Origin of the sequence: Paraburkholderia sp. J67 (genome assembly GCF_905220265.1) — a bacterium.
Classification (GTDB): domain Bacteria; phylum Pseudomonadota; class Gammaproteobacteria; order Burkholderiales; family Burkholderiaceae; genus Paraburkholderia.
Genome location: NZ_CAJMZK010000004.1, coordinates 1 through 57671, shown reverse-complemented (window position 1 = coordinate 57671; position 57671 = coordinate 1). Strand labels below are relative to the sequence as shown.

Sequence of the window (57671 nt, the reverse complement as noted above, 5' to 3'; positions counted from 1 at the left end):
TCGCCGCAACTGCTGGAGCGTTCCGGCATTGGCGACGCCGCGCGGCTCGCACAGATCGGCGTGGATGTCGTGCAGGATTTGCACGGCGTGGGCGAGAACCTGCAAGACCATCTGCAACTGCGCATGGCGTTCAAGGTGAACGGCGTGCGCACGCTCAACACGGCCTCGGCGCACTGGTGGGGCAAGCTCATGATCGGCATGGAGTACGCGCTGATGCAAAGCGGGCCGATGTCGATGGCGCCGTCGCAACTCGGTGCGTTCGCGAAGTCGGATGCGAACGATCCGGGGCTCACGCGGCCCGACCTGCAGTATCACGTGCAGCCGCTTTCGCTCGACCGTTTTGGCGAGCCGCTGCATCGCTTCAACGCGTTCACGGCGTCGGTGTGCAATCTGCGGCCCACGTCGCGCGGCAGCATTCACGCGGTATCGGCCAAGCCCGAAGACGCGCCCGCCATCGCGCCGAACTATCTGTCGACCGAGCAGGATCTGCGCGTGGCCGCCAATGCGCTGCGGCTCACGCGCCGCATTGCCGCTTCGGGTGCGCTCGCGCGTTATCAGCCGCACGAGATCCTGCCGGGACTCGCGTTTCAGAGCGAAGCCGAATTGCGCGAGGCGGCGGGCAATATCGGCACGACGATTTTTCATCCGGTAGGCACCTGCCGCATGGGGCGCGCCGACGATGCCGATGCCGTGGTCGATGCGCGCCTGCGCGTGCGCGGCGTGGATGGACTGCGCGTGGTGGATGCCTCGGTGATGCCGTTCATCACCTCGGGCAACACCAATTCGCCGACGCTGATGATTGCCGAACGCGCCGCGCAGATGATGCGCGAGGATCGGCGCGCCGGGACCGCGAGCGCCGTGCGTGCCGACGTGGCCGCGTCAGCATCGGTGGCTTGAAGTGCGCGCTTAACTGTGTGCGCCCGCGCAAGACGATTTAAAGGGCGCGCAGCAAAAGCAGGCCTTTCGGACCACTATCCAGGACATGCGCCGTGCTTGCGGCGCATGGGCTTCGGCACGTCGGTGGTGCACCTGCAATATATTTAACGTGCTTTTATTACGCCGTTATCACGCGTGATCTTCTGTTAAATCGCCTGCGTAAATTCCGCGAAACTCACCCTTTACCAGTAAGTGCAAATCCCAATGATTGCGCTGCATCAATGGCGAGACAATGGCGCGGAATGACAAGAGCGGGGAGGCATGCGCCGGAACATCGCGCGTCATGCATCGTCGTGCGCAATCCTGCACGGACCCATTGAAGCCAGTCGAAGCGTAAGCCTTTATTTCGCGTAGAAGGGAACATGATTCTCGGCGACACGATTCTGGAAACGCGCGGCCTCACGAAACAGTTCAAGGGCTTTACGGCCGTGAACGGCGTGAACCTGCGCGTGTGCCGCGGTTCGATACACGCGCTTATTGGACCGAATGGCGCGGGCAAGACCACTTGCTTCAATCTCCTCACTAAATTTCTCGTGCCGAGCGCGGGACGCATCGTCTTTAACGGCATCGACATCACGAACGAGCGGCCCGCGCAGATCGCGCGGCGCGGCATTATCCGCTCGTTCCAGATTTCCGCCGTGTTTCCGCATCTCACGGCCTTGCAGAACGTGCGTATCGGCCTGCAACGGCAACTGGGCACCGAGTATCACTTCTGGAAGAGCGAGCGCACGCTGGCCGAACTCAACGACCGCGCGATGGATCTGCTCACGCAAGTGGGTCTGACCGATTTCGCCGATGTGCCCACCGTCGAACTGGCTTACGGGCGCAAGCGCGCGCTCGAAATCGCCACGACGCTCGCGATGGAACCCGAGCTGATGCTGCTCGACGAACCCACCCAGGGCATGGGTCACGAGGACGTGGACCGCGTGACGGCGCTCATCAAGAAGGTGTCGACCGGGCGCACGATCCTGATGGTCGAGCACAACATGAACGTGATCGCGGGGATCTCCGACACCATCACGGTCCTGCAACGCGGCGAGGTGCTGGCCGAGGGCAGTTACGCCGAGGTCTCGAAGAATCCGCTCGTGGCCGAAGCCTACATGGGCAGTGCCGATGCTGCACTCGCGGGGGCGCACGCATGAGCACGGTGACGGAACAACGCGGCGACCAGACCGCCGCGGCCGGGGAGGGCGAAGGCGCGCTCGAGATCGCGGGCTTGCAGGCGTGGTATGGCGAATCGCACATCCTGCATGGCGTCGATCTCACGGTGAAGCGCGGCGAGGTCGTCACGCTGCTCGGGCGCAACGGCGCGGGCCGCACCACGACGCTGCGCGCCATCATGGGTCTCACTGGGCGGCGCACGGGCTCGATCCGCGTGGGCGGCCGCGAGACCATCCAGATGCCGACCTATCGCATCGCGCATTGCGGTGTTGGCTATTGCCCGGAGGAGCGCGGCATCTTCGCGAGCCTCTCGTGCGAAGAGAACTTGTTGCTGCCTCCGGCGATTGGCGCGAAGGGCGGTGCCAAAGACGCACAGGGCATGTCGCTCGACGAGATTTACACGCTGTTCCCCAACCTTGCGGAGCGGCGTCACAGTCCCGGCACGCGTCTTTCGGGCGGCGAACAGCAGATGCTGGCCGTCGCGCGCATCCTGCGCACGGGCGCCAACCTGCTGCTGCTCGACGAGATCTCCGAAGGGCTTGCGCCTGTCATCGTGCAGACGCTCGCGCGCATGATCGTCGCGCTCAAGGCGCGCGGCTACACGATCGTGATGGTCGAGCAGAACTTCCGTTTCGCGGCGCCGCTCGCGGACCGCTTCTATGTGATGGAGCATGGGCGCATCGTCGAGCGCTTCGGCATCGCCGAACTCGAGAGCAAGATGCCCGTGCTGCACGATCTGCTGGGTGTCTAGCTGGCTTCACCGTTTCGCGCGCGGATGAGTTTGTCGCTCCGCGCGAGTCGTCCTGTTTTGCCTCGCCTGAATAACAACGCTGCATCACAACGTAACCAGAGAAGGAGACAGCAATGAAGAAGACCACGTTCGCGCGGCTCGCGGCCTACTTTGCCGCCACGGCGGCGGCCACGGCGTTGTGTGCGGGGAGCGCGCAGGCTGCGAACGACGCGGTGAAGATCGGCTTCATCACCGACATGTCGGGCCTTTATGCGGACGATGACGGCCAGGGCGGCCTCGCGGCGATCAAGATGGCGATCGCGGACTTCGGCGGCAAGGTGCTCGGCAAGCCGATCGAGATCGTGTACGCCGATCACCAGAACAAGGCCGATATCGCAGCGTCGAAGGCGCGCGAATGGATGGACCGCGACGGCATCGACATGTTGCTCGGCGGCACGAACTCGGCGACGGCGCTCGCGATGAATCAGGTCGCGCAGGAGAAGAAGCGCGTCTACTTCAACACCGGCGCGGGCACCGATGCGCTCACCAACGAGCAGTGCACGCCCTACACGGTGCACTACGGCTACGACACGGTCGCGCTCGCCAAGGGCACCGGCCTCGCCGTGCTCAAGCAGGGCGGCAAGAGCTGGTTCTTCCTGACCGCCGACTACGCGTTCGGCAAGTCGCTCGAAAAGAACACGGCCGATGTCGTGAAGGCGAACGGCGGCCAGGTGCTGGGCGAAGTGCGCCATCCGCTGTCGGCGTCGGACTTCTCGTCGTTCCTGTTGCAGGCGCAAGCATCGAAGGCGCAGGTGCTGGGCCTGGCGAACGCGGGCGGCGACTCGGTCAATGCGATCAAGGCGTCGAAGGAGTTCGGCATCACCAAGTCGATGAAAATCGCCGCGCTGCTGATGTTCCTGCCCGACGTGAAGAGCCTGGGTCTCGACACCACGCAAGGCCTCGTGCTGACGACCGGCTGGTATTGGGATCAGAACGATGGGACGCGCAAGTGGGCGCAACGCTACGAAGCGCAGACGAAGAAGATGCCGTCCGAGCTTCAGGCGGCCGACTATTCGGCGGTGACCAACTACCTGAAGGCGGTGCAGGCGGCCGGCACCACCGATGCCGACAAGGTCATGGCGCAGCTCAAGAAGACCAAGATCGACGACTTCTACACGAAGGGCGGCTATATCCGTCAGGACGGCGTGCTGATCCACGACATGTATCTGGTCGAAGTGAAGAAGCCTTCCGAGGCGAAGGGCCCGTGGGACCTCTACAAGGTCGTGCAGACCATTCCGGGCGAGCAGGCGTACACCGCGAAGGCGGATTCGAAGTGCGCGCTGTGGAAATAAGCGCCTTCTCGTGACCTGGGTGGCATGCGGCGCTGGGCGCAGCGGTACGCGCCCGGCGCCGCATGAGTGCGCAAACCGTTAATCGTGCCTTTAGGGGCGGCTTTCATGATGATCTTTGGCATTCCCCTTCCGGCAATGCTGAGCCAGTTGTTGCTTGGGCTCGTGAACGGCTCGTTCTACGCGATCCTGAGCCTCGGCCTCGCGGTGATCTTCGGCATGCTCAACGTGATCAACTTCGCGCACGGCGCGTTGTTCATGCTGGGCGCGATGCTCACCTGGATGGGCCTCGCGTATTTCAACCTGCCGTACTGGGCGATGATTGTCATCGCGCCGCTGGTGGTGGGGCTGATCGGCGTGCTGATCGAGCGCTCGATGCTGCGCTGGCTGTATCGGCTCGATCATTTATATGGACTCCTGTTGACATTCGGTCTGACGCTCGTGGTGGAAGGGGTCTTCCGCTCGATCTACGGTGCGTCGGGTCAGCCGTACGATGTGCCCGATCTGCTTGCGGGCGCAACCAATCTCGGCTTCATGTATCTGCCTAACTATCGGGCGTGGGTCGTGGTGGCGTCGCTCACCGTGTGCTTCGCCACTTGGTTCGTGATCGAGAAGACGCGTCTGGGCGCCTATCTTCGTGCGGGCACGGAAAATCCCAAGCTCGTGGAGGCGTTCGGCATCAACGTGCCGCTCATGATCACGCTGACCTACGGTTTCGGCGTGGCGCTCGCGGCGTTCGCGGGCGTGCTGGCCGCGCCGGTGATCCAGGTCTCGCCGCTCATGGGCCAGCCGATGATCATCACGGTGTTCGCCGTGGTCGTGATCGGCGGCATGGGCTCGATCATGGGCTCGATCCTCACCGGCCTGCTGCTGGGCGTGATCGAGGGCTTTACGCGCGTGTTCTGGCCGGAGGCTTCCGCGACCGTGGTGTTCGTCATCATGGCGATCGTGCTGCTGATTCGCCCCGCTGGCCTCTTCGGCAAGGAACGATGATGCAAAGAAAACTGCTTTATGCGCTGCTGCTGGTCGGGCTGATCGCGGCACCTTTTGTCGGCGGCTATCCGCTCTTCGTGATGAAGGTGCTGTGCTTCGCGCTCTTTGCCGCCGCGTTCAATCTGTTGATCGGCTATACGGGCTTGCTGTCCTTCGGTCATGCGATGTTCCTCGCGAGTGCGGGCTACACCGCCGGCTACGCGATCCAGTCGCTCGGTCTCACGCCGGAACTGGGTGTGCTGGCCGGCACGGCTGCGGCGACGCTGCTGGGTGTGGTCGTCGGTATCTTCGCGATCCGCCGCCAGGGCATCTACTTCGCGATGGTCACGCTTGCGCTCGCGCAGATGGTCTACTTCGTGTTTCTCCAGGCGCCGTTCACGCATGGCGAGGACGGCATGCAGGGCGTGCCGCGCGGCAAGCTGTTCGGGCTGGTGTCGCTCGATTCCGATCTCTCGCTCTACTACGTCGTGCTCGTGGTGATGGTGCTGGCGTTCCTGCTGATCGTGCGCATCGTGCATTCGCCGTTCGGTCAGGTGCTGGTGGCGATCAAGGAGAACGAGCCGCGCGCGATCTCGCTCGGCTACGACACCGACCGTTTCAAGCTGCTCGCTTTCGTGCTCTCGGCCGGGCTCGCGGGGCTGGCCGGTTCGCTCAAGGTGCTCGTGCTGGGCTTCGAGACGTTGGGTGACGCCTACTGGACCATGTCCGGCCTCGTGATCCTGATGACGCTCGTGGGCGGCATGGGCACGCTGTTCGGGCCGTTGCTCGGCGCGGCGTTGATCGTCGCGCTGGAGGACCGGCTGGGCGATATCGGCGGCGCGTTGGCCTCGGTGACGGGCGTGGAGTGGTTCCGCTCGCTGGGTGAGTCCGCAACCATCGTCACGGGGCTGATTTTCATCGCGTGTGTGCTGGCGTTCCGGCGCGGTATCGTCGGCGAAATCGTGGCGCGGGTGCGGCCGCTGCGGGCCTGACGCAGGTGTGATGCAGGTGTGATGCAGGCGCGATCGAGGCTTGATTCACGGGGCGATTCGCGTGAGAATAAGCGCCTTCGCGCGTGTAGCGCGCGACCCTCGGGCACGGTGGTCCAATGCGACAAAATCGTGTCAGTGCGCCCCAATTCGGTGCCGCACTGCACCACTAGGGTAAATGCTAGTTGCCCGTAAGAGGGGCGAAGTTTAAAGTTTCACCTAGTTCTGATGCACCAAATTTGCAGGTGGAGAACGAGGAGACAACTGAGGCACAAAGTGCCCGGACAAGGAAGCGCTGTTGGATGAGAGTCCAACAGCGCTTTTTATATTGTGCTTTGGTTTTTATCGCTCAGGCGCACCTCGTTTTTCACCCTCCACTTTCCCCCGCTCGTTGTTCTTCTGGCATTCGCCAATAATCTTTTTTTTCGCGCTGGTTTTCACCCATTTCGCGTTTGGCCGATTTACGCGAATTGCGCACACGCACGTGAAACGTCCGCCGGGTGGGGCCTGCGTCGTTACGCATTTCTCCCCGCATTTTTCAGTCGTCGCATCCACGCTGTAAGCTGACGGAAAGCGCTTGCCGCGCAAAACAGCGCTCGTTACACTCGCCATTCGCCGACCATGCGGTCAGCATTATCGACCCGCGCTAATCGCCGGTTATTGCCGCATCGGCGCGCGAACCCTGCCTGATTCGAACCCGGAAATCCTGCTATTTCCGGCGCAATAAAGAAAACGATTATCGAAGGAGTGGAGATGCAGTTGGTTTGGCGTTGGATGAGCGCGGCCTGTGCCGCCACGGGGATGCTCGCTGCGACGGCGGGTGTGGCGCACGCGGACGTGAAGATCGGCGTGACGCTGTCCGCCACCGGGCCCGCCGCTTCGCTGGGTATCCCGGAAAAGAATACCGTCGCGCTATTGCCCAAGGAAGTTGCGGGTCAGAAGATCGACTACGTCGTCCTCGACGATGCCACCGATTCCACCCAGGCCGTGAAGAACGCACGCAAGCTCACCAGCGAAGATCACGTGGACGCACTGCTCGGTTCGACCGTCGTGCCGAACTCGCTCGCGATGATCGACGTGGCTGCCGAAACCTCGACGCCGATGATCTCGATGGCCGCAGCCGCCTCGATCGTCGAGCCGATGGATGCAAAGCGCGCATGGGTCTTCAAGACGCCGCAGAACGACGCGTTGATGGCGGGCGCGATCGCGCAGCACATGGCCGCGCACGGCGTGAAGACGGTCGCCTTCATCGGCTTCGCGGATGCCTACGGGGAGAGCTGGTACAAGGCGTTCAGCGCGGTGGCGGCGAAGCAGGGCATCAAGATCGTCGCGAACGAGCGCTTCGCGCGCAACGACGCCTCGGTGACCGGCCAGGTGCTCAAGATGGTTTCACAGCATCCGGATGCGGTGCTGATCGCCGGTGCGGGCACGCCGGCCGCGCTGCCGCAGAAGACGCTCAAGGAACGCGGTTACGCGGGCAAGTTCTACCAGACGCACGGCGTGGCCAACAACGATTTCCTGCGCGTGTGCGGCAAGGATTGCGAGGGCACGTATTTGCCCGCCGGGCCGCTGCTTGTCGCCGATCAACTGCCCGATTCGAATCCCGTGAAGCAATCGGCGCTCGCCTACAAGGCGGCCTACGAGAAGGCGTACGGCGCGGGCTCCATTTCTACTTTTGGCGGTCACGCATGGGACGCAGGCCTGTTGCTTCAGCACGCGATTCCCGTCGCGCTCAAGGCCGGTCAACCGGGCAGCCAGGCGTTTCGCGAGGCGCTGCGCAAGGCACTCGAAGCGTCGCACGATGTGGCTGGTGCGCACGGCATCTTCAACATGAGCGCGACCGATCATGCGGGCCTCGATCAACGGGCGCGCGTGATGGTGGAGATCGTCGGCGGCAAGTGGAAGTTGGCCGGCGACTGAGTTTCACGAGGACACGCACACGCATCTCACTCGACAGACACTAAAGGCACGCTCCACGGAGGTGCCTTTTTTGTTGCCATCGCAACGAAGCGCAGCGCGATGTAGCAAGCAGGGCAGGGCGGTAAAAACAAAGCGGATTGCGTGGCGGCTTGTGCAGTGCCGCAGGCAGGGAAAACCATGCGTCACACGCGCGATCCCGATTACTACACTCAAAGGCCGGCGCGGCCGCAGGCGATTCTGAAAGGCGCCGGACATACCAATCGACACGCAGTGAAAGCGTTTGGAGACGCGCAATGAAAACGAAGTTGGCGATGAAGCAGTGGTCGGTGAAGGCAATCCATGCCGGACTCGCAGCGGCATTGATGAGCATGGCGGGCGTGGCCGCCGCGCAGGTGAAGATCGGCGTGACGTTGTCGGCCACGGGTCCGGCTGCGTCGCTCGGCATCCCGGAGAAGAACACCATCGCGTTGCTGCCCAAGGAGATCGGCGGCAAGAGCGTGCAGTACATCGTGCTCGACGATGCCTCGGACACGAGCAAGGCGGTGCAGAACACGCACAAGCTGATCGACGAGGATCACGTCGATGCGATCATTGGTTCGTCGGTGACGCCGAACTCGCTGGCGATGCTCGATGTCGTGGCGCAGGGCAAGACGCCGATGATCTCGCTCGCGGCGTCGGCGGCCATCGTGCAGCCGGTGGACGACAAGCGCAAATGGGCCTTCAAGCCGCCGCAGAACGATAGCCTGATGGCCGACGCCATCGCGGGCTATATGGAGAAGCACGGCGTGAAGACGGTGGGCTTCATCGGCTTCACAGATGCCTACGGCGATAGCTGGCTCAGGGAGTTCACCGCCGCCGCCGCGAAACATAACCTCAAGATCGTCGCGAACGAACGCTATAACCGCACCGATTCGTCGGTGACGGGCCAGGCGCTCAAGCTGATGTCGGCGAACCCGGATGCCGTGCTGATCGCCGGTTCAGGCACGCCTGCTGCGCTGCCCGCTACGACGCTCAAGGATCGCGGCTACAAGGGCAAGATCTATCAGACCCACGGCGTCGCCAACAACGACTTCCTGCGCGTGTGCGGCAAGGACTGCGAGGGCGAACTGCTGCCCGCCGGCCCGATTCTCGTCGCTGATCAACTGCCCGATTCGAACCCGGTCAAGAAGTCGGCGCTGGCCTACAAGGCAGCCTACGAGAAGGCCTATGGAGCGGGTACGGTTGCGACCTTTGGCGGTCATGCCTGGGACGCCGGCCAGATGCTCCAGCGCGCGATTCCGGTCGCGCTCAAGACGGCGCAGCCGGGCACCGAGGCGTTCCGCGTGGCGCTGCGCGACGCGCTTGAGAGCATCAAGGATCTGCCCGTCTCGCACGGCATCATGAATACCTCGCCCACCGATCACAACGGCCTCGACGACCGCGCGCGCGTGATCGTGGAAGTGGTCAACGGCAAGTGGAAGTTGCAGGGCGAGTGAGCGGTGCGGTCCCACGTGAAACTCGCGTGAACACCGCACCTCGTATGCCCTCGTAGCCGTCGCACCCACGCGGCGCAGCCCGACCGGCTGCGCCGCGCGCTTTTCCCGCGGTGTCCGCAGTGCTGAATCTTCCCGCATCACATCCAACGTCGCCCTGACGTTGCGGGTTTCACGCGTTCCAGAAAGAGGGGTTATGGATTTATCGATCGCCGCGATCCTCGCGCAGGACGGCATCACCACCGGAGCGATCTACGCGCTGCTCGCGCTCGCTCTGGTGCTGGTGTTCTCCGTCACGCGGGTGATCTTCATTCCGCAGGGCGAATTTGTCTCGTACGGCGCGTTGACGCTCGCCGCGCTGCAATCGCAGAAGTTTCCCGCCACCTGCTGGTTGCTCGTCGCTTTGGGCGCCGCCTGCTTCGTGCTCGAGACCGCGGGGCTCGTGCGTCACGCCGAGCGCCGCCGCCACGCCGCGCGCACGCTGGTGTCGCTCGCGGGCAAGTATCTGCTCTTTCCCATCGCGCTCTACGCGCTCACGCGCGGCGTGGCCGGCCAGCCCTTGCCGATGCTCGCGCAGATCGCGCTCACGCTCGCCATCGTCGTGCCGATGGGGCCGTTCATCTACCGGCTCGCCTACGAGCCGATCGCCGAAGCCACCACGTTGCTGCTGCTGATCGTGGCGGTGGCGGTGCACTTCGCGATGGTGGGGCTCGGGCTCGTGATGTTTGGCGCGGAAGGCTCGCGCACGAGTGCGTTCTCGGATGCGACATTCAACATCGGCGCGCTGTCGATCTCCGGGCAAAGCCTCTGGGTGATCGGCACGGCGGCCGTGCTGATCGTTGCGCTGTACTTCTATTTCGACCGCACGATCTCGGGCAAGGCGCTGCGTGCGACCTCGGTGAACCGGCTGGGTGCGCAGCTTGTCGGCATCGGCACGACGCAGGCCGGACGGCTCGCGTTCACGCTCGCCGCAGGGCTGGGTGCGCTGTGCGGGGTGCTCGTTGCGCCGCTCACTACCATCTACTACGACTCGGGCTTCCTGATCGGGCTGAAGGGCTTCGTCGGGGCCATCATCGGCGGGCTGGTGAGCTATCCGCTGGCCGCTGCGGGTTCGGTGCTCGTCGGCCTGCTGGAGTCGTATTCGTCGTTCTGGGCCAGTTCGTACAAGGAAGTGATCGTGTTCACGCTGATCATCCCGGTGCTGCTGTGGCGCAGTCTGTCCACGCCGCACGCCGAAGAGGAAGAGGAGTGACGCGATGAAAAGAATCGTTCTGCATAACCGCTTCTTCTGGCTGTTCCTCGTGGTGATGTTCGCGCTGCCGGTGTTGCCCGGCGTCGTGCGTGTGCCCGAGTACTGGATCACGCTGCTCAACTACATCGGGCTGTATTCGATCGTGGCCATCGGCCTCGTGCTGCTGACGGGCATCGGCGGGATGACCAGCTTCGGGCAGGCGGCGTTCGTCGGCCTTGGCGCCTATGCGACGGCCTATCTGACCACGCAATACGGCGTCTCGCCGTGGCTTGCGTTGATCGTCGGCGTTGTCATCACGGCGCTCGTCGCGCTCGTGCTGGGTCTCGTGACGATGCGGCTCTCTGGCCACTTCCTGCCGCTCGGCACGATCGCCTGGGGACTCGCGCTGTTCTTCCTGTTCGGCAATCTGGACATGCTCGGCAAGTACGACGGCATCAACGGCATTCCCGTGCTCAACGTGTTCGGCATCGAGCTGGAGTCCGGACGGCACATCTATTACCTGATCTGGGTGGTGGTGCTGGCGTCGGTGATCTCGGTCCAGAACCTGCTCAACAGCCGCACGGGCCGCGCCATCCGCGCGCTGCGCGGCGGCGGCCTGATGGCCGAGGCGATGGGCGTCAACACGGCCTGGATGCGCGTGGTGATCTTTGTCTATGCGGCCGTCCTGGCGGCGGTCTCGGGCTTCCTGTATGCGCATCTCCAGCGGGCGGTGAACCCCACGCCGTTCGGCCTGAATCACGGCATCGAGTATCTGTTCATGGCGGTGGTGGGCGGGGTCGCGCACGTCTGGGGCGCGGTGCTGGGCGCGGCCATCCTCACGGTGTTGCAGGACTGGTTGCAGACCTTGCTGCCCAAGCTGCTTGGCGAGAACGGCAACTTCGAGATTATCGTCTTCGGCATTCTGATGGTGCTGTTGCTCCAGTACGCACGGCGCGGCGTCTGGCCGTTCGTGGCGCGCTTCTTCCCGAGCGGGCCGCGCGCGCATGTGCCCGAGCATGCCGAGCCTTTGCCGCAGCGCAGCAAGCCAGCGACGGGCGAGATGCTGTTGACCGTCGATAAGGCGCGCAAGCAGTTCGGTGGCCTGGTCGCCGTGAACGATGTGAGCTTCGAGGTGAAGGCGGGGCAGATTATCGGACTGATCGGCCCGAACGGCGCGGGCAAATCCACCACCTTCAATCTGGTGACGGGCGTGCTCCAGCCGACGAGCGGCGCAATCACGTTCCGAGGCGAGCGTATCGACAAGCTGACTTCACGTGAAATCGTCGCCCGCGGCATCGGCCGAACCTTCCAGCACGTCAAGCTGCTGCCGACGATGACGGTCCTGGAGAACGTCGCGATTGGCGCGCATCTGCGTGGCCACTCGGGCGTGCTGCGCAGCGTCGTCAAGCTGAACGCGGCAGAGGAGGGGAGGCTGATGAGCGAGGCGGCGAGGCAATTGCGGCGCGTCGGGCTCGAGCAGCATATGTACGACGAGGCGGGCAGCCTGGCGCTCGGGCAGCAGCGGATTCTGGAAATCGCGCGTGCGCTTTGCTGCGACCCGACCCTGTTGCTGCTGGACGAACCGGCTGCCGGGCTTCGCTATAAGGAAAAGCAGGAGCTGGCCGCTTTGCTGCGCAAGCTGAGAGAAGAGGGGATGAGCGTGCTGCTGGTCGAACACGACATGGATTTCGTGATGAATCTGACCGACCGCCTGGTTGTGATGGAGTTTGGTACGCGGATCGCCGAAGGTTTGCCGGAGGACGTGCAGAAAGATCCGGCGGTGCTGGAAGCCTATCTGGGCGGGGTGGAATGATGACGCAACCCATACTCGAGGTTTCCGGGCTCGCCGTGCGCTACGGCAAGATCGAGGCGCTGCACAAGGCGTCGATCAAGGTTGGCGCAGGGCAGATCGTCTCCGTGATCGGGCCGAACGGCGCGGGCAAGTCCACGCTGCTCAACGCCATCATGGGCGCGCTGCCCGTGACCGGACATGCAAGCGGGCGGATCGCCTATCTGGGTGACGAAGTCGGCGCGTTGCCGATCGAGCGGCGCGTGGCGCGCGGCATGTGCCTCGTGCCGGAGAAGCGCGAGCTGTTTGCGTCCATGACGGTGGAGGACAACCTGGTGCTCGGCGCGTATCGGCGCAAGCGGGCAGGGGAGCGCAACTTCCTCGATCAACTCGATCACGTGTTCGCGCTCTTCCCGCGCCTGAAGGAGCGGCGTGCGCAGGCGGCGGGGACGCTGTCGGGCGGCGAGCGCCAGATGCTTGCGGTCGGGCGCGCGTTGATGGGCAAGCCCGACTTGCTGATGCTCGACGAGCCCAGCCTTGGCCTCGCGCCGTTGATCGTCAAGGAGATCTTCCACATCATCAGCGCGCTGCGGCAGACGGGTGTGGCGACTTTGCTGATCGAGCAGAACGCACGCGCAGCGCTACAGATTTCCGATTACGGCTATGTGCTTGAGACGGGCGATCTGGCGCTGGAAGGTCCGGCTGGAGAGTTGGCGCAGAACCCGCGTGTGATCGAAACGTACCTCGGCTTGGCCAGGAAACCCGTGTAGTTCTCGTCAGGCTCTGTAGAAATCAGCGGCGTGTTTCACGTGAAACACGCCGCTTTTGTTTTGGAGGGTGTGAACGGCTTAAAACGCGAAACCGTTATAATTCGCGCATACCACTTTTTCTGAGAAGGCTCACGCGGTCCATTCGTCCGTGCGTGAGCGCACCGCCATGCTTTTTCCCACAGAGTTTGACGTTATCGTCGTCGGCGGCGGTCACGCCGGCACCGAGGCCGCGCTAGCCGCAGCCCGTATGGGCGTGAAGACGCTCCTGCTCACGCACAACATCGAAACGCTCGGTCAGATGAGCTGCAATCCGTCGATTGGCGGCATTGGCAAAGGCCATCTGGTCAAGGAAGTCGATGCGCTCGGCGGCGCCATGGCCGCAGCGACGGACGAGGGCGGCATCCAGTTCCGTATCCTCAATTCGTCCAAGGGCCCGGCTGTGCGTGCGACGCGCGCCCAGGCTGACCGTATTCTGTACAAGGCCGCGATCCGTCGCCGTCTTGAAAATCAGCCGAACCTCTGGCTGTTCCAGCAGGCCGTCGAAGACCTGATGGTGGAAGGCGATCGTGTCGTCGGTGCGGTGACGCAGGTCGGCCTTCGTTTCCGCGCGCGCGCCGTGGTGCTGACGGCGGGGACGTTCCTCGACGGCAAGATCCACGTGGGCCTGAACAACTACACGGGCGGCCGTGCTGGCGATCCGGCTGCGGTGACGCTTTCGGCCCGCCTGAAGGAACTGAAGCTGCCGCAAGGCCGCCTCAAGACGGGCACGCCGCCGCGTATCGACGGCCGCACGATCGACTTTTCGGTGCTCGAAGAGCAGCCGGGCGACCTCGATCCGGTGCCGGTCTTCTCGTTCCTTGGCCGCGCCGAGCAGCATCCGCAACAGATTCCGTGCTGGGTGACGCATACCAACGAGCGCACGCACGACATCATCCGGGGCGGTCTGGATCGCTCGCCGATGTACACGGGCGTGATCGAAGGGGTAGGGCCGCGTTATTGCCCGTCGATTGAGGACAAGATTCATCGCTTCGCCTCGAAGGAATCGCACCAGATCTTCCTGGAACCCGAAGGCCTGACGACCAACGAGTTCTACCCGAACGGGATCTCGACCAGCTTGCCGTTCGACGTGCAACTGGAGCTCGTGCATTCGATGCGCGGTCTGGAGCACGCGCACATCCTGCGTCCCGGCTATGCGATCGAGTACGACTACTTCGATCCGCGTGGGCTCAAGGCATCGCTGGAAACCAAGGTGATCGGTGGCCTGTTTTTTGCGGGTCAGATCAACGGCACGACCGGCTACGAAGAAGCCGCGGCGCAAGGCCTGCTTGCGGGTATCAACGCCGGCTTGCAAGTGCAGGGCAAGGACGCATGGTGCCCGCGCCGCGATCAAGCCTACCTCGGCGTGCTGGTCGACGACCTCGTGACGCGTGGTGTTTCCGAGCCGTATCGCATGTTCACGAGTCGTGCCGAGTATCGACTGAGCCTGCGTGAAGACAACGCGGATATGCGTCTGACGGAAATCGGCCGCGAACTGGGTGTCGTGGACGACGAACGCTGGGACGCATTCAGCCGCAAGCGCGATGCTGTTTCACGTGAAACCGAACGGTTGAAGTCGACGTGGGTGAACCCGAAGACGTTGGGCGCAGAAGAAGCGACGGCGCTACTCGGTAAATCGATTGATCGTGAATACAATCTCGCCGACCTGCTGCGCCGTCCGGGCGTGAGCTATGACGGTGTGTGCGGTTTGCGCGAAGGTGCCTGTGCACCCGAGGCACCGCTCGCCGACGATCCGGTCCTGCTCGAACAGATCAAGGAACAGATCGAGATCGGCATCAAGTATCAGGGTTACATCGATCGACAGGCCGATGAGATCGAGCGCAACGGTGCGCACGAAAACACGCGCCTGCCGGAAGGTATCGACTATGCCGATGTGCGTGGTCTCTCGTTCGAGGCGCGTCAGAAGCTCAACCAGTTCCGACCGGAGACGATCGGCCAGGCATCGCGTATTCAGGGCATCACGCCCGCAGCGATCTCGCTGCTGATGGTGCACCTCAAGCGCGGTCTGGGCCGTCGTCCGAAGAACCCGGCCGATGCAGGCGCCGACAACAAGCCGGTGGCTCAATGACGGGGCGCGCACGGCAACCTGGCATCGCAGACCGCGACGGCCTCGCACGCATGTTGAAGGAGGGCGCGGACGCGCTTTCCCTCGATCTCAACGAGCGTCAACACGAACAACTGCTGGACTACGTGACGCTGCTCGCGAAGTGGAACGCCGTCTATAACCTGACGGCGATCCGCGATCCGCGTCAGATGTTGATCCAGCACATCCTCGATTCACTTTCGATCTTGCCGCATCTGCCTTCACGTGAAAACGCGACGGTGCTCGATGTGGGTTCGGGTGGTGGCTTGCCCGGCATCGTGCTGGCGATTGCACGTCCGGACTGGCATGTCACGCTGAACGACATCGTGCACAAGAAGACGGCGTTCCAGTCCCAGGCGAAGGCCGAACTGAAGCTCACGAATCTGGCGGTGGTGACGGGGCGGGTGGAATCGCTGCGGCCGGGCATCGAAGTACCGAAAAAATTCGACTTGATCGTCTCGCGGGCATTCGCGGAACTGTCCGATTTCGTTACACTGGCCCGTCACCTCGTTGCCGACGGCGGCGCGATCTGGGCAATGAAGGGCGTGCGCCCCGATGGCGAGATCGAGCGCTTGCCCGAAGGCGCGCATGCGGTCAGGACGATTCGTCTCACGGTGCCGATGCTCGACGCCGAACGGCATCTGAGCGAAGTGCTGGTCGAACCACTTCCGCAAGCGTGAACGCGGCACGAAGCAACATTGGCCGAAAGGCCGAATAGCTCAGCCGATACGGCTGGGCTAACGTAAGCAAACTTTTCAGGCAGTAAAGGGACACACACAAGATGGCAAAAATCTTCTGCGTTGCGAACCAGAAGGGCGGCGTCGGCAAGACGACGACAACGGTCAATCTCGCCGCGAGCCTCGCATCGCAGGGACAGCGTGTCCTTCTCATCGATCTCGACCCGCAGGGCAATGCAACCATGGGTAGCGGCATCGATAAGGCCGCTTGCGAGAACACGGTTTATGAAGTGCTCGTCGACGGCGTGTCGGTACCCGACGCGCGCACGAGCCCGGAACACGTGGGCTACGACGTGCTGCCCGCCAACCGCGAACTGGCCGGCGCCGAAGTGGAACTGGTCTCGGTCGATCAACGCGAACGACGCCTGAAGAACGCGCTGGCCCAGGTGGACGACCAGTACGACTTCGTGCTGATCGATTGCCCGCCCGCGCTTTCGCTGCTCACGCTGAACGGTCTGTGCGCGGCGCATGGCGTCGTGATCCCGATGCAGTGCGAGTACTTCGCACTCGAAGGTCTGTCGGATCTCGTCAACACGATCAAGCAGGTGCACGCGAACATGAATCGCGAGCTGAAGGTCATCGGCCTGCTGCGCGTGATGTTCGATCCGCGCATCACGCTGCAGCAACAGGTATCGGAGCAACTCAAGGAGCACTTTGGCGACAAGGTGTTCGACGCGGTGATTCCGCGCAACGTGCGTCTCGCGGAAGCACCCAGCTACGGCTTGCCGGGCGTGGTGTTCGATCGCGCGTCGCGCGGTGCGCAGGCCTACGTGCAGTTCGGCGCGGAAATGATCGAGCGCGTGCGCGCGCTCTGACGCAGACTGGGGAAGCACGATGAACGCAGTAGCACGTAAAAAGGGACTGGGCCGAGGACTGGAAGCATTGCTCGGCGGCAGCGCGGACATTACCGACGCGGTGAAGATCGAGGGCGCGCCCAACACGCTCCCGCTCACGCAGATGCAGGCGGGCAAGTATCAGCCGCGCACGCGCATGGACGAAGGCGCACTCCAGGAACTCGCTGCGAGCATTCGCGCGCAGGGACTGATGCAGCCGATCCTCGTTCGTCCGATCGGCGCCGATCGCTACGAGATCATCGCCGGTGAGCGGCGTTTCCGTGCCGCGAACATCGCGGGTTTGACGGAAGTGCCGGTGCTCGTGAAGGACGTGCCCGACCAGGCCGCCGCCGCGATGGCGCTGATCGAGAACATCCAGCGCGAAGACCTGAATCCGCTCGAAGAGGCGCAGGGCATTCAACGCCTGCTCGACGAATTCAATTTCACGCACGAGCAGGCTGCCGAGTCGGTCGGGCGCTCGCGTAGCGCGGTATCGAACCTGCTGCGTCTGTTGAATCTTGCGACGCCGGTGCAGACGATGCTGCTCGCCGGCGATCTCGACATGGGCCACGCGCGTGCGCTGCTCGCCGTGGATGGCGCCACGCAGATCCAGCTCGCACATCAGGTGGTCAATCGTCGCCTGTCGGTTCGCGAAACGGAAAAACTCGTTGCGGCCACAACGAAGGCTGTGCCTGCGGTCAAGGCGAAGGCTGCACAGGATGGCGGCCGCGACACGCGCCGTCTGGAGGAAGAACTGTCCGACCTGCTGGCCGCAACGGTCAAGATCAAGGTTGGCCGCAGAGGTCGCGGTCAGTTGACGGTCGATTTCGGCGACCTCGATTCGCTCGAAGGTATTCTGCTGCGCCTGCGCGGCGAAACCGCAGTCTGACGCGCACGCGCTGCGACCGGTGCGAGAACCCGATGCCGCGAAGCGCGGCTCCGTGAGTAGAACGCCGAACCTGCTGCATCGGTTCGGCGCGTTCGCGCGTGGCGAACCGGTGCTGACGATACTCGTCGTTGCGTTCGTCTTGCTGCAGGTGCTCGCACCTACGCCCTGGCGCAAATTGCCCGCACTGGTGGACTGGCAAACGGTGATGACGCTTGCCGGTCTGCTGATTCTCACCAAGGCGCTGGAATATTCAGGATTCCTTACCTGGACCGCGCACCGGCTGGTGCACAGCATTCGCTCCGAGCGCGCGCTGGCGTTCCTGCTCATTGCACTTGCCGCCGCGCTTTCGACGATCGTCACCAATGACGTCGCGCTTTTCGTCGTGGTGCCGCTCGTGCTCTCGTTGCACAAGCTCACGCCGTTGCCGCTCAAGCGGCTCGTCATCATGATCGCGCTGGCCGTCAACGCGGGTTCGGTACTCACCCCGCTGGGTAATCCGCAGAATCTCTTTCTCTGGCAAGTGAGCGGCGTGTCGTTCGGGCGATTCGTTGCCGCACTCGCGCCACTTTGCGCGTATCTGATGGCCCTGCTGTTCGGACTCGCCGCGATGCTGTTCAAATCGCAACCGCTTGATCTCACACAAGACGCCGACGAACATCCCGTCGATCGCGCGTTGGCCGGCGTCGCCGCCGTGTTGTTCGTCGCTTTCGTGCTGCTCGCCGATGCGCATCGCGCGGGCATCGCGCTCGCCGGGGTAGGGGGGGGCTTTTTGCTGTGGCGCGCGCGCATCGTTTTGAAGATCGACTGGCTATTGCTGTTGATCTTCGTGCTGATGTTCATCGTGCTGCGCAGCGCCGCGGCACTTCCCTGGATCCATCACGCGCTTGCCGATCTGGCGTTGCAAACGCCCCTGCGCGCATATGCCGCAGGTGCCGTGCTTTCGCAAGTCATCAGTAATGTTCCTGCGGCCATCGTGCTTGCGGGCTTCACACACGACTGGCGTGCGCTTGCGTTCGGTGTGAGTGTGGGGGGCTTTGGTCTGGCCATCGGCTCGCTGGCGAACCTGATTGCCGTGCGGCTGTCGGGCGAGCGGGGAGTGTGGCTGTCGTTCCACCTCATCTCCATACCTTTCTGGTTAATCGGGGTATTGGGCGGCGCACTCTTGTTATATTTTTTCTGACGGAAATACGACAAGTCAGGGCGACACGAACGCCGTTCCACGGTAAAATCGCGCCCCGTTTTGCCTGGCTCTCCTGAGTGCAGATCGTGTGCAGGACACTCCCTTACAGTTTCCGTTACCCCCGGAGTAATGGCGTGTTTTCCGCATGATGAAGTAGCATTTCACAGGTGTTATTGAGCGGGCTAAAGTCTTGAATTGGCTGCAACTATCGCTTACAATCGCCCGGATTTATTTGGTTGGCGATGCTGTAAGCACGTTGCAAGAAAGCGCGCGCAAGGCAAATATCCGGAAGCAAACGATGGTGGGTCAGAGGCCAGACGAAGCGCCGCAGGCGCATGAAGGGCCCGAAGGTCCGCAACACGTGAGCGATGCATCCCGCCGGGGGCAGGATGCGGGCCCGGATGCAGCAGGAGCCACTGCGCACGATGGTCGACACGACCACAACGCGGAGTGGGACGCCGACCAGCAAGAAAACAACGACATCGTTCCGCTCACCCGGGCCGAAGCCGAGCAGATCTTCGGCGCACAGGTGAGTCGCCCATCGCGCGTCACGCCGTTTCGTGTCGTGGCGGCGCAAGTGGTTTTGTCCCTGGTTGCTACGCTGGTCTGGTGGCTGTTTTATAAGCCGCCGGGTGCTGACGCGTCGAACGCCGTAGCGTTCTCGGCATTCCTGGGTGGAGCGATCTGCTGGGTACCCGGTGCGTTGTTCGCGGCGCGCCTCAAGCAGTTGAGCCGTGCAGCCACCGTATTCAACTGGGTGCTCGGCGAAGCATTCAAGATGGGGGCGACGATAGCGATGTTCGTCGCCATCGCGTTCTGGTATCGCGACGTGCAGTGGATTCCCTTGCTCGTCACTTACCTGATCGCACTGAAGACATACTGGATCGCGCTCGCGTTGCGCTGACCCACCGCTGACATCGCGCCGCCTCCTGCCCGGAGGACGTCGAAGCGATCGAAGTGGTGAACGGTTGGACTCCCCGAGCCGGCACATGCGGAACTAAGACTGGCTCCGCAGCGGTGCGTTCCCGCAATACAGCATTGTGGGCGCGACCGGAACCGATTTTCGACAATTTGGGTGGCTTTTAACGATATGGCAGCTAGCGAAGGCACGCGCGCTCTGGATCCGTCAGAGTACATTGCGCACCACTTGCAGAATTTTTCCACCTCGCACCAGACGTCGATCGTCGATTTTCACGTCTGGAATATCGACACGCTGTTCTGGTCGATTCTGTGTGGCCTCGTGACCATCTTCCTGCTGCGTCTCGCAGCGCGTGGCGCGACCTCGGGCGTTCCGGGCCGCTTCCAGTGCGCCATCGAGATGCTGGTCGAAATGGTCGAAGACCAGTCGAAGTCCATCATCCACGGCAATCGTAAATTCATCGCGCCGCTGGCCCTGACCGTGTTCGTCTGGGTCGCGCTGATGAACTGCCTCGACTTCATCCCCGTCGACCTGCCGGGCCGCGTGATCGGCTGGCTGGGTCTGTCCGAAGCACTGCCGCACCAGCGCATCGTCCCGACCGCCGACCTGAACGGCACGTTCGGCATCGCGCTCGGCGTGTTCGTGCTGATGATCTATTACAACCTCAAGATCAAGGGTCCTGGCGGCTTCGCTCACGAACTGCTGTCGGCCCCGTTCGGCTCGCATCCGCTGCTGTGGATCCCGAACCTTGCACTCAACATCATCGAGTTCGTCGCCAAGACGGTTTCGCTCGCGCTGCGGTTGTTCGGCAACATGTACGCAGGCGAACTGCTGTTCCTGCTGATCGCCCTGCTGGGCAGTCTCTGGACTTTCGGTGCGGACACGACGGTGCTTGGCTTCATCGGCCACGTGATTGCAGGTAGCGTCTGGGCGATCTTCCACATCCTGATCGTTCTGCTGCAAGCGTTCATTTTCATGATGCTGACGCTGGTGTACATCGGCCAGGCACACGACAGCCACTAAGCGGCAGTCGACCCCAGATTTGCAGTTTTAAGTTTCAAATCCCCAGTTCCAGAAAATCTCACAAAGGAGTGATCATGCAAGCTTTCATCGCCAACATCCAGGGTTTCACGGCCATCGGTATCGGCATCATCATCGGCCTGGGTGCAATTGGCGCCTGTATCGGTATCGGCCTGATGGGCGGCAAGTACATCGAAGCGTGCGCACGTCAGCCTGAACTGATGAACCCGCTGCAAACGAAGATGTTCCTGCTGGCTGGTCTGATCGATGCAGCGTTCCTGATCGGTGTTGGTGTTGCAATGCTGTTCGCGTTCGCAAACCCGCTGCTGTCGAAGCTCGCTGCGGTCGCGGGCTAAGTTCCCTGGAAGGTTGCGCCTGATCTATAACGGAATGGGCGCATAGCGGAACGGGTGACGAGGCGCTGATCGAGTTTCACAACCGATGAGCGCCTTGCCGTTTCAATTCCCCGGAATAGCTGATTAAGGAAACACCGTGAATCTCAACGCAACCCTGTTTGCGCAAATGGTCGTGTTCCTGATCCTCGCGTGGTTCACGATGAAGTTCGTGTGGCCGCCGTTGATCAACGCCCTCGACGAGCGCTCGAAGAAGATCGCTGACGGCCTCGCGGCTGCTGAAAAGGGTAAGCAGGAACTCGAAGCGGCGCACAAGCGTGTGGGCGAAGAACTCGCCACGGCCCGTAACGAAGGCCAGAACCGCATCGCCGACGCAGAAAAGCGCGCACTGGCAGTCGCAGAAGAAATCAAGGCTCAGGCACAAGCTGAAGCAGCCCGCATCATCGCTACGGCGAAAGCGGATGCCGACCAGCAGGTGGTCAAGGCACGTGAAGCTCTGCGCGCCGAAGTCGCCGCCCTCGCTGTGCAAGGCGCCGAGCAGATCCTGAAGCGCGAAGTCGATCAGTCGGCCCATGCCGAACTGCTGAATCAACTGAAAGCCGAGCTCTGATCATGGCCGAACTTGCAACCATCGCCCGCCCGTACGCAGAAGCCCTGTTTGGCGTGGCCGAAGCTGGTGACCTCGCCGCCTGGTCCACGCTCGTAACGGAGCTGGCACAGGTTGCGGCCGTGCCCGACGTACTGTCGGTCGCGTCGAGCCCGAAAGTGAGCCCTGCTCAAGTCGTCGAGCTGCTGCTCGCGGCGGTGAAGTCCCCGCTCAAGGATTCGGCCGAGGCCAAGAACCTCGTTCAGATGCTGGTCGCGAATCACCGCCTGGAACTGCTGCCGGAAATCCACACGCAGTTCGAAGCGCTCAAGAACGCCAAGGCCGGTGCAGCAGACGCGCTGATCGTCAGCGCGTTCCCGCTCGAAGGCACGCAACTGGACGAACTCGTCGCCAGCCTCGAACGCAAGTTCAAATGCAAGCTGAAGCCGGCCGTCGAGATCGACAAGTCGCTCATCGGCGGCGTGCGCGTCACGGTCGGCGACGAAGTGCTCGATACCTCGGTCCGCGCGCGGCTCGCCAGCATGCAGGCGGCTCTGACCGCTTGAACGCCTCGATCGCAACGATCGGGCGTGGCGGCTGGCACGCAACAGAATTGAACATCAGGAGCGAATAATGCAACTCAATCCCTCTGAGATCAGCGAGCTGATCAAGAGCCGGATCCAGGGCCTTGAAGCGAGCGCGGACGTTCGCAATCAGGGCACCGTGATCTCCGTGACCGACGGCATCGTGCGTATCCACGGCCTGTCGGACGTGATGCAAGGCGAAATGCTCGAATTCCCGGGCAACACCTTCGGTCTCGCGCTGAACCTCGAGCGTGACTCGGTCGGCGCCGTGATTCTCGGTGAGTACGAACACATCTCGGAAGGCGACATCGTCAAGACGACGGGTCGCATTCTGGAAGTCCCGGTTGGTCCGGAACTGGTCGGCCGCGTGGTCGATCCGCTCGGCAACCCGATCGACGGCAAGGGCCCGGTCAACGCCAAGATGACCGACGCGATCGAAAAGATCGCTCCGGGCGTGATCTGGCGTGAAGGCGTGTCGCAGCCGGTGCAAACCGGTCTGAAGTCGATCGACGCAATGGTGCCGATCGGCCGTGGCCAGCGTGAGCTGATCATCGGCGACCGTCAGTGCGGCAAGACTGCAGTGGCCGTCGACACGATCATCAACCAGAAGGGCAAGGATCTCATCTGTATCTACGTCGCCATCGGTCAGAAGGCTTCGTCGATCCAGAACGTGCTGCGCAAGCTCGAAGAAACCGGCGCGATCGAGTACACGATCGTTGTCGCGGCTTCGGCTTCGGAATCGGCTGCGCTGCAGTACCTCGCACCGTACGCTGGCTGCACGATGGGCGAATACTTCCGCGATCGCGGTCAAGACGCCCTGATCATTTATGACGATTTGACCAAGCAAGCCTGGGCATACCGTCAGATCTCGCTGCTGCTGCGCCGCCCGCCGGGCCGCGAAGCTTACCCCGGCGACGTGTTCTATCTCCACTCGCGTCTGCTCGAGCGCGCTGCACGCGTGTCGGCCGACTACGTCGAGAAGTTCACGAACGGTGAAGTCAAGGGCAAGACGGGTTCGCTGACGGCACTGCCGATCATCGAAACGCAGGCAGGCGACGTCACGGCATTCGTTCCGACGAACGTGATCTCGATTACCGACGGCCAGATCTTCCTGGAAACCGACCTGTTCAACGCAGGCATCCGCCCGGCAATCAACGCCGGCGTGTCGGTGTCGCGTGTTGGCGGTGCGGCTCAGAGCAAGGTCGTGAAGAAGCTGTCGGGCGGTATCCGTACCGACCTCGCGCAGTACCGTGAACTGGCGGCATTCGCCCAGTTCGCATCGGACCTCGACGAAGCGACCCGCAAGCAGCTCGAGCGCGGCCGCCGCGTGACGGAACTGCTCAAGCAGCCCCAGTACCAGCCGCTGCAAGTCTGGGAACTGGCTGTGGCGCTGTTCTCGGCGAACAACGGTTACCTCGACGACATCAACGTCGCCGAAGTGCTGCCGTTCGAAAAGGGTCTGCGCGAATACCTGAAGTCGAAGCACGCTGACCTCGTCGCGCGCATCGAGGACAAGAAGGACCTTTCGAAGGACGACGAGAACGCGCTTCACGCCGCTCTCAAGGACTTCAAGAAGTCCGGCGCATACTGATCCGTCCGGGAATCAACTTAGATAATCGGACTGGGACCTGGGTCAGCGCTTATGCACTGACCCAGGTCGACAAAGGAGCAAGCAATGGCTGGAATGAAGGAAATTCGCGGCAAGATCAAGAGCGTGCAAAACACGCGCAAGATCACCAAGGCGATGGAAATGGTCGCGGCGTCGAAGATGCGCCGTGCCCAGGAGCGCATGCGCGCTGCTCGCCCGTATGCCGATAAGGTCCGCGACATCGCTGCGCACATGAGCCGTGCGAACCCCGAGTATCGTCATCCGTTCATGACGGAAAACAACGATGCGAAGGCCGCCGGCGTGATTCTCGTCACGACCGACAAGGGTCTGTGCGGCGGGATGAACACCAACGTGCTGCGCGCGACGCTGCAGAAGTTCAAGGATCTGGAAGCGTCCGGCCAATCGATCGAGGCAACTGCGATCGGTAGCAAGGGCCTCGGTTTCCTGAACCGTCTGCGCGCGAAGGTCGTCTCGAACGTCGTGCAACTCGGCGACACGCCTCACCTCGAAAAGCTGATCGGCGCCATCAAGGTGCAACTCGACCAGTACTCGGAAGGCAAGCTCTCGGCGGTTTACCTGTGCTACACGCGCTTCGTCAATACGATGAAGCAGGAGCCGGTGATCGAGCAACTGCTGCCGCTGTCGAACGAGCGCCTCACGGGCGGCGAGGACGACGGCGCGACGCCGAAGTCGCAATGGGACTACATCTACGAGCCGGACGCGCAAACCGTCGTGGACGAACTGCTGGTCCGCTATGTCGAAGCACTGGTCTATCAGGCCGTGGCTGAGAACATGGCGTCGGAGCAGTCGGCCCGTATGGTCGCGATGAAGGCAGCGTCGGACAACGCGAAGACGGTCATCAACGAACTGCAGCTCTCGTACAACAAGAGCCGCCAGGCCGCGATTACGAAGGAACTTTCGGAAATCGTCGGCGGCGCAGCAGCCGTCTGACCCTCGGGAAACGCGAACCGAACGCGCAACCGCGCCGGTGCAATCCGGCAGGCGAGTAAGAATTCAGGTATCTAAAGGAAAATCGATGAGTACAACTGCTTTGGTAGAAGGCAAGATCGTACAGTGCATCGGCGCGGTGATCGACGTGGAATTCCCGCGTGCGAACATGCCGAAGATCTACGACGCGCTGGTTCTCGAAGGGTCGGACCTGACCCTCGAAGTGCAGCAGCAGCTCGGCGACGGCGTCGTGCGCACGATCTGTCTGGGTGCGTCGGACGGCCTGCGTCGCGGCACGGTAGTCAAGAACACGGGCCTGCCCATCAGCGTGCCGGTCGGCAAGCCGACCCTCGGCCGTATCATGGACGTGCTCGGTCGCCCGATCGACGAAGCGGGCCCGATCGTCAGCGAGACGACGCGCGCGATTCACCAGAAGGCACCGGCGTTTGAAGACCTGTCGCCTTCGGCTGAACTGCTCGAAACCGGCATCAAGGTTATCGACCTGGTCTGCCCGTTCGCAAAGGGCGGTAAGGTCGGTCTGTTCGGCGGTGCAGGTGTGGGCAAGACCGTCAACATGATGGAACTGATCAACAACATCGCTAAGGAACACGGTGGTTTCTCCGTGTTCGCCGGTGTTGGCGAGCGTACCCGTGAAGGGAACGACTTCTACCACGAAATGAAGGACTCGAACGTCCTGGACAAGGTCGCGCTGGTCTATGGCCAGATGAACGAGCCGCCGGGCAACCGTCTGCGCGTCGCGCTGACCGGTCTGACGATGGCTGAGCACTTCCGTGACGAAGGCCTCGACGTTCTGTTCTTCGTCGACAACATCTACCGTTTCACGCTGGCTGGCACGGAAGTGTCGGCACTGCTCGGCCGTATGCCGTCGGCAGTGGGCTATCAGCCGACGCTGGCTGAAGAGATGGGCAAGCTGCAAGAGCGCATCACGTCGACCAAGAAGGGCTCGATTACGTCGGTTCAGGCCGTGTACGTCCCTGCGGACGACTTGACCGACCCGTCGCCGGCTACGACCTTCGGCCACCTTGACGCAACTGTCGTTCTGTCGCGTGACATCGCTTCGCTGGGTATCTACCCGGCAGTCGATCCGCTCGACTCGACCTCGCGTCAGATCGACCCGAACGTGATCGGTGAAGAGCACTACTCGATCACGCGTCGCGTGCAACAGACGCTCCAGCGCTACAAGGAACTGCGTGACATCATCGCAATTCTGGGCATGGACGAACTGTCGCCGGACGACAAGCTGTCGGTCGCTCGCGCACGTAAGATCCAGCGTTTCCTGTCGCAGCCGTTCCACGTCGCGGAAGTCTTCACGGGCTCGCCGGGCAAGTACGTGCCGCTGAAGGAAACCATCCGCGGCTTCAAGATGATCGTCGAAGGCGAGTGCGATCACCTGCCGGAGCAGGCGTTCTACATGGTCGGCACGATCGACGAAGCCTTCGAAAAGGCCAAGAAGATCCAGTAAGGGTTAGTTGCCGAAGTGCGGATAAGTCACGCGACTTATCCGCCACCGCAGCCACTTACCCCTAGGAGTCGACACATATGGCAGCAACCATCAAGGTAGACGTCGTCAGCGCCGAAGAGAGCATCTTCGACGGCCAGGCGAAGTTCATCGCGCTTCCGGGTGAAGCGGGCGAACTGGGCATTCTGCCGGGCCACACGCCGCTGATCACGCGTATTCGTCCGGGCGCCGTGCGCATCGTGGCGGAAGACGACAAGGAAGAGTTCGTGTTCGTCGCAGGCGGCATTCTCGAAGTGCAGCCGGGCGCCGTGACGGTGCTCGCCGACACCGCGATCCGCGGCAAGGACCTCGACGAAGCGAAGGCCGCTGAAGCGCGCAAGCGCGCCGAAGAGGCACTGCAAAACGCCGGCTCGAACCTCGAGTACGCTACGGCACAGGCTGAACTGGCCTACGCAGTGGCGCAACTCGCGGCGATCCAGCGCCTGCGCAAGATGAACCAGCACTAAATAAGCGCGACAGCGTGCGCCTTCGGGCGCGCGCCGGCCGCCTTGAAACGGGCTCCCTCACGGGAGCCCGTTTTTTTTCGCCCTTTGGATTCCCGTGATTCAGGGCCTTCCCTGGCGACACGAGAAAATCACTTGACGTTTACGGAAAGGTAATGCGAAATCATGCCTTCGTGACGTCCGGCGGCGACGCTGGCCTACACGTTTGCAGCCCATGCGCTGCGGGTAAAACTTGATGCTGTCACCTCTGAAGGCGGTGGCACAATGGTTTTCAAATCCATTTCAAACGGGAGAGAGACTCCCGGGGAGACAGCCACCATGGCAATCGACGCAGCCGCAGCTAGCGCCTCGCGCGAAGCGCTCATCGCGCCGAAAGACGGGCTTTCTTACGTGCGCGGGTCGACCGCCACGCCGCTGAGCGACGCGACCATCGGCGCGTTCCTGCTCGACACCGCGCAGCGCTTTCCCGGGCGGCCAGCGGTCGTGTTCCGCGAGCAAGGCATCCGCTGGAACTGGCGCGAATTCGCCGACGAAGTGGACGTGCTGGCCGCGGGTTTTCTCGCGCTCGGCATTGGCGCGGGCGACCGCGTGGGCATCTGGTCGCCCAATCGCGTCGAATGGCTGCTTACGCAGTTTGCGACGGCGCGCATCGGCGCCGTGCTGGTCAACATCAATCCGGCCTATCGGCTTGCCGAACTCGAATACGCGCTGAACAAGGTCGGCTGCAAGGCCATTGTCGCGGCGGAAAGCTTCAAGACGTCGAAGTATCTGGAGATGCTCCAGACGCTCGCGCCCGAACTCGCGAGCGCGACGCCGGGCGATCTGCATGCCGCGAAGCTGCCGGAGCTACGCGCGGTGATCCGCATGTGCGATAGCGACACGCCGGGCATGCTCAACTTCAGCGATGTGATCGAGCAAGGTCGCGAGCGTTTGGAGCTCAATGGCAAGGCGGAACTCGACGCGATCGGCGCGACGCTCAGCCCCGACGACCCCATCAACATCCAGTTCACGAGTGGCACCACGGGCAACCCGAAGGGCGCGACGCTCACGCATCGCAACGTGCTCAACAACGGGCGCTTCATCGCCATGGCGATGAAGCTGACCGAAGAGGATTCGCTCTGCATTCCCGTGCCGCTTTATCACTGCTTCGGCATGGTGCTCGCGGTGCTGGCCTGCGTCTCGGTGGGCGCGAACATGGTGTTCCCGGGCGAGGCCTTCGATCCGCGTGCGACGCTCGCAGCGGTCTCGGACGAGCGTTGCACGGCGCTGCATGGCGTACCGACGATGTTCATTGCCGAGCTTGATCATCCCGACTTCGCGAGTTTCGATCTCACGCGTTTGCGCACGGGCATCATGGCCGGCTCGCCTTGCCCGATCGAGACGATGAAGCGCGTGGTCGCAAAGATGCATCTGGCGGAAATCACCATCGCGTACGGCATGACGGAGACGAGCCCGGTATCGTTCCAGAGCGCCACCACCGACCCGCTCGACAAGCGCACGACCACGGTGGGACGCATCCAGCCGCATCTCGAAGTGAAGATCGTCGATGCGCTTGGCAACATCGTGCCGGTGGGCGAGACGGGCGAACTCTGCACGAAGGGCTATTCGGTGATGCGCGGCTATTGGGACGACGAGGCAAAGACAGCCGAGTCGATTGTCGATGGCTGGATGCATACGGGCGATCTCGCGACGCTCGACGCCGAGGGCTACTGCAACATCGTCGGCCGACTCAAGGACATGCTGATTCGCGGCGGCGAGAATATTTATCCGCGCGAGATCGAAGAGTTTCTGTTCCGCCATCCCAAAGTGCAGACGGTGCAGGTGTTCGGCGTGCCCGATGCGAAATACGGCGAGGAGGTCTGTGCGTGGATCGTATTGCGTCCGGGCGAGGGGGCGACGGCCGAAGAAATCCAGGCGTTCTGCCAGGGACAGATTGCGCACTACAAGATCCCGAAATACATTCGCTTCGTCGACGAATTGCCGATGACTGTAACGGGAAAGGTGCAGAAGTTCGTCATGCGCGCGCGCATGATCGACGAGCTCAAGATCAGCGAGCAAAAGACGGCGTGAGATGCACGCTTCGTTAATTAACCATTAATCGGGATACCGAACGAACTGGCTGGAGCACGTGCGAACGACGTCAGCCAGTTCAACGAATTGCGAAGCGTGAACAGTATGCTCAATGCAGCAAAGTGCATCGACGGATCGCCTGAATGAGGCGTAAAAGCGAGGTGTGGGGAAACTGCGGACGAAAAAAAAGCGGGCCTGGAGCCCGCTAAAAACCACACGCTACGGGGTTAGCGCGAGGAGACCAAAGGAGGAGCCGGCTGCAACGTACTAAACGCCGGTCACGGCTCCAGCAAGGATGTCCCTAAGCAGGGCTTCGGCTGATGCCGACCGCCCGGTGATCGTGTCCGCTCACACTTTGCACCGAGCCACATCCGTGTTGAAACCGTTGAAGGCATTGTGGGCGAATTAATGAACCTTCGCGGTAACAAAGTGTTTCAGGTTGTAACGCCCGTCGTATAAGGCTCCGCGGGATTTTTTGCCATCCTGAGCGTTTTGCGAAAGTCATTTTTACCTGCAATTTAGTGCGCTGCACGGCCGTAAAAAGTAGCGTCGCAATGCGACATTCCCGCTGCATGAACGAAGTCCCGCTGGATGGGCGAACGGCGTGATGCGTCACACGAAAATACGCGCGGCTATCGCACATGCAGCGTGCATTCACGTTCGCATTCATGTGTGCGATGCAATGATTCGTCATATCCGTTTGCAACGAGTGGTTGCAACTCGTCATACGGATTAACGAATGTTGTCGCGCCTTCGAACGCGGCGCGAACGTCATTCGATGCATTGTCGATCAAGACGCATGCAGTGCACATCGCTGTTCACATCACGTCACGTCGTTCACTTCAGCCACTTGTCGGAGATCGTCTGATACTCGCCGCTCGCACGCGCGAGATGCAGCCACTGATCGACGTATTGCTGAAACACGACATCGCCGCGCGGCACCATCCATGCTTTCTCGCCGTACTGGAACGGTTTGTCGGGATGCACGGAACACAGCCCTGGATTGAGCTTCTGTTGCAGGAGCGTTTCCGAGGCATCGGTCACCATCACGTCGGCCTTGCCTGCGAGGATCTGCTTGAAGATCGTCACGTTGTCGGGATAGACGGTGAGATTCGCATGCGGAAAAAACTGTTTCGCAAAGCGCTCGTTCGTGCCGCCCGGATTCACGATGACTCGCGTCGAAGGCTGGTCGATCTGCGCAACGCTCTGATACTTGCTCACGTCATCGCAACGCACGATCGGCGTCTTGCCGTCGACTTGATAGGCCTCGGTGAAGAACGCACGCTTCTGACGCTCGAGCGTGGTCGAAACCCCACCCACTGCGACATCGCACTTCGCAAGAAAGTCGTTCATCAGATTCGACCATGTGGTCTTCACGAACTCGGCCTTCACGCCCAGCGACTTCGCGAGCGACTCAGTCATCTCGATGTCGATGCCCTCGAACGTGCCGTCCTGTTTGTAGAACGAGTAGGGCTTGTAGTCGCCGGTCGTGCAGGCGCGCAGCGTGCCGCGCGCGATGACTTCGTCGAGTCGCGTCGATGTCGCGGTGCTTTCGGCAAAGGCGACCGGCGTCACGGCCAATGCTGCGACGCAGGCGGAAATCAGCGCGCACGCGGCGGCGATCCTGTTTTTCTTCATATTGGGTGTCTCCTCGTGCCCTGTTTGATAGCGATGTATAGCGATGTCGGAAGCGAAGGGGCTTTTCGATCTTAGCCCGCGCCCGCATGCGCGATAACCGTGGACTCCCCCGATTGGCCAGATCCGCCCGTGTGGCGCACGCACTTATGCCGGCCATCAGCACCATGCCGCGGCGGCGCCTCCGGTAAAATGGCCGTCTGCTTCCGAATCTCGCGCGCAAGCGCCCTCCGCCCGTGGCCCACACCCTTCTGAACGACACCTTCCTGCGCGCCTTGCTGCGCCAGCCGACCGAGTACACGCCGATCTGGCTGATGCGCCAGGCGGGCCGTTATCTGCCGGAATACAACGCCACGCGCAGCCGCGCGGGCAGCTTCCTTGGCCTCGCGAAGAATCCCGACTACGCGACCGAAGTGACGCTCCAGCCGCTGGAGCGCTATCCGCTCGACGCGGCGATCCTGTTCTCGGACATCCTCACGATTCCCGACGCGATGGGCCTTGGCCTGTCGTTTCAGGCGGGCGAGGGTCCGAAGTTCGCGCATCCCGTGCGCACCGAGGAAGACGTCGCGAAGCTCGCGGTGCCCGACATCGGTGCGACGCTGGGCTACGTGACCGACGCCGTGCGCGAGATCCGTCGCGCGCTCACCGATGGGCAGGGGCGCCAGCGCGTGCCGCTGATCGGCTTTTCGGGCAGCCCGTGGACGCTCGCGTGCTACATGGTCGAAGGCGGCGGCTCGGACGATTTCCGCACCGTGAAGTCGATGCTCTACGCGCGCCCCGACCTGATGACGCGCATCCTCGAAATCAACGCGCAGGCGGTGGCTGCCTATCTGAACGCGCAGATCGAAGCGGGCGCGCAGGCCGTGATGATTTTCGACACGTGGGGCGGGGCGCTTGCCGATGGCATGTATCAGCGCTTTTCGCTCGAATACATCCGCCGGGTGGTCGCGCAGCTCAAGCGTGAGCACGACGGCGAGCGGGTGCCCGTCATCACCTTCACGAAGGGTGGCGGCCTGTGGCTCGACGAGATCGCCGAAACCGGCGTCGATGCGGTCGGCCTCGACTGGACCGTCAACCTCGGCCGCGCGCGCGAGCGCGTGGGCGATCGCGTGGCGCTGCAAGGCAACCTCGATCCGACCGTGCTGTTCGCTTCGCCCGCGGCGATCCGCGAACAGGCGCGTGCGGTGCTCGACAGCTTCGGCGCGCATCCCGGTCACGTCTTCAATCTGGGCCACGGCATCTCGCAATTCACGCCGCCGGAGAGCGTCGCCGAACTGGTCGACGAAGTGCATCGTCACAGCCGAGCCCTGCGCACGAGCGTGTGAATTTTTTGTTGCGCCGCAGCGTACTGGGCTCTGGGCATCAGGGTCGCGGGCGGCGCAACAGGCCATCCAGACGCCATCTGACCACTGTCAAGACTTGACTTATACACACTTGTCTCGTTGCGGCGCGCAAGAGGGAAAAATTGCCGCAGGGCAGTATCGAGGCCTGTGAACAATCAATCAGACCCTTGACAGATAAGGCTTTCGCCGCTCCACGGCTATTTGTGCGGTGTCCCACATAATGGCCTCCCTAGGCCGATGGCGGGGCGCACGGGCCGAGTTCTTAACAAAGTTATCCACAGGCGAGCGCGATTGCTCAGCGGAATCCAAAACTTGGCGCTCAAGGCGACGCTCCACTCTAAATCGGGTTGTCGGTGCGCTTGCGCACAGTGCGCACACCGTTTGCATTGGGGTGAGGCATGACGCCGTGCTTCGTGGGCGTGGCGTTGGATCATCCGCAGCCTGTGCTCTACGACTACCGCTACCCGCCCGACGCACCGACGCCGCAACCCGGCATGCTGGTGCGCGTGCCGTTCGGCCGCCGCGAAGCCGTGGGGCTGATCTGCGAAGTCAGTGCTCACAGCGATGTCCCCGCCAACAAGCTGCGCGATGTGAGCGCCGTGTGTGCGTCCTGCCCGCCGCTGTCGGCGCACTGGCTCGCGCTCGTCGGCTTTGCCGCCGACTACTACCAGCGCAGCCTGGGCGAAGTCGCGCTGCCAGCGCTGCCGCAGGCGCTGCGCGATCCCGCCCGCTGGGCGCGTCTGCTTGCGCCCGAAGAACGCTACCGTTTGCTGCCGGCTGGGCGCGAAGCCTTGCCCGATGCGCTACCCGCGCGTGCGCAGGTCTTGCGGCGTCTCGCGCAGGCGCTGCTGGACGCGGGCGAGCTTGATCTCGTCGATGCGCGTGCATTGCATCCGAAGGCGGCTGTCACGCTCGAATCGTGGCGCGAGGCGGGTTGGGTCGAATACGAGTGCATCGAATTCGGCATGGCGCAGGCTGGCGAAAACGCGGCCGCAAAAAATACCGACGCATCCGCGAAACCCGCACTGCACCAACTGAGCGACGAACAGGCCACGGCGGTTGAAGCCATCCTCGAGTCGGACGGCTTCGCTCCCTTCCTGCTGCATGGCGTGACCGGCAGCGGCAAGACCGAGGTGTATCTGCGCGCGCTCGCGGGTCTGCTCGAACGTGAGCCGGATGCTCAGGCGCTGGTCCTCGTACCCGAAATCAATCTCACGCCGCAGTTCGAAGCCGCGTTCCGTACGCGCTTCGCGGGCGTGCTGCCCGACGACGCCATCGTCACGCTGCACAGCGGCCTCGCCGAAGGCGAGCGGGCGCGCCACTGGCTCGCCGCGCATACCGGGCGTGCACGCATCGTGCTGGGCACGCGCCTGGCCGTGCTGGCTTCGCTGCCGCGTCTCGCGATGCTGGTGGTGGATGAAGAGCACGACCCCGCCTACAAGCAGCAGGAAGGGCTGCGCTATTCGGCGCGCGACCTGGCGGTATGGCGTGCCAAGCAGCTTGGCGTGCCGGTCGTGCTGGGCTCGGCCACGCCTTCGCTGGAAAGCTGGTGGCAGGCGGAGCAGGGCCGCTATACGCGCCTTACGCTGTCTCGCCGTGCGGTTGCCGAGGCGGTATTGCCCAGCGTCAGGCTGATCGATCTGGAAGAGGAGCGCCGGCGCGGCCGTGCGTCGTTCGAAGGGCTATCGGGCCCGCTGGTCGCGGCGATGAAGGCGCGGCTCGAACGTGGCGAGCAGAGCCTCATCTTCCTGAACCGGCGCGGCTATGCGCCCGTGCTTTCGTGCGATTCCTGCGGCTGGGTGGCGGGCTGCCCGCGTTGCAGCGCCTATGTGGTGCTGCACAAGCCCGAGCGCGCGCTGCGCTGCCACCACTGCGGCTGGGAGGCGCGCATACCGCATTCGTGCCCTGACTGCGGCAACGTCGATATCGCGCCGATGGGCCGCGGCACGCAGCGCATCGAGGAAGCGCTGGCGAGCGCCGTGCCGGGCGCGCGCGTGCTGCGGATCGACGCCGATAGCACGCGCCGCAAGGGCAGCGCGCAGGCGCTCTTCTCCGATGTGCACGCGGGTGAAGTCGATATCCTGGTCGGCACGCAGATGGTCGCCAAGGGGCACGATTTCCAGCGTGTCTCGCTGGTCGGCGTGCTCAATGCCGATAACGCGCTGTTCTCGCACGACTTCCGCGCGAGCGAGCGCCTGTTCGCGCAACTGATGCAGGTGAGCGGCCGGGCGGGTCGCGCCGGGCTGGCTGGTGAAGTGATCGTGCAGACACGCTATCCGCGCCATGCGATCTATCACGCGCTCGCGCGCCACGATTACGTGGGTTTCGCCAACACGCAGCTCGCCGAGCGCCGCGACGCGCATCTGCCGCCTTTCGTCTATCAGGCGCTGCTGCGCGCCGAAGGACGTACGCTGGAAGCCGCGCTGGCCTTTCTCGCGGAGGCGGCCCAGATGCTCACGGCGATTCCATCCGCGGCGCGCGTGATGGCCTACGACGCCGTGCCGCTCACGATCGTGAAGGTCATGAATGTCCACCGCGCCCAGCTGCTCGTAGAGAGCGGCTCGCGCGCCGCGCTGCAGGCGACGCTGCGCGAGTGGCTACCCGCGCTGCGCGGTTTGCGCGGCGTGCTGCGCTGGAACCTCGAAGTCGATCCGCTCGATATCTGAGCGGTTCCGAGCCATTCCAGGCGCTCTGGCGCCATCAAAAACGCATCCTCAAGACGCTCGCGCGACGCGATGGCCCGCCATCCCCTGGCAGGGCCGATGCGTCGCCGCGAGCCTTCCTTGCGGCCCGTTGCCGTGGTCGTTGCCCTATGTTTTTCGATGCCGACCGTGCGCAACGGATCAGCGTGGGGCCGCGTGAGCCGCCTCGCCGCTCTCAGGTTGCGCCATGCGCAAACGCCGGGACGACGTTGCCGCCGCGCCCCGGATAAACAGCACGGCGCACACGGCACACATGCTCCAAACCCCCGCCACCACCATCCATTTTTCCATTTTTTGGTCCTCGCGCCGGAGGTGTCCGGCTCCCCGTGATGCCTGTATATCGGCAAACGATGCGTTTTGAACAGGGTGACAAAAAAGATTCACGCCCAGGGAAAATACCGAGCGCAACCCACCGTCACCCCGGACCCCGCAACCGGCCGCAAACCCAGGCTGCACGGGGCTTTCAGCGAGGTGCAACCATTCTATAAAAACGGTTGCACCTTTTTATTTGGAGGCGTACGATTCGCCAACTTTTTAGTCTTTGGCCGGTGCGGGTCAGCCGGCATACGAAGGAAACATGGCTAGCACCACCCTTGGCGTCAAGGTCGACGACCTCCTCCGCTCGCGGCTCAAAGATGCCGCCACGCGCCTCGAGCGCACCCCGCACTGGCTCATCAAGCAGGCCATCTTCGCGTACCTCGAAAAGATCGAGCACGGCCAGCTGCCGCCCGAGCTAAACGGCCATGTGAACGCCGCCGATCTGGCCGATGGCGCAACCGGCGACGGCCCCGACGAATACGCGTCGCACCCGTTCCTCGAATTCGCCCAGAACGTGCAACCGCAGTCGGTGCTGCGCGCGGCCATCACGGCGGCCTATCGCCGTCCGGAGCCGGAGTGCGTGCCGTTCCTGATCGGCGAAGCGCGTCTGCCCGCCAACCTCACGAACGACGTCACGAAGCTGGCCACCAGGCTGGTCGAAACGCTGCGCGCGAAGCGCACCGGCGGCGGTGTCGAAGGGCTGATCCACGAGTTCTCGCTGTCGAGCCAGGAAGGCGTGGCGCTGATGTGCCTCGCCGAAGCGCTGCTGCGCATTCCCGACCGCGCCACGCGCGACGCGCTGATCCGCGACAAGATCAGCAAGGGCGACTGGAAGTCGCACGTCGGCCACGCGCCGTCGCTGTTCGTGAACGCCGCCACGTGGGGCCTCATGATCACCGGCAAGCTGGTGACGACCAATAGCGAAACGGGTCTGTCGTCGGCGCTCACGCGCATGATCGGCAAGGGCGGCGAGCCGCTGATCCGCAAGGGTGTGGACATGGCGATGCGCCTGATGGGCGAGCAGTTCGTCACGGGCGAAAACATCTCCGAAGCGCTGGCCAACAGCCGCAAGTTCGAAGCGCGCGGTTTCCGCTACTCGTACGACATGCTCGGCGAAGCGGCCACCACCGAAGCGGATGCGCAGCGCTATTACGCCGCCTACGAGCAGGCGATCCACGCGATCGGCAAGGCTGCGGGCGGCCGCGGCATCTACGAAGGTCCGGGCATCTCGATCAAGCTGTCCGCGCTGCATCCGCGTTATTCGCGCGCGCAGCAGGAACGCACGATGAACGAGCTGCTGCCGCGCGTGCGCGCACTGGCGGTTCTCGCGCGCCGCTATGACATCGGCCTCAATATCGACGCCGAAGAAGCCGACCGTCTCGAACTCTCGCTCGATCTGCTCGAAGCGCTGTGTTTCGACCAGGAACTGGCGGGCTGGAACGGCATTGGCTTCGTGGTGCAGGCGTACCAGAAGCGCTGCCCGTTCGTGATCGACTACATCGTCGATCTGGCGCGCCGAAGCCGTCACCGCATCATGGTGCGTCTCGTGAAGGGCGCGTACTGGGATACGGAAATCAAGCGTGCGCAGGTCGATGGCCTGGAAGGCTATCCGGTCTACACGCGCAAGATCTACACCGACGTCTCGTACCTCGCGTGCGCGAAGAAGCTGCTCGGCGCACCCGACGCGGTGTATCCGCAGTTCGCCACGCACAACGCGTACACGCTCTCGGCGATCTATCACCTCGCGGGCCAGAACTACTATCCTGGCCAGTACGAATTCCAGTGCCTGCATGGCATGGGCGAGCCGCTCTACGAAGAAGTCACCGGCCCGCTCGCGCAAGGCAAGCTGAATCGTCCGTGCCGCGTCTACGCGCCGGTCGGCACGCACGAAACGTTGCTCGCATACCTCGTGCGCCGTCTGCTGGAAAACGGCGCGAACACGTCGTTCGTGAATCGCATCGCCGATGAAACGGTGCCGGTCAGCGAACTCGTGACGAACCCCGTCGACGACGCCAACAAGGTCGTGCCGCTGGGCGCGCCGCACACGAAGATTCCGCTGCCGCGCGAACTCTATGGCAGCGAGCGTCTGAATTCGATGGGCCTCGACCTCTCGAACGAACATCGTCTGGCGTCGCTCTCGTCGGCGTTGCTGGCCAGCGCGCATCATCCGTGGCGTGCGGCTCCCATGCTCGCCGATATCGATATCGCCGAAGGCGCGGCGCGCGACGTGCGCAATCCGTCCGATCATCGCGATCTGGTGGGCACCGTCGTGGAAGCCACGAGCGAGCACGTGAGCGCCGCGCTCTCGCACGCCGTGGCCACCGCGCCGATCTGGCAGGCCACGCCGGTCGAAGCGCGCGCCGACTGTCTCTCGCGCGCCGCCGACCTGCTCGAAGCGCAGATGCACACGCTAATGGGCCTGATCGTGCGCGAAGCGGGCAAGTCGCTGCCGAACGCCATCGCGGAAATCCGCGAAGCGATCGACTTCCTGCGTTACTACTCGACGCAGATCCGCGAGGAATTCTCGAACGACACGCATCGCCCGCTCGGTCCGGTCGTGTGTATCAGCCCGTGGAACTTCCCGCTGGCGATCTTCATGGGCCAGGTGGCCGCCGCGCTCGCCGCAGGCAACACCGTGCTCGCGAAGCCCGCTGAACAGACGCCGCTGATCGCCGCGCAAGCCGTGCGCATCCTGCGCGAAGCGGGCGTGCCCGCCGGCGCCGTGCAACTGCTGCCGGGCGATGGCGAAACCGTGGGCGCGGCGCTGGTCGCCGATCACCGCACGCGTGCCGTCATGTTCACCGGCTCGACGGAAGTCGCGCGCCTGATCAACAAGCAACTGTCGCAGCGTCTGGATTCGGACGGCCGTCCGATCCCGCTGATCGCCGAAACGGGCGGCCAGAACGCGATGATCGTCGATTCGTCGGCGCTCGCGGAACAGGTCGTCGCCGACGTGCTGCAAAGCGCGTTCGACTCGGCGGGCCAGCGTTGCTCGGCGCTGCGCGTGCTGTGCCTGCAAGACGATGTGGCGGATCGCACGCTCGAAATGCTCACGGGCGCGATGCAGGAACTCGCGATCGGTAACCCCGATCGTCTTTCGGCCGACGTTGGCCCCGTGATCGACGCCGACGCGAAGCGCGGCATCGACGCCCACGTGGCCGCGATGCGCGAGAAGGGCCGCAAGGTCCAGCAAATGCCGATGGCCGACGACTGCGCGAAGGGCACCTTCGTGCCGCCGACGCTGATCGAAATCGACAACCTCGACGAACTCAAGCGCGAAGTGTTCGGCCCCGTGCTGCACGTGATCCGCTATCGCCGCAGCCAGCTCGACAAGCTGCTCGAACAGATCCGCGCGACGGGCTACGGCCTGACGCTGGGTATCCATACGCGTATCGATGAAACCATCGCGCACGTGATTGGCCGCGCGCACGTGGGCAACATCTACGTGAACCGCAACGTGATCGGCGCGGTGGTGGGCGTGCAGCCGTTCGGTGGCGAAGGTCTCTCGGGCACGGGTCCGAAGGCCGGTGGCGCGCTGTATCTCTCGCGTCTGCTGGCCACGCGTCCGGCTGGTCTGCCGAAGTCGCTCTCGAATGCGCTGATCGTCGATCAGCCGCAAGCCGACGGCGACAAAACCGCCGGCAATTCGGCCCACGCGAATCTCACGACGCTGCGCGACTGGCTGATCGCGGAACGCGAACCCGCACTCGCGGCGCGTTGCGACGGCTATCTGCAATACGTGCTCGCGGGCGCCACGGCAGTCCTCTCGGGCCCGACGGGCGAGCGCAACACCTACACGCTGTCCGCACGCGGCACGGTCCTGTGCGTGGCCTCGACGCCGACCGGCGCGCGTGCACAACTCGCCGTCGTGCTGGCCACGGGCAACCGCGCGCTGTTCCAGGGCGCAGCCGGCGAAGCGCTGGTCAATGCGCTGCCCGCAGCGCTCAAGGCGCACGTCGCGATCAAGAAGTCGGCCGATGCGGACTTCGACGCCGTGCTGTTCGAAGGCGACAGCGACGAATTGCTCGGCCTCGTGAAGGAAGTGGCCAAGCGTGCCGGCCCGATCGTCTCGGTGCAGGGCGTGGCGGCGCACGCGCTCGCCAATGGCGATGAAGACTACGCGCTCGAACGTCTGCTCACGGAGCGTTCGGTGAGCGTGAACACCGCAGCAGCAGGCGGCAATGCAAATCTGATGACGATTGGTTAAGAGCAGGCAGCTACAATCGGTTGTCTCAGGACAAGGAAGCGGCAAGGCTTGGCGCCGAAGCCGCTCATTCGATACCTGGTACCAAGGAGAAGCTATGCAACACACGATGAAGCAGCTGGCAGGCGCAACGCTGGTTGCGGCCCTGTCGCTGGCGGGGACCGCACACGCGCAGCAGGTGGAGGACGTCAAGGTCGGTTTCGCTGGCCCGATGACGGGCGCGCAGGCTCACTACGGCAAGGATTTCCAGAACGGCATCACGCTCGCGGTCGAAGACATGAACGCGACCAAGCCGGTGATCGGCGGCAAGCCGGTGCGCTTCGTGCTGGATTCGGCGGACGACCAGGCTGACCCGCGCACGGGCACGACGGTCGCGCAGAAGCTGGTCGACGACGGCATCAAGGGCATGCTCGGCCACTTCAACTCGGGCACGACGATCCCGGCTTCGCGCATCTACGCGAACGCAGGCATCCCCGAAATCGCCATGGCAACGGCGCCGGAATACACCCAGCAAGGCTTCAAGACGACGTTCCGCATGATGACGTCGGACACGCAGCAAGGCTCGGTCGCGGGCACGTTCGCGGTGAAGACCCTTGGCATGAAGAAGATCGTCGTGGTTGACGACCGCACGGCTTACGGCCAGGGTCTCGCAGACGAATTCGCGAAGGCAGCGAAGGCAGCGGGCGGCAACATCATCGACCGCGAATACACCAACGACAAGGCTGTCGACTTCAAGTCGATCCTGACCAAGGTGAAGGCGCAGAACCCCGACATGATCTATTACGGTGGCGCCGATTCGCAGGCCGCACCGATGGTCAAGCAGATGAAGTCGCTGGGCATCAAGGCGCCGCTGATGGGCGGCGAAATGGTCCACACGCCGACCTTCCTGCAGATCGCGGGTGACGCAGCGAACGGCACGGTGGCGTCGCTCGCCGGTCTGCCGCTGGAAGAAATGCCGGGCGGCAAGGACTACGTTGCGAAGTACAAGAAGCGCTTCGGTGAAGACGTCCAGACGTACTCGCCGTACGCCTACGACGGCGCAATGGCGATGTTCGACGCCATGAAGAAGGCCAACTCGACGGATCCGGCCAAGTACCTGCCGTTCCTCGCGAAGACCAGCATGCCGGCTGTCACGGCGAAGGATCTCGCCTATGACTCGAAGGGCGACCTGAAGAACGGCGGCATCACGCTGTACAAGGTCGTCGACGGCAAGTGGACGACGCTGCAAAGCGTGGGCGGCAAGTAAGCTGTTGAGCTAGCCGCGCGTAGTAAAAAGCCCCGCAGGATCGAAAGATCCGCGGGGCTTTTGTTTTGTCGGCTCACCTTCGATAACGTCAAAGGTGAGCTTATTCAGGATGACTGATGACTTACGGGTTGCGTGCCTTGCGTCCCTGTTCTCGCACCTGTTCGAGCGTGGCCGCAGGCGTGCTCGCTTCCTTCGTCACGCGGATTTCGATGAGCGCGGGTTTGCCTGCGGTCAGTGCGCGATCGAGCGCGCCCGCAAACTGCGACGTGCTCGTCACCACTTCGCCATGCGCGCCGAACGACTGCGCGAACAACGCGAAATCCGGATTCGTGAGTTGCGTGCCGTGCACGCGGCCCGGATAGTGGCGCTCCTGGTGCATGCGGATCGTGCCGTAGTGGCTGTTGTTCACGACGATGAACACCACGTTCAGCCCGTACTGCATGGCCGTGGCCAGTTCGGGCGCCGACATCATGAAGCAGCCGTCGCCCGCCAGCGCCACCACGGCGCGCTCGGGATACAGCGACTTCGCCGCGATGGCGGCCGGCACGCCGTAGCCCATCGCCCCGCTGGTGGGCGCGAGTTGCGAGCGGAAATGCCGGTACGCGAAATGTCGATGCAACCAGGTCGCGTAATTGCCGGCGCCGTTCGTGACGATCGCGTCGTCGGGCAGGCGCGCGCGCAATTGCTGCATCACTTCGCCCAGTTGCACGTCGCCGGGCATCGGGCGCGGCGTGCGCCACGCGAGATAGGCCTCGTGCGCTTCGGTTGCGGCACCGGTCCACGCGGGCATGTCGGGCGCGGGAAGCGCTGCGAGCAGCGCCGCCATTTCGGCGAGACCCGAGACGATCGGCAGATCGGCGGCATAGACGCGGCCGAGTTCCTCCGCGCCCTGATGCACGTGAATGAGCGTCTGTTTCGTCTTCGGGATATCGAAGAGCGCATAACCGCCCGTGGTGGACTCGCCCAGGCGCGGCCCGAGCGCGAGCAACACGTCGGCTTCGCGGATACGTGCCGAGAGCGCCGGATTGATGCCCAGACCCACATCGCCCGCGTAGTTCGGATGATCGTTGCTCAGCGTGTCCTGGAAGCGGAACGCGAGGCCAATCGGCAATTGCCAGTTCTCGATGAAGCGTTGCAGGTCGGCACAGGCCTCGGGCGTCCAGCCGTGGCCGCCCGCGATCACGAAAGGCTTTTTCGCGTCTGTGAGCAGTTCGCGCAGGCGCAACATCTGCGCGGCGGAAGGCGAGCCCTGCACGCGCTGCGCGGCCGGCGGCGTGCGTTGCGCCTCGGCGGCAGGAATCGCGCCGCTCAGCATGTCTTCCGGCAGCGCGAGCACGACCGGGCCGGGACGGCCCGACGTCGCGATATGGAAAGCGTGGCTCAGGTATTCGGGCACGCGGCGCGCGTCGTCGATCTGCGCGACCCACTTCGCCATCTGCCCGAACATGCGCCGGTAGTCGATCTCCTGGAACGCCTCGCGGTCCATCTGCTCGCGCGCGACCTGGCCGATCAGCAGGATCATCGGCGTGGAGTCCTGGAAGGCCGTATGCACGCCGATGGAGGCGTGCGTCGCGCCCGGCCCGCGCGTGACGAGCGCCACGCCCGGTTTGCCGGTGAGCTTGCCGATCGCTTCCGCCATGTTGGCCGCTGCGGCTTCGTGGCGGCACACGATGGTCTCGATGCGCGCGGTTTCGTCCGCGAGCGAATCGAGCACGGCGAGATAGCTCTCGCCGGGCACACAAAACACGCGCTCGACGCCATTGGCGACGAGCGCATCGACGACAAGGCGTGCGCCGGTGGTGCTGCTGGTGCTGGTCAAGGAAGCGGTTTCGTTCGACTGCTGCATGGCGTTGCTGTCTCCTCTCAGTCTTGAATCGGGTTTTGCGATCCTGCTTCGATATGGTGTTGCCGCGCTTCAGGTCACCGCATCAGCACTCGACGATATTCACCGCGAGGCCGCCGCGCGAGGTCTCCTTGTACTTCGTCTTCATGTCGGCGCCGGTTTCGCGCATCGTCTTGATGACGGAGTCGAGCGAGACGTAATGCTCGCCGTCGCCGCGCAGCGCCATGCGCGCGGCGTTGACGGCCTTGACCGACGCCATCGCGTTGCGCTCGATGCAGGGAATCTGCACCATGCCGCCAACCGGATCGCAGGTGAGGCCGAGGTTGTGCTCCATGCCGATTTCGGCAGCGTTCTCGACTTGCAGCGGCGTGCCGCCGAGCACGGCAGCGAGCGCGCCCGCGGCCATCGAGCAGGCCACGCCCACTTCGCCCTGGCAGCCCACTTCCGCGCCCGAGATCGACGCGTTGAGCTTGTAGAGAATGCCGATGGCCGCGGCAGTGAGCAGGAAGTCGATCACGCCTTGCTCGTTCGCGCCGGGCGTGAAGCGCACGTAGTAGTGCAGCACGGCGGGGATGATGCCGGCCGCGCCGTTGGTCGGCGCGGTGACGACACGGCCGCCCGCGGCGTTTTCCTCGTTGACGGCGATCGCGTAGAGATTGATCCAGTCGATCATCGAGAGCGGGTCTTGCAACGCGCGCTCGGGGTTACCGGTGAGGGTGCGATAAAGCTGCGCTGCGCGGCGCTTGACGGCGAAGGGGCCGGGCAGCGTGCCGTTGGCGTCCGGGTTGTTGATGCCGCAGCCGCGCGATACGCACGATTGCATCACGTCCCAGATACGCAGCAGGCCCGTGCGAATTTCCTCGTCGGTGTGCCAGACGCGTTCGTTTTCGAGCATCAGCTGCGCGATGCTCTTGCCGGTGGCGGCGCACAGCGCGAGCAGCTCCGCGCCGCTGCGGAACGGATGCGGCATCTGCTCGACGGCGGAGAGAACCTTGGTATTGGCCGCGCCCGCCGTGACGACGAAGCCGCCGCCCACCGACAGATACGTGCTCTCGCGCAGCGTCGCGCCGGTGGCGTCGAGTGCGCGCAGCTTCATGCCGTTCGGATGCTCGGGCAGCGCCTGGCGATAGAAGGCGATGTGCTCCTTCATCACGAAGGGAATCGTGTGATGGCCGAGCAGCGCGAGCAGGCGCGACTGGCGCACGGCTTCGAGGCGTTCGGAGATGGTGTCGGGATCGACGGTATCGGGCGCATCGCCCATCAGGCCGAGCATGACGCCGCGGTCGGTGCCGTGGCCCTTGCCGGTCGCGCCGAGCGAGCCGTACAGCTCGACCTTCACCGAGGCGGTGGGCGCGAGCAGCCCGTCGCGCTCCAGTCCTTCGGCGAACATCAGCGCCGCGCGCATCGGGCCGACCGTGTGCGAGCTCGACGGCCCGATGCCGATCTTGAAGAGATCGAAAACGCTTACTGCCATGGGTACTGCTCCTGCTTGATCGTGTCGGTTGTCAGGGGATGCCGCACGGTGCGGTGCGCGGCATCGATTTCATGCGCCACCGCTGCAACCCCTCTCGCGCTGGTTAGCGCGCCGGCAACGGCAGGCAGACGGCGAGCCACGCGGGTGGCGTGGCGGCCAGCTTGAGCGCGACCGGCGTGAAACGCCCGTCCAGACGCGCTGCAAGGTGATACAGCTCGGCGGCGTTCTTCGGGTCCCATGCGCCGGTGTAGCCGGGCAACCCGGCTTCGCGGCGTTTGGCGTCGAACGGCACGCTCGAATGCACGAATTCCTCGTGCGTTTTTTCGCCCGTGGCATAGGGCGTGAGCCAGTCCAGCGCGCCCGCCAGCGTCGCGCCGTTGGCCGCGCGCTCGGGCAGCCAATTGCGGTTGTGGCGGCGCGCGGCGAGCGCGGCGGTCACGAGCGGCTGCAAATCGTAGGTCACGTAATGCAGCGCATCGCGCTCGGTGAAGTCGAGCGTCGAGCCGTCGGGCGCAACGTTGTCGCCGATATGCTCGATAAAGAGACGCTGCGCCGCGCCAATCATCTTGCGGTTGTCGAGCGTGAACGCGATCATCGCAATCAGTTTGACGCGATGGCTCTGCCAGTTGTTCGCGTAGGTGCCCTTGAGCGGGCGCGGTTGCGCGTCCACCTGCTGGATGTAGCCGTTGGCGAACTTGTTCAGGAACACCATCGTGGCGTTGCGCGTTTTCACGGGCAGCGCGCTGGCGGTCATGTCGTAGGCGAGGATCAGCCCTTCGAAGTGGGTTTCGTCGATGGGGTTGAAGCTCGGTTGATACGTCGCGACCCAGGCCTGCAGGAAGCGATCGACGAGCTTCAGATAGCGCTCGTCGCTGGTCGCGCGCCAGGCGAGCGCCGCATTGCGCATCAGGTCGAGTTCCTTCTCGGCCTCCACGCTCTGGTCGTAAATACCCTCGTGCGGCAGCGTGCCTTCCGTGTGCAGCGTCGCGAGCGGATGCGGCGTGTCGTTCACATGCGCCTGCACCTCGGCCACGAGCGCTTTCACGCCCGGATCGGCATTGGTGCGCTCGCTCGTCTGCAGCGCGGGCGCTGCACAGAAGTTCATCGCCGCGCGCGCCGGTTGCGCCGCGCTCAGGACCACGAGGCCCATGCTCACGAGACAGGCCGCGACGCGTGCGCGCCGGCCGTGGGCCTGAATTGCTGCCGGAGCATGCCCGGCAAAGGCCGTTCCCACCTTCCGCGCCATGCGCGACTCCCTGGTTCAAGGCTGACAGGTGTGTGATGTTAACGGTTTGGCGGGTGTTTGCGGCGGCAAATGTGCGTTGCGTAAAAGCCGCCGCGGCCCCGAACGGGGCACGCGGCGGCTCGAACGCCTCGCAGCGGGGCCGGATGGCGGGCGCGAAGGGGCGCGTGTTACTCGCCCGCGGTCTGGTCGGCCTGATCGTCGGCATATTCGCCGACGGGCACGCACGAGCAGAACAGATTGCGGTCGCCATAGACGTTGTCCGCGCGGCCGACCGGCGGCCAGTACTTGCGCGCGACGAGCGAAGTCAGCGGATACGCCGCCTGTTCACGCGGATAGGCGCGCTTCCAGTCATCGGCGATCACGACCGCAGCCGTGTGCGGCGCGTGGCGCAGCGGGTTGTCTTCCTTGTCCGCGCGGCCTTCCTCGACGGCGCGAATTTCTTCACGGATTGCAACCATCGCGTCGATGAAGCGGTCCAGCTCCTCCTTCGACTCCGACTCGGTCGGCTCGACCATCAGCGTGCCCGGCACCGGGAAGCTCATGGTCGGCGCGTGGAAGCCGTAGTCCATCAGACGCTTGGCGACGTCGTCCACGGTGATGCCGCTCGCATCCTTGATGGGGCGCAGATCCAGAATGCACTCGTGCGCGACCAGGCCGCCCGGGCCGCTGTAGAGCACCGGGAAATGCGGCGCGAGCTTGTTCGCGACGTAGTTCGCATTGAGGATCGCGGTTTCCGTGGCGGCGGTGAGGTTCTCCGCGCCCATCATGGCGATGTACATCCACGAGATCGGCAGGATCGAGGCGGAGCCGTAAGGCGCTGCGCTCACCGCGCCGATGCCGTGATCGTCACGCTTGTAGCCCGACGAAAGCTGGTTCGGCAGGAACTGCGCGAGGTGCGCGCCCACCGCGACCGGACCGACGCCCGGGCCGCCACCGCCGTGCGGAATGCAGAAGGTCTTGTGCAGGTTCAGGTGCGAAACGTCGCCGCCGAACTGGCCCGGCGCTGCCAGACCCACCATCGCGTTCATGTTCGCGCCGTCCACGTACACCTGGCCGCCGTGCGTATGCACGATGTCGCAGACTTCGCGCACGTTCTGCTCGAACACGCCGTGCGTCGACGGGTACGTGATCATGATCGCCGCCAGCTTCGCTGCGTGCTGTTCGGCCTTGGCCTTGAGATCGACGAGATCGACGTTGCCTTGCGCGTCGCAGGCCACGACGACAACCTGCATACCGGCCATCTGCGCCGACGCCGGGTTCGTGCCGTGCGCCGAAGCGGGAATCAGGCAGACGTTGCGATCGGCTTCGCCACGCGACGCGTGGTACGCCTGGATGATCAGCAGACCCGCGTACTCGCCCTGCGAGCCGGCGTTCGGTTGCAGCGAGACGGCGGCGTAGCCGGTTGCGGCCACGAGCATCTGTTCGAGCTGATCGACCATCTCGCGATAGCCGACGGTTTGCTCGGCGGGTGCGAACGGGTGGATGCGGCCGAATTCGGGCCACGTCACCGGCAGCATTTCCGAGGTCGCGTTGAGCTTCATCGTGCACGAGCCGAGCGGGATCATCGAGCGGTCGAGCGCGAGATCCTTGTCCGAGAGGCTACGCAGATAGCGCAGCATTTCGGTTTCCGAATGGTGACGGTTGAAGACCGGATGCGTGAGGTAGGCGCTTTCGCGTGCGAGCGACGCCGGGTACGACACGGCGTTGCTGGCGGCGAGTTCGGCGTCGAGCGCATCGACCGACGGCACCTCGCCTGCGAACGCGCCTTGCGCGAACACGGCGAGCAGGTCGGCCAGATCGGCGCGCGTCGTGGTTTCGTCGACGGACACACCCACGCGCGTTTCGCTCACGCGGCGCAGGTTCATGCCGCGTGCGAGCGCGGCGTCGAGCAGCGCCTGGGCGCGCGGGCCGGCTTCGAAGGTGAGCGTGTCGAAGAACGCTGCATTGACGAGCGTGTAGCCGAGTTGCTTCGCGCCCGCAGCCAGGATCGTCGCGACGCGGTTCACGCGCTGCGCGATGCGCTTGAGACCCTGCGGGCCGTGGTAGACCGCGTACATGCTCGCCATGATCGCGAGCAGCGCCTGCGCCGTGCAGACGTTCGAGGTCGCCTTTTCGCGGCGGATATGCTGTTCGCGCGTTTGCAGCGCGAGACGCAGCGCCGGGTTGCCTTGCGCGTCGACGGTCACGCCGACGAGACGGCCCGGCATCTGGCGCTTGAATTCGTCCTTCACCGCGAGGTAGGCGGCGTGCGGGCCGCCAAAGCCCATCGGCACGCCAAAGCGCTGCGAGTTGCCCACGGCAACATCGGCGCCCCAGTCGCCCGGCGGCGTGAGCAGCGTGAGCGCGAGCAGGTCGGCGGCGGCGATCACCGCGCCGCCCGTAGCGTGAACTGCGGTAGCGAGTTCGCGGTAATCGCGCACATCGCCGTTCACACCCGGATATTGCAGCAGCACGCCGAACGCGCCCGCTTGAGCGGCGTCAGCGGCGGGACCGACCTTCACTTCGATGCCGATCGGCTTCGCGCGCGTCTTGACCACTTCGATGGTCTGCGGCAGCACGTCGTCGGCGATGTAGAACACGTTCGACTTCGACTTGCCCACGCGCTGCACGAGCGTCATGGCTTCGGCGGCGGCGGTGGCTTCGTCGAGCAGCGACGCGTTCGAGATCGCGAGACCCGTGAGGTCCACGATCATCTGTTGATAGTTGAGCAGGGCTTCGAGGCGGCCCTGCGAGATTTCCGGCTGGTACGGCGTGTAGGCCGTGTACCACGCCGGGTTTTCGAGCACGTTGCGCAGGATGACGGCCGGCGTATGCGTGTCGTAGTAGCCCTGCCCGATGTACGAGCGGAACACCTGGTTCTTGTCGGCGAGCGCGCGCAGGGCGGCGATCGCTTCGGCTTCCGAGCGCGGTTGCGCGAAGGGGCCGAGCGGCAGCGTTTCCTTGCGGCGGATCTGCGCCGGAATCACCGCGTCCATCAGCGCGGCGCGCGAGGCGAAGCCGAGCGCATCGAGCATCGCCTGCTGGTCGGCCGAATCGGGGCCGATGTGACGGGCGGCGAAGGCGTCGTGGGCTTCGAGCGCCGCGAGCGAAATAGCCGAGGGCGAGGTGTTCATCAGACGATCCGGGTGTTCGAGCTTCATGAGGTTTCCTGCCGGCGCGGGTGGCATCGGGCTATCAAAAGGCCGGATGCCGCCGCCGCGCCGTTGCGGTTGCTGGGATTAAGCGCCGATGGCCTTTTCGTAGGCGGCGGCGTCGATCAGCGCGTCGAGCTTGGCGTCTGCGGCGGGCTTGATCTTGAAGAGCCACGATTCATACGGCTCGGTGTTGACTTCGTCGGGCGTGTCGACGAGGTCGGTGTTCGCGGCGACGATCTCGCCCGCGACCGGCGCGTAGATGTCCGAGGCGGCCTTGACCGACTCGATCACGGCGATCGCGTCGCCCGCAGCGACCTTGCGACCGGCTTCCGGCAGTTCCAGGAAGACGATGTCGCCCAGCGCTTCCTGTGCGTGATCGGTGATGCCGACGGTCAGGGTGCCGTCGGCTTCGGTGCGGATCCACTCGTGCGATTCGGTGTATTTCAGATCGGCCGGGATGCTCATGGTTGCTCCAATGCGTGGTTTGCTTATGGCTTGAAAAGGGGGAGGCGTGCGCGGCGCGAACCCTGCGAACACTCGCAGGATCAGGCGACCAGCACCTTGCCGTTGCGCACGAACGGCAGTTTTACCACGCTTGCGGGAAGGGCCTTGTCACGGATCTGCACCTGCACGAGGTCGCCCGGTTGCACGCCCACGGGCACGCGCGCGAAGGCGATGGATTCCTGCATCGTCGGGGAGAACGTACCGCTCGTGATCTCGCCTTCGCCGTGCGGCGTGAGCACCTTCTGATGGGCGCGCAGCACGCCGCCAGCCTTGCCGTTTTCCTTTTGCAGGATCAGGCCGACGAAGGTCGAGCGCGTGCCGTTCGCTTCCAGCGCGGCGCGGCCGACGAAGTCGCGCGGCTCCTTCATGTCGACGGTCCAGGCGAGGCCCGCGTCGAGCGGCGAGACGCCTTCGTCCATGTCCTGGCCGTAGAGGTTCATGCCAGCTTCGAGACGCAACGTGTCGCGCGCGCCCAGACCGCTGGGCTTCACGCCCTGGCGTTCGAGCGCATTCCAGAGTTCGCAGACGGCGGCGGCCGGCACGGCGATTTCGAAGCCGTCTTCGCCGGTGTAGCCGGTGCGCGCGATCATCAGCTCGCCGAACGGCGTGGCTTCGATCATCGCGGCATTGAAGGGCTTGAGGAGTTCGGTGGCGCTGCGCGAGGAGGGCGCGACTTGCCAGACTTTTTCGCGGGCGTTCGGACCCTGCACGGCGACGATCGCCAGATCGCGGCGCGGCGTGATGGTGAGGCCGAAGCCGCCTTCGGCGTTGAGCTTCTCGAACCAGGCGATGTCTTTTTCGGCCGTGCCCGCGTTGACGACGGTGCGGAACACATCGTCGGCGAAGTAATAGACGATCAGGTCGTCGATCACGCCGCCTTCCGGGTTGAGCATGCACGAGTAGAGCGCCTTGCCCGGCGTCGTCAGCTTGGCGACGTTGTTGGCGAGCGCGCGGGCGAAGAACTCGCGCGCCTTGGCGCCCGCGAAGTCCACGACGCACATGTGCGAGACGTCGAACATGCCGGCGTCGGTGCGCACGGCGCGATGTTCGTCGATCTGCGAACCGTAGTTGACGGGCATGTCCCAGCCGCCGAAGTCGACCATGCGGGCATTGAGCGCGCGGTGCGTATCGTTCAGCGGGGTGCGTTTGAGTTCGGTCATGGGGCCTCAGGCGGTCGCGAGGTTTCGTGCGAAGTTTTCGCGCGAAAACGAAAAAGGCCATGCAGGAAACGCCGCCGGCACAATGCCCGTGGTCGTTTCCTGCATGGCCCCTCTGTCCTCGATACCTGAGAGATTGCGCCTTGGAAGACGCGCGCCCCTTCGGTGGGCAGCCTGAACGTCCGGGTGCGTTACGATCCGCGCCGCCGTCCTACTGCCGCTCTCCAGAGTTGCGGACCTGAGTGCCGATTGCGTTGCCGCGCGCGTGAGCACGAAGCAGGCGATTCAGCGGTCCGGCGCGCACGGTCCTTTTGCCTGAGAGTTTGTGGGTTGCCCCTTCGGCGGCGCCACCTGTGTCCTGAAACACCGGCAACGCGCTCTCCCGACGCGCGCAGCGATTGTGCGCGACGCCGCGGGGCTGTGTCAATGCGGAAAAATTGGGCTGGAGCGGCGTTGGAAGTCGATTGCGCGGGGCGGAAAAGGACGTCGTGCATGGCTCGCGCGGCTGGCGGGAGGGTTGCGCGGGCGGGTGAAATTTCACGCGGGTTCTGGCCCGCATTGGCTTCGTCTGGCGGAAATAAAAACGGGCCGCGCGAGGCGGCCCGTGTATCGCATGGCGCGATGAGGCGGATTACTCGCCGATGGCGTGCGCCGCCGTATCGAGTTCCTGATTCAGCACGTGTTGCTCGTCGGCGGAAATGCCGCCGCCGTGCTGTGCGGCCATGTCGTGCGCCTCGCCACGGATCGTGTCGAGACGGTGATGCAGCGCGCCGCCCTGGGGCGGCGGGTAGTAGCCCTGATTCACGCGGGCGTCGATGCGGCGGCTCAGGTTGTCGATGCGGCCGTCGATCTGATGCAGACGGTCCACGGCGACTTCATGCGGATTCGGGCCGGGACGCGGTGCAGGCTGCTGGTTGACGACGCACGCGGCGAGCGTCGAGACAAGCGCGCCAGCGGCGGCAAAACGGAAGGCACGGTTCAAACGGGTCATTCGCGACTCTCCTTTTAGTCGTTATCGCTCTTTTTGGCGTCGTATGTCGGCAAACGTCTCGCGCGCGCGGTGCGATGACCGCGCGACGCCGTGCAGATGTAACCGTTTGTATGGACCTTTCAGAGGCGTCGGACGAATGCAAGGCAGCGCGCCGTGCGCCTCCTTCTGGCTTACGCCACCCGCGCGAACGGAATCGCGCGGCCTTCCTTCGCGCTGCGCATCGCCAGTTCGACGATCGTCATCACGTCGATGGCGTCCTGCGGGCTCACCGGGAACGGCTTGCCCTCGTGGATCGCCGCCGCCAGTGCGCGGTACAGATCGGCGTAATTGCCCGCCGCGTTGGGCACCTCGCGCTCGCTCTCCTGGCCGTCGTCATTCAGCGTGTGCAGCCGGCCAGCCTCGTTGCCGTCGCCGAAACCCGGCTGGCCGGGACGCAGCCCCGCTTTCAACTGGTCCTCCTGAGTGTCGAGGCCATTCTTCAGATAGCTGCCACGCGTGCCGTGGATCGCGAAGCGCGGCGCGTACGCGGCCAGCGCACTCGCGTGCAGCACGGCGTCGAGCCCGTCGTAGCGCAGCACGAGGTGCGCGTAGTCGGGCGCGCTCGCGTTGTCGCGGCGAGTATGGACGAAGGCCGTGACCGATTCGGGCGCGCCGAAGAGCGCGAGCGTCTGGTCGATCAGATGCGGCCCGAGATCGAAGAGCAGGCCGCCGCCGCGCGTGGCGTCCTCGCGCCAGCGCTGGCGCACCAGCGGGCGAAAGCGGTCGAAGTGCGATTCGTAGTGCGTGACGCGGCCCAGTTCCCCGTTCGCGATCAGCTGTTTGACGGTGAGGAAGTCGCCGTCCCAGCGGCGATTGTGGAAGGGCGCGAACACGAGGCCGCGTTGCTTCGCGATGTCCGCGAGCGTGCGCGCTTCTTCGGCCGTGAGCGTGACCGGCTTGTCGACGAGCACGTGCTTGCCGCGCTCGAGCGTGCGGCGCGCGAGTTCGTAGTGCGTGTCGTTGGGCGTGGCGATCACCACGCATTCGATGGCGTCGAGCGCGAGCAGCGCGTCGATATCGGGCACGATCGCGGCGTCGGGGTAATCGGCTTGCGCACGCTCGGCCTGGCTCGTGGCGATGGCGGCGAGCGTGGCCGCGCCGCTATAGGCGATCACGGGTGCATGGAAGGTCTGGCCGGCGAAGCCGTAGCCCATCAGGCCGATTTGCAGCGGTGCAGTCATGAAGCGCGTCCTCTTTCCAGCAGGTTATGCAGCGTGTCCGGCGGCGGCGCGGGTAGCGATGCCGCGGGTGGAGGGAACTGGCTATTTTGGCACGCGCGCCGCCGCGCGTGACAGGGCGCGAGGGACAGATGCGAAGCGACTGTCGCCATTAGCGGGGCGACATCGGCCAGCGAATGGCAACCCGCGCGCCGTGTTAACATCGCTGCTCTCGATCGAGAGGCTCGCAGCGCCGTACAGGCCGCGCCCGCCTTTCGCCGCGCGGCTCGCCGCGTCTGGCCGACCCACGGCGCAGGCGTGCGCCGACAGCACGCGCCTCCCAGCCGTACCACCCGTTTTTCCAATCCAGGCAACGATGTCCGCAGGTCTGAATCCCGCCCAAAACGAAGCGGTGCGCTATCTCGACGGTCCCTGTCTCGTGCTCGCGGGCGCGGGCAGCGGCAAGACGCGCGTCATCACGCAGAAGATCGCGCACCTGATCGAAGCGAAAGGCTTCGAGCCGCGCCATATCGCCGCCGTCACCTTCACCAACAAGGCCGCCGCCGAAATGCGCGAGCGCGTGGGCAAGCTGCTCGAAGGCAAGACGCTCACCACGCCCGGCAAGGAAGGCCGCAAGGTGCCGGCGCACCAGCTCACCGTTTGTACGTTCCACTCGCTGGGCGTGCAGATCCTGCGTCAGGAAGCCGAGCATCTCGGGCTCAAGCCCCAGTTCTCGATCATGGATTCCGACGACTGCTTCTCGATGATCCAGGAGCAGGTGGGCTCGACCGATAAGGGTTTCATCCGCAAGATCCAGTCGATCATTTCGTTGTGGAAGAACGGCCTCGTGATGCCCGAGGAGGCGCTCGCGACCGCCTCGAACGAGGACGAGCACCAGGCCGCCATCGTCTACCGCAACTACATGGCGACGCTGCACGCCTACCAGGCGGTGGACTTCGACGATCTGATCCGCCTGCCCGCCGAGTTGTTCGCGAAGAACGAGCAGGTGCGCGAGCGCTGGCAGAACAAGCTGCGCTACCTGCTGGTCGACGAATACCAGGACACCAACACCTGCCAGTACGAACTGCTCAAGCTGCTGGCGGGCCCGCGTGCGGCCTTCACGGCCGTGGGCGACGACGACCAGGCGATCTACGGCTGGCGCGGCGCGACCATCGAAAACCTCGCGCAGCTCGGCAAGGACTATCCGAAGCTGCACGTCATCAAGCTGGAGCAGAACTACCGCTCGACGGTGCGTATTCTCACGGCGGCGAACAACGTCATCGCCAACAACCCGAAGCTGTTCGAGAAAAAGCTCTGGTCCGAACACGGCATGGGCGACACGATCACCGTCACGCCCTGCAACGACGAAGAGCACGAAGCCGAATCGGTGGTGTTCCGCCTGTCCGCGCACAAGTTCGAGCGCCGCGCGCAGTTCCGCGACTATGCGATTCTTTATCGCGGCAACTTCCAGGCGCGCATCTTCGAACAGGTGCTGCGCCGCGAGCGCATTCCCTATGTGCTCTCGGGCGGCCAGTCGTTCTTCGACAAGGCCGAAATCAAGGACATCTGCGCGTACCTGCGCCTGATCGCCAATCACGACGACGATCCCGCCTTCATCCGGGCGATCACGACGCCGCGACGCGGCGTGGGCAACACCACGCTCGAAGCGCTCGGCTCGTTCGCGGGGCAGGCGAAGGTGTCGCTGTTCGAGGCGGTCTACATGGGCGGCATCGAGGCGCGGCTGTCGGCGCGCCAGGTCGAGCCGATGCGCGTGTTCTGCGATTTCATGCAGCGTCTGGCCGAGCGCGCGGTCAAGGATCCGGCAACGGTCGTGCTCGACGAACTGATGGACGCGATCCACTACGAGGCCTACCTCTACGACGCCTTCGACGAGCGTCAGGCGCAGTCGAAGTGGCAGAACGTGCTGGAATTCATGGAATGGCTCAAGCGCAAGGGCACCAAGCCCGAGCAGGAGATCGGCGAGGATGCCGAAGCCACGGGCTATGACAATACCGACAGACTCGCCGACACCGGCAAGAACCTGATGGGCCTGATCCAGACCGTCGCGCTGATGTCGATGCTCGAAGGCAAGGAAGAAGACCCGGACGCGGTGCGACTGTCGACCGTGCACGCGTCGAAGGGGCTGGAGTATCCGCACGTGTTTCTGGTGGGCGTCGAGGAAGGCATCATGCCGCACCGTGGCGGCTCGGAAGACGACATCATCGACGAAGGGCGCATCGAGGAAGAGCGCCGCCTGATGTACGTGGCGATCACGCGCGCACAGCGCAGCCTGCATTTGAACTGGTGCAAGAAGCGCAAGCGGGCGCGCGAGACGGTGGTATGCGAAGCGTCGCGCTTCATCCCCGAAATGGGACTGGACGATGCGCCGCCGCCCACGGCCGAAGAAGCGCCGATGTCGCCCAAGGACCGGCTCGCGAGCCTGAAGGCGTTGTTGCAGAAGGGCTGATCTTTCCGCGTGGGGCCGAAACGAAAAGGGCCGCATCGATTGACGATGCGGCCCTTTGTTTTGCTGCTGGCGCCTGCGCTTACTTGGCAGCGCTCACCATGTAGTCGACGGCGGCTTTCACATCGGCGTCGGAGGCGTTCGAGCCGCCCTTGGCCGGCATCTGGCCTTTGCCGTGCAGCGCGTAGTTATAGATGGTGTCCATCGGATCTTTCAGGCGCGGCGCCCAGTCGGCCTTGTTGCCGAACTTCGGCGCGCCCAGCACGCCCGCCGCGTGACAGGCCTGGCAGACCTGCGTGTAGAGCGCCTTGCCGGCCTGCGATGCGTCGGCGCTGGCGTCGGCGGCCGGTGCGGAGCTGGCCTGCGGGATCGCGGCGATCGCAGCGGCGGCGGCCGTGGCCTGAGCCGCGTTGGCGTCGGCGGCAGACGCGGGCGCTGCGGCCGCCGCACCCGACGCGCCATTGGCCGCACCCGGTGCGGGCTTGGGCGGGTCCTGGAAGTTCGCGCCGCCGTGGTTCGCCATATAGGCGACGGCGAGGCCGATCTCGTAGTCGGAGTAATCGTCGGGACTCGTGCCGCCGCGTGGCGGCATCGCGCCCTTGCCGGCGAGCGCCGTATGCCAGAGCGTGTCGTAGCCTTGAGCGATGCGCGGCGCCCAGTCGCCCGAATTGCCGAACTTGGGCGCGCCCGCCGCGCCGCTCGCATGACACGCCGAGCAGACCGCCTGATAGACCTGCTCGCCGGTCTTGAAGACGCGCGGCGCGCTGGCGTCGCGAATCGACACCTGGGCGATCGGCGCGATGCGATCGGTGACCTGCTGGGTGGAAAGCTCGTCGGTGCCCGCGCCGGTTCGCGTCGAGTTATCGACGTAGTAGGCGAGCAGAATGATGATGACGATGGGGACGGCAAACCCGGCGATGACAGCGGCAATCAACTGGCCGGGCGTTTTGATCGGGGCTCCGTGGGGTGCTTCGCTCATGCTTGTCTCGACTCCCGTTGGTTTTTTGGTGAGCGGTACAGCAGGACGGCATTAGCCTTGCGATTGAGCAAACAGGGACGATTATAGACGCAAGGTTTCAGTGCTGGTTGCCGCGCGAGAGGGGTGTTCAGCGGGCGTTTACCCGGAGCCGAGGGGCTTTGCGCTGCGCGGTTTGATAAATCGTGACGGATCATGGCGCGGGATTGTCGCGGGTTTTGGGCGTTTTTGCTGTGTTCCCGCCACTCGACGCCCGGGGCCGCGCCGCCCAAGGCCGTGCGGTGGACGTCGTCATAGAAACCGGGTATTCTCTCGGTCTCATTGCGGCGTCGTTCCGTCCATCCTCTTTGGTCCGGCAACAACGTCAGCGTCAAATGCGCCCGTAGCTCAATGGATAGAGTACTGCCCTCCGAAGGCAGGGGTTGCTGGTTCGATCCCAGCCGGGCGCGCCAAGAATTTTCAGCGCTGCATACGACGTTACGCCTTGCACTTCGACACCCTGGTCGTCGTCAAACCCATCTGCATCGTTCGCCCAGCCGTTAAAAGGCTTCTCGCTGTTTCGCGCGATGGTTTTCCCGCGACCCGCGTGGTGAGCCTGGCAATATTCCTCTCAAAAACCTCCTTAAAACGTCGTGCCCGATCGGTATTTGCGCTCGTGCGTCGCACTTGGCACTCCGTAACGACGCTGGTGTGCTCCTGCGGAAATTCATAGGCAAGTGTGTCGGCGATATGAATCGCGCATCGGCCATTGGCTAGCCTGAAAGCGTCTGCGCACCGCTCCCACTCCTGACAGGAAAGCGCGCTCACCCGAAACAAGATCCGGGTGCGTTGCCGTTTGCACGGCACACAATCCTTACCGGCGGAAAGTATTTCAGCGCGCGCTCGACAAAACGGCGCGCCCCTCCACGCTCTGCCATGACGCGCGTGTGACAGCCAGGCGCACTGCTTTCACCCACATTCATCCACACCAACGATTTTCGAAAAAGCGCTGTTTTATCAGATTTATCGCGCGAAAAAATGAATCGAAAACGTTTGCTTTGAATGGCCAGATCCAACGCGTTCCGGACTTTCTCCTTCTGAAAATCAAACCGGCCGAAACGCCCGTCTAGAAGCCATTTGAAAGCAAAACAAATTTCCAGTCATTACATTAAGTTTCAAAAAATTGCGCCGATATCTGAGATCGACTGGGAATGCTTTCCACGGCTGCCCGTCATTCGGACCAGAGACCTTTGCGGGACCCGTTGCGCAACTAGCAGGGACGAATGGGTCGCGACGCCGTTGCCAAAGAACGTGGGTGCCTTGGCGGCCTGACTGCTTGTAGCCGCACCGGGGAATAAAATCTGAAGAGGACCATAAAAAATGACGTCTGTCGTATCGGTACTGAGCTCATCACAGATCGGACTCTTGTCCACCAAGCAGATCGGGCAGCTTTCAACCAGCGACATTGCCAGCCTCACCACGGCGCAGTCTGTCGGACTGACATCGACCCAGATCGCGTCGATGTCGTCGGCGGATATCGTTTCGCTGAGTTCGGCCGCGGTCGCCCTCTTCACGCAAAGCCAGACCCAGGCGCTCAATAGCTCCGACATCCAGGCGCTTGGTGCGGGCGTGGCGTCGCTGAACGTCGGCTTCCTGACCACGGTCCAGGTCGCGGCGCTCTCGACCACCCAGATCGAAGCGATGAGCGGCTTCAACACCGCACAGACCCAGGCGTTGTCGACCAAGACGATCCAGGCGCTGGGCACCAATGTCGCCGCGCTGAACACAGCCATGCTGTCGAACGCGCAGGTTGCCGCGCTGACGACCGCACAGCTCGGAAGCCTGACCACCGCACTGAGCACGGCGCAGACGCAGGCGATCACGACCGCGAACATCGCGGCGCTGGGCACCAACGTTGCCTCGCTGACCACGGCCATGCTCACGACCGCGCAGGTCGCAGTGCTCTCCTCGGCCCAGGTGGGCTCGCTGACGTCGAATTCGGCGTCGGCGCTGTCGTCCACGCAGATCGGCGCGCTGAGCAGCGCGGCGGTTTCGGGTCTCACGCTCTCCGGCCTGAATACCGCGCAAT

At 64.0% G+C, this 57671-nt stretch carries 42 protein-coding genes, 1 tRNA gene, 1 pseudogene and 2 riboswitches (1 of these 46 running past the window's edge); of the genes and pseudogenes, 33 read left to right on the top strand and 11 right to left on the bottom strand.

From position 1 onward, the window contains the following. The 26 genes from U5782_RS09780 to U5782_RS09655 all read left to right on the top strand — a co-directional run. On the top strand, positions 1-897 hold the 3' portion of the coding sequence (locus tag U5782_RS09780; RefSeq protein ID WP_322043622.1) for a GMC family oxidoreductase. The gene continues 807 nt to the left of window position 1, outside the view; the window shows 897 of its 1704 coding nt (coding positions 808-1704); the start codon falls outside the window, past its left edge; its stop codon occupies positions 895-897. A gap of 401 nt (positions 898-1298) precedes the next feature. After that, positions 1299-2078, top strand: a complete 780-nt coding sequence (locus U5782_RS09775) for an ABC transporter ATP-binding protein (protein ID WP_322043621.1) — start codon at positions 1299-1301, stop codon at positions 2076-2078. Beyond that, positions 2075-2848: an ABC transporter ATP-binding protein gene (locus tag U5782_RS09770; protein WP_322043620.1), complete on the top strand. Its 774-nt coding sequence runs from the start codon at positions 2075-2077 to the stop codon at positions 2846-2848. The genes U5782_RS09775 and U5782_RS09770 overlap by 4 nt, the downstream gene beginning before the upstream one ends. Before the next feature lie 113 nt (positions 2849-2961). After that, entirely contained in the window at positions 2962-4179 is a 1218-nt protein-coding gene (locus tag U5782_RS09765; protein ID WP_322043619.1) for an ABC transporter substrate-binding protein, read from the top strand. A 105-nt stretch (positions 4180-4284) separates the two neighbouring features. Continuing rightward, entirely contained in the window at positions 4285-5169 is an 885-nt protein-coding gene (locus tag U5782_RS09760; protein ID WP_322043618.1) for a branched-chain amino acid ABC transporter permease, read from the top strand. Beyond that, on the top strand, positions 5169-6140 hold the full coding sequence (locus U5782_RS09755) for a branched-chain amino acid ABC transporter permease (protein WP_322043955.1): 972 nt from the start codon (positions 5169-5171) through the stop codon (positions 6138-6140). The genes U5782_RS09760 and U5782_RS09755 overlap by 1 nt, the downstream gene beginning before the upstream one ends. 771 nt (positions 6141-6911) lie before the next feature. After that, the gene (locus U5782_RS09750; RefSeq protein WP_415914303.1) at positions 6912-8057 is read left to right on the top strand and encodes an ABC transporter substrate-binding protein; all 1146 of its coding nucleotides are present in this window, start codon (positions 6912-6914) and stop codon (positions 8055-8057) included. 293 nt (positions 8058-8350) lie between these two features. Continuing rightward, complete coding sequence (locus tag U5782_RS09745; RefSeq protein WP_415914288.1) at positions 8351-9532, top strand: ABC transporter substrate-binding protein; 1182 nt, start codon at positions 8351-8353, stop codon at positions 9530-9532. Between the two features lie 193 nt (positions 9533-9725). After that, positions 9726-10781 (top strand): branched-chain amino acid ABC transporter permease, encoded by a 1056-nt coding sequence (locus U5782_RS09740; RefSeq protein WP_322043616.1) that lies wholly within the window; start codon positions 9726-9728, stop codon positions 10779-10781. A gap of 4 nt (positions 10782-10785) precedes the next feature. Further along, the gene (locus tag U5782_RS09735; protein ID WP_322043615.1) at positions 10786-12573 is read left to right on the top strand and encodes a branched-chain amino acid ABC transporter ATP-binding protein/permease; all 1788 of its coding nucleotides are present in this window, start codon (positions 10786-10788) and stop codon (positions 12571-12573) included. Beyond that, positions 12570-13319 carry an ABC transporter ATP-binding protein gene (locus U5782_RS09730; RefSeq protein WP_322043614.1) on the top strand — a complete coding sequence of 250 codons (750 nt, stop codon included), beginning with the start codon at positions 12570-12572 and terminating at the stop codon, positions 13317-13319. The genes U5782_RS09735 and U5782_RS09730 overlap by 4 nt, the downstream gene beginning before the upstream one ends. A 166-nt stretch (positions 13320-13485) precedes the next feature. After that, positions 13486-15444 carry a tRNA uridine-5-carboxymethylaminomethyl(34) synthesis enzyme MnmG gene (mnmG, locus tag U5782_RS09725; protein ID WP_322043613.1) on the top strand — a complete coding sequence of 653 codons (1959 nt, stop codon included), beginning with the start codon at positions 13486-13488 and terminating at the stop codon, positions 15442-15444. Then, positions 15441-16139, top strand: coding sequence for a 16S rRNA (guanine(527)-N(7))-methyltransferase RsmG (gene rsmG, locus U5782_RS09720; protein ID WP_322043612.1), 699 nt, complete (start codon positions 15441-15443; stop codon positions 16137-16139). The genes mnmG and rsmG overlap by 4 nt, the downstream gene beginning before the upstream one ends. Before the next feature lie 101 nt (positions 16140-16240). Continuing rightward, the gene (locus tag U5782_RS09715; RefSeq protein ID WP_322043611.1) at positions 16241-17011 is read left to right on the top strand and encodes a ParA family protein; all 771 of its coding nucleotides are present in this window, start codon (positions 16241-16243) and stop codon (positions 17009-17011) included. Positions 17012-17030: 19 nt separating this feature from the next. After that, positions 17031-17918 (top strand): ParB/RepB/Spo0J family partition protein, encoded by an 888-nt coding sequence (locus tag U5782_RS09710; protein WP_322043610.1) that lies wholly within the window; start codon positions 17031-17033, stop codon positions 17916-17918. 52 nt (positions 17919-17970) lie between these two features. Continuing rightward, positions 17971-19098 (top strand): SLC13 family permease, encoded by a 1128-nt coding sequence (locus U5782_RS09705; protein ID WP_322043609.1) that lies wholly within the window; start codon positions 17971-17973, stop codon positions 19096-19098. A gap of 298 nt (positions 19099-19396) precedes the next feature. Then, positions 19397-20002 carry an ATP synthase subunit I gene (locus U5782_RS09700; protein WP_415914302.1) on the top strand — a complete coding sequence of 202 codons (606 nt, stop codon included), beginning with the start codon at positions 19397-19399 and terminating at the stop codon, positions 20000-20002. Positions 20003-20188: 186 nt separating this feature from the next. After that, positions 20189-21040, top strand: a complete 852-nt coding sequence (gene atpB / locus U5782_RS09695) for a F0F1 ATP synthase subunit A (protein WP_027815998.1) — start codon at positions 20189-20191, stop codon at positions 21038-21040. A 74-nt stretch (positions 21041-21114) separates the two neighbouring features. Then, the gene (gene atpE, locus U5782_RS09690) at positions 21115-21393 is read left to right on the top strand and encodes a F0F1 ATP synthase subunit C (RefSeq protein ID WP_027815999.1); all 279 of its coding nucleotides are present in this window, start codon (positions 21115-21117) and stop codon (positions 21391-21393) included. Between the two features lie 136 nt (positions 21394-21529). Beyond that, entirely contained in the window at positions 21530-22000 is a 471-nt protein-coding gene (locus tag U5782_RS09685; protein ID WP_322043608.1) for a F0F1 ATP synthase subunit B, read from the top strand. 2 nt (positions 22001-22002) lie between these two features. Further along, positions 22003-22542: a F0F1 ATP synthase subunit delta gene (locus tag U5782_RS09680; RefSeq protein WP_322043607.1), complete on the top strand. Its 540-nt coding sequence runs from the start codon at positions 22003-22005 to the stop codon at positions 22540-22542. A gap of 67 nt (positions 22543-22609) precedes the next feature. Next, entirely contained in the window at positions 22610-24151 is a 1542-nt protein-coding gene (gene atpA / locus U5782_RS09675; RefSeq protein WP_322043606.1) for a F0F1 ATP synthase subunit alpha, read from the top strand. An 84-nt stretch (positions 24152-24235) separates the two neighbouring features. Continuing rightward, positions 24236-25120 carry a F0F1 ATP synthase subunit gamma gene (gene atpG, locus U5782_RS09670; protein WP_322043605.1) on the top strand — a complete coding sequence of 295 codons (885 nt, stop codon included), beginning with the start codon at positions 24236-24238 and terminating at the stop codon, positions 25118-25120. Between the two features lie 85 nt (positions 25121-25205). Continuing rightward, the gene (gene atpD, locus U5782_RS09665; RefSeq protein WP_322043604.1) at positions 25206-26600 is read left to right on the top strand and encodes a F0F1 ATP synthase subunit beta; all 1395 of its coding nucleotides are present in this window, start codon (positions 25206-25208) and stop codon (positions 26598-26600) included. Between the two features lie 77 nt (positions 26601-26677). Continuing rightward, positions 26678-27103 carry a F0F1 ATP synthase subunit epsilon gene (locus U5782_RS09660; RefSeq protein ID WP_322043603.1) on the top strand — a complete coding sequence of 142 codons (426 nt, stop codon included), beginning with the start codon at positions 26678-26680 and terminating at the stop codon, positions 27101-27103. 315 nt (positions 27104-27418) lie between these two features. Continuing rightward, positions 27419-29170, top strand: coding sequence for an AMP-binding protein (locus tag U5782_RS09655; RefSeq protein ID WP_322043602.1), 1752 nt, complete (start codon positions 27419-27421; stop codon positions 29168-29170). An 837-nt stretch (positions 29171-30007) separates the two neighbouring features. On the opposite strand, the gene U5782_RS09650 is transcribed toward U5782_RS09655, so the two are convergent. After that, positions 30008-30808 (bottom strand): transporter substrate-binding domain-containing protein, encoded by an 801-nt coding sequence (locus U5782_RS09650; protein ID WP_322043601.1) that lies wholly within the window; start codon positions 30806-30808, stop codon positions 30008-30010. Positions 30809-31041: 233 nt separating this feature from the next. Between U5782_RS09650 and hemE the strand changes: the two genes are divergently transcribed. The 4 genes from hemE (at position 31042) to U5782_RS09630 (ending at position 40618) form a co-directional block, all read left to right on the top strand. Further along, a complete protein-coding gene (gene hemE, locus U5782_RS09645) occupies positions 31042-32130 on the top strand; it encodes a uroporphyrinogen decarboxylase (RefSeq protein WP_322043600.1) in 1089 nt (362 codons plus the stop codon). A 416-nt stretch (positions 32131-32546) separates the two neighbouring features. Next, on the top strand, positions 32547-34814 hold the full coding sequence (locus U5782_RS09640) for a primosomal protein N' (protein WP_322043599.1): 2268 nt from the start codon (positions 32547-32549) through the stop codon (positions 34812-34814). Positions 34815-35427: 613 nt separating this feature from the next. Further along, on the top strand, positions 35428-39375 hold the full coding sequence (gene putA / locus U5782_RS09635) for a trifunctional transcriptional regulator/proline dehydrogenase/L-glutamate gamma-semialdehyde dehydrogenase (protein WP_322043598.1): 3948 nt from the start codon (positions 35428-35430) through the stop codon (positions 39373-39375). 94 nt (positions 39376-39469) lie between these two features. Beyond that, on the top strand, positions 39470-40618 hold the full coding sequence (locus U5782_RS09630; RefSeq protein ID WP_322043597.1) for a branched-chain amino acid ABC transporter substrate-binding protein: 1149 nt from the start codon (positions 39470-39472) through the stop codon (positions 40616-40618). 121 nt (positions 40619-40739) lie between these two features. On the opposite strand, the gene U5782_RS09625 is transcribed toward U5782_RS09630, so the two are convergent. The 8 genes from U5782_RS09625 to U5782_RS09590 all read right to left on the bottom strand — a co-directional run bounded on the left by U5782_RS09625 (position 40740) and on the right by U5782_RS09590 (position 52187). Further along, positions 40740-42464, bottom strand: coding sequence for a thiamine pyrophosphate-binding protein (locus U5782_RS09625; RefSeq protein ID WP_322043596.1), 1725 nt, complete (start codon positions 42462-42464; stop codon positions 40740-40742). An 82-nt stretch (positions 42465-42546) separates the two neighbouring features. Continuing rightward, complete coding sequence (locus tag U5782_RS09620; protein WP_322043595.1) at positions 42547-43935, bottom strand: L-serine ammonia-lyase; 1389 nt, start codon at positions 43933-43935, stop codon at positions 42547-42549. 103 nt (positions 43936-44038) lie between these two features. Further along, positions 44039-45181, bottom strand: a complete 1143-nt coding sequence (locus U5782_RS09615) for an alginate lyase family protein (RefSeq protein ID WP_415914287.1) — start codon at positions 45179-45181, stop codon at positions 44039-44041. Positions 45182-45348: 167 nt separating this feature from the next. Then, on the bottom strand, positions 45349-48321 hold the full coding sequence (gcvP, locus tag U5782_RS09610) for an aminomethyl-transferring glycine dehydrogenase (protein WP_322043594.1): 2973 nt from the start codon (positions 48319-48321) through the stop codon (positions 45349-45351). Positions 48322-48399: 78 nt separating this feature from the next. Then, positions 48400-48780, bottom strand: coding sequence for a glycine cleavage system protein GcvH (gcvH, locus tag U5782_RS09605; protein WP_322043593.1), 381 nt, complete (start codon positions 48778-48780; stop codon positions 48400-48402). An 80-nt stretch (positions 48781-48860) separates the two neighbouring features. Continuing rightward, positions 48861-49979: a glycine cleavage system aminomethyltransferase GcvT gene (gene gcvT / locus U5782_RS09600; RefSeq protein ID WP_322043592.1), complete on the bottom strand. Its 1119-nt coding sequence runs from the start codon at positions 49977-49979 to the stop codon at positions 48861-48863. 102 nt (positions 49980-50081) lie between these two features. Further along, positions 50082-50214: riboswitch (glycine riboswitch) on the bottom strand. 56 nt (positions 50215-50270) lie between these two features. Further along, positions 50271-50371: riboswitch (glycine riboswitch) on the bottom strand. A 236-nt stretch (positions 50372-50607) separates the two neighbouring features. Beyond that, positions 50608-50967: a hypothetical protein gene (locus tag U5782_RS09595; protein ID WP_322043591.1), complete on the bottom strand. Its 360-nt coding sequence runs from the start codon at positions 50965-50967 to the stop codon at positions 50608-50610. A gap of 170 nt (positions 50968-51137) precedes the next feature. Beyond that, on the bottom strand, positions 51138-52187 hold the full coding sequence (locus U5782_RS09590) for an oxidoreductase (protein WP_322043590.1): 1050 nt from the start codon (positions 52185-52187) through the stop codon (positions 51138-51140). A 352-nt stretch (positions 52188-52539) separates the two neighbouring features. Between U5782_RS09590 and U5782_RS09585 the strand changes: the two genes are divergently transcribed. Continuing rightward, positions 52540-54630 (top strand): UvrD-helicase domain-containing protein, encoded by a 2091-nt coding sequence (locus U5782_RS09585; protein ID WP_322043589.1) that lies wholly within the window; start codon positions 52540-52542, stop codon positions 54628-54630. 79 nt (positions 54631-54709) lie between these two features. Here the strand turns inward: U5782_RS09585 and U5782_RS09580 are convergent, their stop codons facing one another. Continuing rightward, complete coding sequence (locus tag U5782_RS09580) at positions 54710-55606, bottom strand: c-type cytochrome (RefSeq protein ID WP_322043588.1); 897 nt, start codon at positions 55604-55606, stop codon at positions 54710-54712. Between the two features lie 373 nt (positions 55607-55979). Here U5782_RS09580 and U5782_RS09575 point away from each other — a divergent pair. Further along, positions 55980-56055 (top strand) — tRNA-Arg (locus tag U5782_RS09575). Between the two features lie 351 nt (positions 56056-56406). Here U5782_RS09575 and U5782_RS09570 read toward each other — a convergent pair. Next, positions 56407-56658: a hypothetical protein gene (locus tag U5782_RS09570; RefSeq protein WP_322043587.1), complete on the bottom strand. Its 252-nt coding sequence runs from the start codon at positions 56656-56658 to the stop codon at positions 56407-56409. Positions 56659-56962: 304 nt separating this feature from the next. Between U5782_RS09570 and U5782_RS09565 the strand changes: the two are divergent. Then, positions 56963-57671 (top strand): annotated as a pseudogene (locus U5782_RS09565) (heme utilization protein); the annotation flags it as partial.

What these genes read in the sequence shown, in the direction of transcription:
- U5782_RS09650 (WP_322043601.1), bottom strand. Translation starts at nt 30,808, where the DNA reads ATGAAGAAAAACAGGATCGCCGCCGCGTGCGCGCTGATTTCCGCCTGC.
- atpA (WP_322043606.1), top strand. Translation starts at nt 22,610, where the DNA reads ATGCAACTCAATCCCTCTGAGATCAGCGAGCTGATCAAGAGCCGGATC.
- atpB (WP_027815998.1), top strand. Translation starts at nt 20,189, where the DNA reads ATGGCAGCTAGCGAAGGCACGCGCGCTCTGGATCCGTCAGAGTACATT.
- U5782_RS09755 (WP_322043955.1), top strand. Translation starts at nt 5,169, where the DNA reads ATGCAAAGAAAACTGCTTTATGCGCTGCTGCTGGTCGGGCTGATCGCG.
- U5782_RS09655 (WP_322043602.1), top strand. Translation starts at nt 27,419, where the DNA reads ATGGCAATCGACGCAGCCGCAGCTAGCGCCTCGCGCGAAGCGCTCATC.
- U5782_RS09625 (WP_322043596.1), bottom strand. Translation starts at nt 42,464, where the DNA reads ATGCAGCAGTCGAACGAAACCGCTTCCTTGACCAGCACCAGCAGCACC.
- U5782_RS09750 (WP_415914303.1), top strand. Translation starts at nt 6,912, where the DNA reads ATGAGCGCGGCCTGTGCCGCCACGGGGATGCTCGCTGCGACGGCGGGT.
- U5782_RS09715 (WP_322043611.1), top strand. Translation starts at nt 16,241, where the DNA reads ATGGCAAAAATCTTCTGCGTTGCGAACCAGAAGGGCGGCGTCGGCAAG.
- U5782_RS09680 (WP_322043607.1), top strand. Translation starts at nt 22,003, where the DNA reads ATGGCCGAACTTGCAACCATCGCCCGCCCGTACGCAGAAGCCCTGTTT.
- U5782_RS09595 (WP_322043591.1), bottom strand. Translation starts at nt 50,967, where the DNA reads ATGACCCGTTTGAACCGTGCCTTCCGTTTTGCCGCCGCTGGCGCGCTT.
- gcvP (WP_322043594.1), bottom strand. Translation starts at nt 48,321, where the DNA reads ATGAAGCTCGAACACCCGGATCGTCTGATGAACACCTCGCCCTCGGCT.
- U5782_RS09620 (WP_322043595.1), bottom strand. Translation starts at nt 43,935, where the DNA reads ATGGCAGTAAGCGTTTTCGATCTCTTCAAGATCGGCATCGGGCCGTCG.
- U5782_RS09730 (WP_322043614.1), top strand. Translation starts at nt 12,570, where the DNA reads ATGATGACGCAACCCATACTCGAGGTTTCCGGGCTCGCCGTGCGCTAC.
- U5782_RS09740 (WP_322043616.1), top strand. Translation starts at nt 9,726, where the DNA reads ATGGATTTATCGATCGCCGCGATCCTCGCGCAGGACGGCATCACCACC.
- U5782_RS09765 (WP_322043619.1), top strand. Translation starts at nt 2,962, where the DNA reads ATGAAGAAGACCACGTTCGCGCGGCTCGCGGCCTACTTTGCCGCCACG.
- U5782_RS09590 (WP_322043590.1), bottom strand. Translation starts at nt 52,187, where the DNA reads ATGACTGCACCGCTGCAAATCGGCCTGATGGGCTACGGCTTCGCCGGC.
- U5782_RS09710 (WP_322043610.1), top strand. Translation starts at nt 17,031, where the DNA reads ATGAACGCAGTAGCACGTAAAAAGGGACTGGGCCGAGGACTGGAAGCA.
- atpG (WP_322043605.1), top strand. Translation starts at nt 24,236, where the DNA reads ATGGCTGGAATGAAGGAAATTCGCGGCAAGATCAAGAGCGTGCAAAAC.
- U5782_RS09580 (WP_322043588.1), bottom strand. Translation starts at nt 55,606, where the DNA reads ATGAGCGAAGCACCCCACGGAGCCCCGATCAAAACGCCCGGCCAGTTG.
- gcvT (WP_322043592.1), bottom strand. Translation starts at nt 49,979, where the DNA reads ATGACCGAACTCAAACGCACCCCGCTGAACGATACGCACCGCGCGCTC.
- putA (WP_322043598.1), top strand. Translation starts at nt 35,428, where the DNA reads ATGGCTAGCACCACCCTTGGCGTCAAGGTCGACGACCTCCTCCGCTCG.
- gcvH (WP_322043593.1), bottom strand. Translation starts at nt 48,780, where the DNA reads ATGAGCATCCCGGCCGATCTGAAATACACCGAATCGCACGAGTGGATC.
- atpE (WP_027815999.1), top strand. Translation starts at nt 21,115, where the DNA reads ATGCAAGCTTTCATCGCCAACATCCAGGGTTTCACGGCCATCGGTATC.
- U5782_RS09770 (WP_322043620.1), top strand. Translation starts at nt 2,075, where the DNA reads ATGAGCACGGTGACGGAACAACGCGGCGACCAGACCGCCGCGGCCGGG.
- mnmG (WP_322043613.1), top strand. Translation starts at nt 13,486, where the DNA reads ATGCTTTTTCCCACAGAGTTTGACGTTATCGTCGTCGGCGGCGGTCAC.
- U5782_RS09775 (WP_322043621.1), top strand. Translation starts at nt 1,299, where the DNA reads ATGATTCTCGGCGACACGATTCTGGAAACGCGCGGCCTCACGAAACAG.
- U5782_RS09760 (WP_322043618.1), top strand. Translation starts at nt 4,285, where the DNA reads ATGATGATCTTTGGCATTCCCCTTCCGGCAATGCTGAGCCAGTTGTTG.
- U5782_RS09640 (WP_322043599.1), top strand. Translation starts at nt 32,547, where the DNA reads ATGACGCCGTGCTTCGTGGGCGTGGCGTTGGATCATCCGCAGCCTGTG.
- rsmG (WP_322043612.1), top strand. Translation starts at nt 15,441, where the DNA reads ATGACGGGGCGCGCACGGCAACCTGGCATCGCAGACCGCGACGGCCTC.
- U5782_RS09660 (WP_322043603.1), top strand. Translation starts at nt 26,678, where the DNA reads ATGGCAGCAACCATCAAGGTAGACGTCGTCAGCGCCGAAGAGAGCATC.
- U5782_RS09745 (WP_415914288.1), top strand. Translation starts at nt 8,351, where the DNA reads ATGAAAACGAAGTTGGCGATGAAGCAGTGGTCGGTGAAGGCAATCCAT.
- U5782_RS09585 (WP_322043589.1), top strand. Translation starts at nt 52,540, where the DNA reads ATGTCCGCAGGTCTGAATCCCGCCCAAAACGAAGCGGTGCGCTATCTC.
- U5782_RS09700 (WP_415914302.1), top strand. Translation starts at nt 19,397, where the DNA reads ATGGTGGGTCAGAGGCCAGACGAAGCGCCGCAGGCGCATGAAGGGCCC.
- U5782_RS09630 (WP_322043597.1), top strand. Translation starts at nt 39,470, where the DNA reads ATGCAACACACGATGAAGCAGCTGGCAGGCGCAACGCTGGTTGCGGCC.
- U5782_RS09735 (WP_322043615.1), top strand. Translation starts at nt 10,786, where the DNA reads ATGAAAAGAATCGTTCTGCATAACCGCTTCTTCTGGCTGTTCCTCGTG.
- U5782_RS09615 (WP_415914287.1), bottom strand. Translation starts at nt 45,181, where the DNA reads ATGGCGCGGAAGGTGGGAACGGCCTTTGCCGGGCATGCTCCGGCAGCA.
- atpD (WP_322043604.1), top strand. Translation starts at nt 25,206, where the DNA reads ATGAGTACAACTGCTTTGGTAGAAGGCAAGATCGTACAGTGCATCGGC.